The sequence below is a fragment of the Acinetobacter sp. ANC5681 genome, from assembly GCF_023488045.1.
GTDB lineage: Bacteria > Pseudomonadota > Gammaproteobacteria > Pseudomonadales > Moraxellaceae > Acinetobacter.
This window is the reverse complement of sequence record NZ_JAMFKZ010000001.1, coordinates 173,015-230,685: the sequence shown is the minus strand read 5'-3', so window position 1 is coordinate 230,685 and position 57,671 is coordinate 173,015. Positions and strand designations below refer to the sequence as shown.

The window sequence follows — 57,671 nt, the reverse complement described above, 5'->3', positions numbered from 1 at the left end:
CCTATCGGTTACAGGTATTTGACATGAAACGTCCAATTTATCTTGATTATGCAGCAACAACACCAGTACTTCCTGAAGTTGCACAACGTATGATGGAATGTTTAACCTTCGAAGGGACTTTTGGTAATCCTGCATCACGCTCGCATGCCTATGGTTGGCAAGCTGAAGAAAAAGCTGAATATGCACGTGAACAAGTTGCAAACCTAGTTAAAGCAGATCCACGTGAGATCGTTTGGACTTCTGGTGCAACTGAATCTAACAACTTAGCACTAAAAGGTATTGCTCAGTTTTACGGTTCAAAAGGCAAGCACATCATTACTAGTAAAATCGAACACAAAGCAGTGTTAGATACTTGCCGCGAGCTAGAAGAACAAGGTTTTGAAATTACTTATTTAGAACCTGAACCACGTACAGGTTTAATTACGCCTGAAATGGTGAAAGCGGCTTTACGTCCAGATACCATTCTTGTTTCACTGATGATGGTCAACAATGAAATCGGCACCATTACTGACGTAGCGGCTATTGGCGAGTTAACACGTGCGAATAAAACATTCTTACACGTTGATGCAGCACAAGCCGCTGGTAAAGTCGAAATCGATCTTTCAACCATGAAAATTGATTTAATGAGCTTCTCTGGTCATAAAATTTATGGTCCTAAAGGAATTGGTGCTCTATTTGTGCGCCGTAGCCCACGTGTTCGCTTAAAAGCACAAATGCATGGTGGTGGTCATGAGCGCGGTATGCGTTCTGGTACTTTAGCAACTCATCAAATTGTAGGTATGGGTGAAGCTTTTGAAATTGCTGGGAAAACCATGCAAGCAGAACAAGAGCGTCTTCGCCACCTACGTGACAAACTTTGGAATGGCTTCCAAGACCTTGAGCAAGTGTTCTTGAATGGTCATCCGACTGAGAACGTTGCAAACTATCTAAATGTCAGCTTCAACTTCGTTGAAGGCGAGTCACTGATGATGGCATTAAAAGATGCTGCCGTTTCAAGTGGTTCAGCATGTACATCTGCAACTTTAGAACCATCATACGTATTGCGTGCCTTAGGTTTATCTGACGAGTTGGCACACAGCTCAATCCGTTTCAGTTTTGGTAAATACACTACTGAGGCAGATATTGATTACGTGTTAACAATTACCAAAGCTGCTGTTGAGAAATTACGTGAACTTTCTCCGCTTTGGGATATGTACAAGGAAGGGATTGACCTTTCAACAGTTGAATGGGCTGAACACTAATTTATAGGGTGCTCTATTGAGCACTTCATTGAAAAGTATGTTTTAACCCTCATATTAATATTAGGCTGACCCCGAGGTTTGGAGAAGCGATATGGCTTATAGCGAAAAGGTAATTGATCATTACGAAAACCCTCGTAATGTTGGTGTATTAGACAAAAATGCAGAAAACGTAGGTACAGGTATGGTCGGCGCACCTGCATGTGGCGACGTGATGCGTTTACAAATTCAAGTCGATGACAATGGCGTAATTGAAGAAGCTCGCTTCAAAACTTACGGCTGTGGTTCTGCAATCGCATCAAGCTCTCTTGTAACTGAATGGTTAAAAGGTAAAACACTTGATGAAGCTCAAGCAATTAAAAATATTGATATTGCGACTGAGCTTGCGCTTCCACCAGTAAAAGTACACTGCTCTGTATTGGCTGAAGATGCAATCAAAGCTGCGATTGAAGACTATCGTGGCAAGAAAGCGAAAGCTGTGTGATGACCGAAATAATATTGGAGTTTTCATGATCCATTTAACTGAAAATGCTGCGACTCACATCAGCAATTACCTGCAAAACCGCGGTAAGGGTGAAGGCATTCGTATTAGTGTGAAAACTTCGGGTTGTTCTGGGTTGGCCTATGTACTTGAGTTTGTCGATGATATCGATACACATGATCAAGTCTTTGAGCAACTCGGTGTTAAAGTTTTTGTTGACCCTAAAAGCCTTGTTTATCTCAATGGTTTAGAGATGGATTATGTGAAAAATGGTTTGAATGAAGGCTTTGAATTTAACAACCCTAACCAAAAAGGTGAATGTGGTTGCGGTGAATCATTTACCGTCTAACTAGCAATACCCTCTTTCTTTTCGTCAAAACAGTGTGTTCCGCACTGTTTTAACGTATTTATTAATAGCGGAATTCATCTCCCATGAATCATTTTGAGTTGTTCCAATTACCAGAAGCACTCGATATAGATTTAGCAGCTTTAAAAAAACAATTTTTAAGTTTGCAACAGCAATATCATCCCGATAAAGCCACTGACAAAGATCAAGCATTGATCAAGTCGAGTGAAATCAATCAAGCGTATAAAGTGCTCTCACAAGTTGATAGTCGTGCTGCGTATTTACTTGGCTTAAAAAAACAAGATCATCACTTGGATCAGTCCATTAGCGATTTTGAATTTTTACAATCTGCACTCGAAATGCGTGAACAGCTTGATGAGGCCACCTCTACCGAGCAACTTCGCACCTTAAAAGTTGAAGTTCAGCAATGGATTGACGGGTTAGTTCGTGAATTTAAAATTGATTTTGCTGAAGAAGACTGGGCTGAGGCTCGTGATACCGTTCGTAAACTACGTTTTTTTCAACGTGTAATGAATGATATTGATAAAGCTGAAGATCGTATGTTGGACGAAGAAGATAGCTTCGATCTCGATGATGATTTTTAATCCGCTGTTACCAAATATTTTTAAGGGATACCTCACGCATGGCACTTTTGCAAATTGCTGAACCAGGTCAATCTACTGCTCCGCATCAACATCGTATTGCGATCGGCATTGACTTAGGGACAACCCACTCTTTAGTGGCGACAGTGCTATCGGGAAAACCGAAAGTTCTGCAAGATGACAAAGATCGTGTATTACTGCCGTCGATTGTTCATTACGCAAAAGATTCAACGACGTTTGGTTATGAAGCCAAGCCGTTTATGATGACTGACCCCAAAAATACTGTTGTTTCAGTAAAACGTTTTATGGGTCGCTCACAAGCAGATATCAAATTCCAGCATCCGTATACACTTGTTGGTGCAGAAAATGAGATGCCAGCATTTGAAACTACTGCTGGTCGTAAAACGCCTGTCGAAATTTCTGCAGAAATTTTAAAACAGTTAAAAGATCGTGCCGAAGCAAGCCTCAACAACCCCATTAATGGTGCAGTGATCACTGTTCCAGCATATTTTGATGAAGCACAACGCCAAGCGACACGTGATGCTGCTCAACTTGCGGGTTTAAATGTTTTACGTTTGTTGAATGAACCTACTGCGGCAGCTGTTGCCTATGGATTAGACCAAGATACCAACTTGAGCACTGATCGTAACTACGTGATTTACGACCTAGGTGGTGGTACATTTGACGTTTCTATTTTACGTTTCTCACAAGGTGTTTTTGAAGTTCTTGCGACTGGTGGACATACCGCGCTTGGTGGTGATGACCTTGACCGCTTAATCGTAAAATGGGCAAAAAAACAGCTTAATATCGAAACTTTAAGCGATGAAGAATATGCTGTTTTTGTTGTTGCAGCGCGTCAAGCCAAAGAATACTTAACAGATCATGAATCTGCTGAATTAAAATTACTGGATGATCGCCTCACTTTAGATCGCTCAACTTTTGAATCGATTATTCAAGTTGCACTCGATAAAACCATGAGTGTATGTAAACGTGTACTGCGTGATGCTAAACTTGAACTCGATGAAATCGAACATGTGGTTTTAGTAGGTGGTTCAACACGTTCATATGCCGTACAAAAAGCTGTACGCGAATTATTTGAACGTGAACCACTCTGTACGATCAATCCTGATGAAGTCGTTGCAATTGGCGCATCTATTACCGCCAACCAGCTCATTGGCAACAGTCAAGATGGTTCATTATTACTTGATGTCACGCCACTTTCTCTTGGTCTAGAAACCATGGGTGGATTGGTTGAACGTTTGATTTCACGAAACACCGCAATCCCTGTAGCACGCCGTCAAGAATTCACCACTTATCAAGATGGCCAAACTGCCATGTTGATTCATGTGGTACAAGGTGAACGTGATTTAGTCGAGCATTGTCGTTCATTGGGTCGCTTTGTTTTACATGGCATCCCACCAATGACTGCTGGTCAAGCACGCATTGAAGTAACCTTCCAAGTTGATGCGGATGGCTTACTGACAGTATCTGCGAAAGAAACAACTTCTGGTGTTCAAGCGCAAATTGATATCAAACCATCTTATGGTCTATCTGCAGCGGATACTGAACGCCTCTTGGTTGAAGGTTTCCAACATGCGGAAGAAGACAAACAATTGCGCCATCTGCAAGAAACAAAAGTGGAAGCACAACGTGAGTTGGAAGCTTTAGAACAAGCGTTAAAAGCAGATACCGATTTACTCTCTCAGCAACAGGCTCGCGACTTAATTCTTGCTGCTGAAGCGTTAAAAGCTCGTCTTAAAACCGATGAGCTTGCAGCGATTGAACATGCTGTTCAACAACTTAAAATTCACAGCGATGCGTTTGCAGCACTTCGTATGAATCGACATATTGACCATGCCTTAAAAGGTACAAAACTTGAAGATTGGTCAAACTCAAACTAAAGGTATAGGTGATCAATATGCCACGTATTAAAGTTCTTCCTCATGCACTCATTTGCCCCGAAGGTGCAGAATTTGAAGTCGAACAAAACGCCAATTTATGCCAAAGCTTATTGAAACAAGGCATTAAAATTGAACATGCTTGCGACATGTCTGCGGCATGTACGACTTGCCACGTGATTGTTCGTAAAGGATTCGATAGCCTTGAAGAAATGAACGATGTTGAAGCAGATTTACTTGATCGTGCATGGGGTTTAGAGCCTGACTCTCGCCTATCATGTCAGGTTGAGATCGTTGATGAAGATTTAGAAATTGAAATTCCGAAATATACGATTAATCATGCTTCGGAAAATCACTAAGCTTTATTCATAAAAAAACTCCTCTTTATTAGAGGAGTTTTTTAATCTAAGTTTATTGATCAACATCACAATCATCAAAATATTGCCAAATAGACTCCACATGATCTCTATAAGCACCTTTATCTATAGGTAGATCATATAATATTTGCAAATCTGGATTATATTTAAGTAATTGCGCCATATTGGTCAATTGAATATTCTGCTCAAAATCCAAACTATTTTCAGAAAAATCATGTGCATCCACATGACAATACATTTGCCAGTCTCCGCCTGCGTGAGATACCCAACGTATTGGCAATTTTCCATCAATAACACAAGAACAGGCAATAACCCCTAAATATTGTGGGAATGCTTTATATGCTTGCGGATTAAAATCTCTGGTGAAAGGCGTCGCATCCATCACTTCCTGATAGCCTGTAAATGCAATTCCTCGTTTCACAAAGAAATTTTCAATATCACCATCTTGACGTTTTGCATTATTCAACCAGATTACTTGCCACTCAGTTAGACGTTCTCCACGATCAGCAGTAAATACGCCTGTTTGAGGTTCATTAATCCAACAGCTTTGACGTATCAAAACCAAAGGATGTTCCGCTCCAGCTGTTTGTTCGGAAAACTGTTGAGCATCTTCATAACTGGAAAATGCACAATAATAATCTTGCCCCTCATATTCATCTAGCGCACCACGTTCTGGGTGACACCAAACTCGATATTCAAGAACATCATCATAAAAATAACCTGCACCAGACTTTACCAAAGCAGGATACTCACCCACCATGTTCTCATCAATAGCCAATGGATACTTTGAAACGAATGCAGACATATTTCAACTCTATAATTAATTATTGAATATTTTTATCTTACTTCATCATCCAAAGTCAGTTTTGGAATACCCTGAGCATTGGTAATTTTTTGTTGTGTTTTGATGCGCTGAACCATATTCTCCAAAATTTCAACCAATTCTGGATATTCATAATTCTGCACTTCCTCTAAGTTCAAAACCAGATGGAAGCCTTTATAATCGAAATCAAACCATTTTTGTGTATCGGATTTCTTACCTGTGAATTTTTCCATTACCTGCCACGTTTTAACAGGTCCTTGAATCCCTTTTAAATAAATTGGCACTTTCGGTACGCATAAAAACTCACCTTTGATCAGTTGGTGAGTGTCATCAGCAATCAAGATTTCATCAACTTCAGCAGCAGACTGCAAACGCGCTGCTAAATTTACATCTCGACCAACGATGGTATAAGCCATACGATGTGAAGCCCCATAGTTACCTACGTGACAATAACCCGTACTAATACCCATTCGAATGTGCAAAGCTGGATAGCCCATTTTCTTCCAACGCTCACGCAACAATTTCATTTGCTGACGCATTGCGATCGCCATTTCTACACATGACTTCGCATCTTGTTCAACACCCTGAGAATTTGGATCACCGAAGAAGATGAGAATCGCATCGCCCATAAACTTATCAACGGTTGCTTCATACTGTTTTGCTATTTCAGTCATATGACTTAAATAATCATTAAGTAAAAAAGCTAAATCATCAGGAATAAGGCTTTCTGAAAGCTCAGTAAACCCTTGAATATCAGAGAAGAAAATGGTTAATTTTTTACGTTTATATTCAATTTTAGCTTGAGCTTCCCCACGCATGATCGACTGCCATAATTGTAATGGCGCATATCGACTCAATTGGTTAGCAAAAGCAATGTAGCGTGTCATTTGGTTATGATAATGCTGACGCTGTTGGCCTAAAATATTGATTCTTCTATGTTGATAATAGTTACCAATCACAATAAACATCATCAAACCAAATAAACTAACGACAGTCAGTTCTGGATTTGTAGGCTCGAAATATTCTTCAGCAGCAAAAATTGTAAAAGTACAAAAGTAAAAAGTAAGAACACCGATCAGTCCGATTAAACACGCAACAGGGAGCGTAATTTTATTATTTAAACCAACATAAAGAAGCCCAAATAAAATCGTAAAAGTAGGAACTAAACTTAGGTGTAACCCTGCAAGTACAATTGCAACGATGACCGCTTCAAAAGCAAAGAGTACATTTTTTTCAGTATTTTTATCATATTTATACTGAAGCCATTTTTCTAATTTGGGACAAATAAGAAGATGGATCAATAAAAAAGGAAGGATGTAAAGCTGATAGTTAGCACTGGGAGAGGTAAACGTATAAATTACCAGAATAAGCGACAAGATCGAATATCCCATCAAACGATGAAAATAAGCGAACTGTCTAGGTTCTTTATCTATAAACCTGTCTAGTGACACCCTACCCTCCTTCCTTGTTATAGAAGACTGTTTTTTTATTCTATTTTCTAAATCAGTCCATACGCCAGTCAAATGGCATATCGCCTTGACCACGCAATGCAAGCATCAATGTTTGACGCATATGTGCGAGTACATCATTGCTATAAGGTACGGCTGGCGTTCCCCAAACTGGTTTAGGCCATGCAACATCATTTTGATAACGTACAACATGATGAAAATGCAGTTGTGGCACGACGTTACCGAGTGCTGCAACATTCATTTTGTCTGCACGGAATACGCGTGCCAATTGGCTCGATAACCAGCTTGATTCACGTAAAAACTGTTCCTGATCTGCCTGGCTGAGTTCATATAGTTCTGTAATGCCTGGTACACGTGGTACAAGGATCAACCAGGGAAATTGCATATCATTCATTAAACGACATGTTGAAAGCGGGAAGTCGCCTACAAAAAATGTATCTTGAGCAAGTTGTGGATGCAAACTAAACATATCTTTATAAATGATGCAGAATAATGATGCTCAATACTATCACATCAGTTTTGATGTGAATATTATTAGTCGCCTGTTTGATTACAAATAACAATGATTTTCCTTATTTATTGGCGCAACATCCGATCAAAAAATGTTTATTTTTCACCGACAAACCTATATTCGCTTAATTAAACATCAATCTATTTTTCAACTAACCATACAACTCACCCAGCAATTTATTCAGTAGCTCAACGATAAACTGAATACGCTTGTCATACTCAGCCAGTTGCACCATGACTTTCAAGCGCTGCCCACCCTCCATACGATAATAGGTCGGATTTTTCTGCATAAGCTGAATAATACTGATCGCCTGCACAGGTGTATCGGGCGAAAATTCGATATAACCGCCATTGCTATTGATATCCACTTTGGTAATACCCAGTTGCTCTGCCCTTAAACGTATTTGATGAACGCTGAATAGTTGCTTAACGGGTTGCGGTGGAATACCAAAACGGTCAATCAACTCCATACGGATGTTATCGAGTTTTTCCTGCGTATCAGTATTACTGATGCGTTTATAGAACAATAAACGTTGATGTACATCACCCAGATAGTCATCAGGAATCAGGGCCGGCATGTGCAGGTTGATTTCAGCAGTTAATGATAAAGGCGCATCAAAGTTCGGAGTCTTGCCTTTTTGGATGGCTTTGGTCGCTTTCTCGAGCATTTCCATATACAAGCTATAACCAATCGCTTGCATCGAACCACTTTGCTGCTCACCGAGTAATTCACCCGCACCCCGAATCTCTAAGTCTTCAGTTGCAAGCATGAATCCTGCGCCCAATGTTGAAGCACGTTGAATGGCATCAAGACGTTTTTCCGCATCACCTTTGAGATGTTTAAGTGATGGAACGAGTAAATAAGCATACGCTTGGTGATGTGAACGTCCAACACGGCCACGTAATTGATGCAATTGCGCCAAACCTAACTTATCTGCTCTTTCAATGATAATCGTATTGGCATTCGGTACATCAATACCCGTTTCGATAATGGTTGAACATACAAGAACATTATATTCTTTGTGATAGAACTGCTGCATGACCTGCTCAAGTTCACGTTCGCGCATTTGTCCATGTGCAACTGCAACACGTGCTTCTGGGACTAAATTACGAATCGTTTCTGCTGCTCTTTCAATGGTTTCAACTTCATTATGTAATAAATAAACCTGACCACCACGTAACAACTCACGCAAAATCGCTTCTTTAATTGAGTCATCCGTATGTTCTTGAACAAAAGTTTTGACGGCTAAACGGCGGGCGGGCGGCGTTGCAATAATCGAAAGATCTCGCATTCCAGAAAATGCCATATTCAGAGTTCGTGGAATCGGCGTCGCCGTTAGCGTCAGCATATCTACATCGGCACGTAAGGCTTTAATCCGTTCTTTATCACGAACACCAAAACGATGTTCCTCATCAACAATCATTAATCCAAGATTCTTGAATTGAATGTTTTCTTGCAGGATTTTATGTGTTCCCACCACAATATCAACTTTGCCTTCAGCTAAGTCTTCAATCGTTTTCAAATGCGTTTTATTACTACCAAAACGAGACAGCACTTCAATGCGCACCGCAGTATCAGCAAAACGATCTTTAAAGGACTCATAATGCTGCTGTGCCAATAGCGTAGTAGGAACTAATACCGCAACTTGCTTGTTGTTTTGGACTGCAACAAAAGCTGCTCGCATCGCCACTTCGGTTTTACCAAAACCGACATCACCGCAGACCAAACGATCCATTGGTTTGGCAAGCTGCATATCGTGGAGGGTTGCTTCAATCGCGTTGGCTTGGTCTAAAGTCTCTTCATAGGCAAAACCACTAGAGAATTGCATATATCCAGTATGATCGAGCTCAAAAGCAAAACCCGGTTTCGATTGACGACGGGCCTGAATATGTAACAACTCAGCCGCAACATCATGGATTTGCTCTAAAGCTTTCCGCTTGGCTTTACTCCATGTATCTGTACCTAATTTATGTAAAGGTGCTAAGTCAGGATCGCCACCACTATAACGGCTGATCAGGTGTAAATTGGTGACAGGCACATAAACTTTTGCACCATCTGCATAATCGAGCTGTAAAAACTCATGATCCTGTTGATCAATTTCTAAGGTAATTAAGCCTGCATAACGCCCAACACCATGATCGATATGTACTACAGGCGCACCAATACTCAGTTCGGTTAAGCTTCGAACAAGAAATTCTTCAGAAACTTCTTGCTGACGCTTACGACGTCGTTGTACTACCCGATGTTCATAGAGTTGATTTTCAGAAATGACTGAGAGTTGATTGCTGAGCACGAGTCCACGATCTAATGGTGCGCTTGTGATTGCAACTTGTAGCTTGTCTTTCTGAAATTGGACAAAACTCTCTACATTTTGAATTTCACCTAGAACTGAACGTAATGCATCTTTTAAGGTTTCACGCCGACCTGCACTTTCTGCTACCAATAAAACAGGATGTTTAACTTGGTCGATATAATGTTTAACTGCTTCAAAGGGCTGTTCTTTTTTAGGATCAACTGCAAGCTTTGGTGGTTGTTCTGCTGCAAGATTTAAAACACCTACTTTTTCGTCAAATGGTTCTGCTGAAGCTAAAATCCTTGGAAATTGGTTTAATGCCTGTAACACATGATTTGGCATTAAAAAAAGCTCTTCAGGCGGAAGAATTGGTTGGTCGATGTTATGACGGCGATCTTCATAACGCCGAACCACTTCTTTCCAAAAATTGATTAATTCATCTTCAACTTCGTTATTTTTAATGACAACGCAATTCTTTGGTAAGTATGTCATAAGCATACTTTGCGCTTCCATCACCTTTTTCTCAAAGAATAAAGGTAAATAAAACTCTAATCCCGGTGTTGCAATTCCTTCAAGTACATCTTGATAAATTGGGTTTTTCTTAGGATTCGCAGTTGGAAAACTTTCTGCGTAACGATCTCTAAAGGTAGAACGTCCCTCTTTTAAAGGAAATTCTTTTGCTGGTAAAACAGTGAAGTTTTTTAAAGACTCAGTGGTTCTCTGCGTTTCTGGATCAAAAAATTTTAAGCTTTCAATTTCATCATCAAATAAATCAATTCGAATCGGTTGATCTTGTCCAGATGCATAAATGTCCATGATACTGCCACGAACTGCAAATTCTCCATGATCATAAACAGTATCAACCAAACGATAACCCGCCTGCACCAGTTGCTTTTTCTGTGCTTCCAAATTAAGTCGTTGTCCAACTTTAATATCAAAGTGTTCACCAACCACCCATGAGTACGGTGCAACACGTTGCGCTAAGGTACTGGCAGAAACCAGTAGAATACCCTTTTGTGGCATATTCGCTAAAATCGCCAAACGTTCAGAAACAATATCTTGATGCGGAGATAAACGGTCATAAGGCAAAATTTCCCAATCAGGAAAAATCGTTGGTTTTATTCCGTAAAATTCAAGTTCACTTTCGAGCTGAGCAAGATGCTGATTATTTCTCGCAACAATCACATATAGATTTGAACTTTGCGTGGCAATTTCTTTAAATAATAATGCGGCGGATGATCCACGTAAGGAACCAATCCAGCGCTTTTCACCTGCTTTGAATTGTTGTAGGTTTAATTGAAAGATTTCTTGTTGAAACATAGAGAAAATCATGTAATCGAAAAGACAATGCGCTTAGTTTAGCATGGAGTTTTTTTAGGGATGTGAATTTTCTATTCTGTTTGAGATCTACTTAGGCTATTTAGCTTCTAAGACAATTGATCAGCTACCATATAGATCAATATATAAAAGAAATAACGAAACCATGAATTATCACAAAAGTTTTCCAGAAATGATCCGTATCCATAATAAGTATCAAAAATCCTTTTTATTTTAATCAATTATGTGCTTTTAAGGCATTGTTTAAAAGAGTCTACTAAACAATGCCTTTATTTATATATCAAGATGCAAATTTCACATCAGGAAAGAAACGCTCTTCTACCATGTCATAACACCATTGGAAGATAAAGGTATAAACCAAAATACACATCGTTAGACCAAAATCTAAAATTAATGCATCAATAAAGCTCATCTTCATCATATAAGCAATAATTGGAATGGTCGCAAGCATCAAACCACCCTCAAAACCAACCGCATGCAAGATACGCACAGGAATCGTTCGTTTCCACTGATATTTATGTTCAACTTTCTCAAAATAATGGTTAAAAATCATGTTCCAAATCACTGAAATGATGGCCATGATTACACCTAGAATACCAGTCACCTCTAAAGGCATACTAAAAATAGAACTTAACGCAATTGCGATGATGACCAATAAGATCACTTCATAGCTAATTGCATGAATGAGTCTTCTTCTGGAAATCAACATTTTCTAACACTCTTTTATTTGGATACGCGCCATTTTATTTTTATAATTTTGATTAATCCAATCAGGTTCTTTCACTTTTTTTGATAGATTGGTTTTGACAGATGAATCTTAATCAAGAACAACTTCTCATGTTTCAGACCGTAATCGAAACAGGTTCATTTTCGGCTGCTGCGCGGAAACTCGGCAAAGTTCCTTCGGCAGTGAGTATGTCAATTGCCAATTTAGAAATTGATCTGAATCTCAATTTATTCGAGCGAATTGGACGTGAACCTACACCAACACCTGCGGCAATGGTTTTATATGAGAAAACTCAAAAACTTTTGATTGAAATCAATCAATGGAAACAACATGCTCATGCACTCAGCGCTGGACTAGAGTCAACTTTAAACATTGTCGTGGTTTCTGAATTGCTACATACCAATTGGACCGATTACATTACGTTGCTTGAACAACATTTTCCAAATCTGACTATTAATATTTTTTCTGCTCCTCAGGAAGATGCTTTACAGATGTTACTCGATCAGTCTGCACAACTTGCACTGATATTTGAACGAGAACAATTAGATAGTCGTGAACAATTTGTTGAATTAAAAAGAGAAGCTCTTGTTCCAGTGATTGCTCAAGGTCATGCTTTAGCCCAATTTGAGCAAATTTCATTTGAGCAAATGGTGCAGACACGCCAAATCGTGGTCGCTAGCCGTGATCATAGCATTAAACCTGAATTGTTATTTTCTAAAGATTATTGGCGTACAGATAATCATCATTCTGCTTGTATGATGATTCTTCGGAATTTAGGTTGGGGTGTTTTACCCTTAGAAATGTTTAATGAAAACCCTGAATTAAAGAAAAAATTAAAAGTTTTGCAACTTTATGATTTCACCCCAAAGTTTGAATACTATGTTGATTTAGTCTGGAGTCGAGAAAGCAAGTTAGGTGTTGCTGCTAGATTTTTGATTGAGCACATTCGACAACAACGGCAACAACCTAGGAAAAGCGACTAAATTACTCAGATTTAAATGTATTAAAAGCGATGCTTTGCTTTCCTGTAGATTGTGCTATAAAGAAGTTATCCATAATTTTTTTTAAGTAAGAACGCTATATCAATGACTCAGACTGCATTACACCAATTAAAAAATTTAACAACCGTTGTTGCCGATAGTAGTGATCTAGAAGCGATTGAAAAATTTCGTCCCTTAGATGCAACAACCAATCCATCACTTATTACAGCAGCGGCTGAACAACCTGAAAGTAAGCAACTGATTGAAGAAGCTTATACACAAGCAAAACAAGAAGGTTATCAAAGTGATGAACTGATTGAACGCACCATTGATATTTTGACAGTGAAGTTTGGCGTTGAAATTTTAAAATTGATCGATGGACGTGTTTCAACTGAAGTCGATGCTTCTCTTTCTTATGATACTGATGCGACGATTGCCAAAGCGCGTGAACTTTCTAAACTTTACCAAGGCTATGGTATTGAGCAATCTCGTATCTTGATCAAGATCGCGTCAACGTGGGAAGGCATTCAAGCAGCTAAAGTTTTAGAGGCTGAAGGGATTCCATGTAACCTCACCTTATTGTTTGGTTTGCATCAGGCTCAAGCTTGCGCAGATGCAAAAGTAACCCTAATTTCTCCTTTTGTTGGTCGTATTTTAGACTGGTATAAAAAAGCGGAAGGTGTTGAGCAATACCCGATCGAAAACGATCCAGGTGTACTTTCAGTCAAGAAAATTTATAACTATTACAAACAACACGGCATTGCGACACAGGTCATGGGAGCAAGTTTCCGTAGCACAGCACAAGTCCTTGGTTTAGCAGGTTGTGACTTACTCACAATTGCACCAAATCTATTGGCTCAACTTGAACAAGATCAACAGGTTGTTGAAGCCCAACTCAACTCAACTTCGGCGCAACAAGCTGAGAAAATTGAACGTTCTGCCCAGACCAAAGAAAGTTTTAAAGCTGAACTTGAGCAAGATTTAATGGCTTTCCAATTACTACAAGGTGGTATTGATGGCTTTATCAAAGCACGTGATCATTTGAGTTTATTACTGCGTCAATCTTTTGGTATTGATGCAGAGATTCGACCTTAATTAGTTTATTTTTCACCTATAAAAACCGATTTTTGTTATATTAATGAAAATCGGTTTTTAATGAGTAGATTGTGTTCGGCATAACAGATTTAACCACTTTCATTATTGGTACAATCTTAATTGTGTTATTGCCTGGCCCAAACTCTTTATATGTGATGTCGGTCGCTTCACGCTATGGTATTCGTACAGGTTATGCTGCGGCATGTGGCGTATTCACAGGTGATTCTATTTTAATCCTGTGTACGGTCTTAGGTGCGGCATCATTATTAAAAGCCTTCCCGATTTTATTTATCGTTTTAAAATTAACAGGCGCTTGTTATCTCGCCTATCTAGGCTTCAAGCTATTACAAAGTGCCTATCAGACATGGAATAAGCCTGCACACCCTACAGAAATGGCTGATTTACCTCGTTTAGACCAAATTCATCCCTATCGTACCGCACTCAGTATCAGTTTACTCAATCCTAAAGCGATTCTGTTTTTCCTGTCTTTTTTCGTGCAATTTGTACAACCCAATTATGCTTATCCAGCACTCAGCTTTCTGATCTTAGCCATTATTGTGCAACTGGTCAGTTTTACCTATCTGACTGCTCTGATTTTTTCAGGTGTTAAATTAGCAAACTTTTTCAAACATAATTACAAACTTGCCGCTGGAGGTGTTTGTAGCGTGGGTATTTTATTCTTTATTTTTGGATTACGACTAGCAACCTCTACCCTTGCATAACTCTGTTTTGATCATATGATCAATTAATTCAATCATTTTTAAACTACGATTTCCGCTGAATTAACGATATACTTTTCAACAAATTTTAATCAAGTATAGATGCCTTGATGCAACGTCTAATTCAAGATTTTTCGATTCCTGCCGTTTTTGCTGGCTTTATTACCTTCCTGATTGGAATTAGTGTTTCTGCGGTACTGGTCATTCAAGGGGCGCAATCTCTCGGTGCAAATACAGCACAAATCAGCTCTTGGTTTTGGGCATTAGGTTTGGCGATTGGATTATCAGGACTCATCTTATCTTGGAAATATAAATATCCAGTTGCTACAGCATGGTCAACCCCAGGGATTGCACTGATCATTGCATCGACTGGCCATTATGATTTGTATGAAGCAATTGGTGCTTTCTTAATTTGTGGCGTCGCAATCGCAATCGTTGGATTTTCAGGCATTTTCCAAAAGTTACTGGCGCATATTCCTCAAAGCCTCACATGTGCGATGCTTGCTGGGATTTTATTAAAATTTGGGATTCAAATCTTTAGCAGCTTAGAAAGTCAACTCGGCTTTATCTTAAGCATGTTAGCAATTTATCTTGTGTCAAAACGCTTATTGCCTCGTTATAGCATTGTGCTGACAGTGATTTTAGGAGCGATGATTTGCCCGCTCTTTATTGATTTTCAATTACATTCAATCACTTGGTCTTTTACTCAACCTGTATGGATGCAACCTTCATTTTCATGGTCTGCATTACTGGGTCTAGCCTTACCGTTGTTTGTCATCAATATGACTTCACAAAATTTGCCCGGTATTGCCATGATTAAAAGCTATGGTTATCACCCACACGTCAATCAAATTATAGGCTGGACAGGCATTGCACATACGATTTTCGCCCCTTTTGGTTGTTTCTCGATCAATTTAGCCGCGATTAGTGCAGCAGTCAGCTTAGATGATCAAGTGCATCCTGATCCGAGCAAACGCTATATTGCAGGTATAAGCTGTGGTTTGTTTTATATTTTAATGGGGCTTTTCGCTGTAACCTTAGTCAGCTTACTCATGTCATTTCCGCCTATTTTTATTGTTGCACTTGCAGGTATTGCCCTATTTGCCACGATTAGCCATAACATTGCAGTGGCTTTTGCAAACGTAGAAGAACGAGAAGCAGCATTACTCACCTTTTTATGTAGCGCATCAGGAGTTCAATTTTGGGGAATTGGTTCTGCATTTTGGGGGCTTTTATTGGGTATTTTTGTTTTAGTTTTATTCAAATTTAAATTAAAAAATAAGTCTTAGTTTAGTCTAGCTAAGACTTATTTAAATCCATTTGATTTCAAAATCGATTTACCTATCTTCTACATCCTTTTCAGTTTCTTCACCATTTAAAATTCGTCCTGCTTGTTTAGGTCGAATCAATGGTGCTGTAGGTCGAGGATGAGAATGTGAGTATTGTAAACCCACCCCAGCATAGACATCATCCGCAGCAATTTCAGTTTCAAAACGCTCATTATCACGTTCTCGAATTTCATTTGAGATCATACGAACCTCATGTTCATCGACACCTAATTGCTCTAAAATGACTTCACCGAATTTAACCGCAGATTCAAAGGTTTCACGAATCATATAATCGACTTTTTGTTTGACCAAATGTAGTGAATGCTCCCGATCATAAGAACGAACCAAGACTTTGGCTAATGGAAATTCATGTGTCACCAATTCCACAATTCGATTGGTTGTTTGTTTACTGTCGACACAGATGACGATTGCTTCTGCCGCCGAAGCCCCTGAAGCATGCAAAATATCGAGACGACAGCCATCGCCGTAGTAGATTTTAAAACCAAATTTTTCTGCGTTTTGAATCATGTCGATGTCATTATCAATAATTGTCACATCAACCCCTCTTGCCAAGAGTAATTGACTTGTCACCTGACCAAAACGACCAAAACCAATCATTAGAATACTGCCACTTAGACCTTCAGCTATATCAACATTATCAAGAGAAACTGAATCTTTGGTTTCAGTAAATCGCTTAAAAAGAATGCCTAAGATTGGGGTTAATACCATAGACAATACAATAATTGCTGTTAGATTCGACTTAACTGTATTATCAATCACCTGAGCAGTGAGCGCCGCAGAAAACAGAACAAAAGCAAACTCACCGCCTTGCGCCATCAATAAAGCACGATCCAAAGCTTCCGTATGCCGACTTTGGGTTATTCGCGCAATGATATAAATCATGAGTGATTTCGCAAACATCATTGCAATAACGCCACTGACAATCAGTTGCCAGTTTTGCTTCACGACCGATAAATCTAGCGACATTCCAACACCAAGGAAAAATAGCCCTAATAAAATTCCTCGAAATGGTTCAATATCAGCTTCAATCTGATGTCTAAATGTCGATTCTGACAATAACACACCTGCAAGAAATGCCCCCATTGCCATGGATAAGCCACTAACTTGCATCAATAAAGCAGCGCCTAATACCACTAAAAGTGCAGCAGCAGTCATCACTTCTCGTGCTTTTGCAGCAGCAAGCAATCTAAATAAAGGATTGAGCAACCAATAACCTGCGGCGATTAAACCTGCAATTGCAATTAAACCAATACCTATATTTTCCAAACGTGCTGAGGTACTTTCCACCACATGATTCGGTGCCATAAAAGCAACAATTGCCAATAATGGGACAATTAATAAGTCTTCAAATAATAAAATTGCGACAATTTTTTGACCGTGTGGCTGTGCAATATCACCACGATCACCCAAGAGTTGCATCACAATTGCGGTAGACGTCAGTACAAAACCTGCTGCACCAATAAATGCAACTTGCCATTTAAATCCAAATAAAAGCCCCACACCTGTCAGTGCTGTCGCACAGGCTACAATCTGTAAAGTGCCTAGACCGAAGATTTCACGTCTGAGTCCCCATAAATGTGAAGGCTGCATTTCCAGTCCAATCACAAACAGGTACATGACGATTCCTAATTCTGCGATGTGTAAAATTGATGCGGAGTCTTGGAAGAAAGCAAAGCCAAATGGTCCAATGATCAAGCCTGCAATTAAGTAACCCAGTACCGAACCCAAACCTATTCGTTTAAAAATAGGAACAGCTATTACGGCCGCGGCCAATAAAACGACAGGGGCAATTAAACTGATCGAGTGTGCTTCTGAACTCATACTGTTCTCATTTTTATCAATGCGATTTTATTCTATGTGAAAGCTTAAAAGACTGATATATCATTTATGAGACATAGCCTCTCAATTCATTTATTTTCATGTGGATAGAAACAAAAAAGCCGTCAACCATGACGACTTTTTTGTGTTCATCTTGAAAATCTAAAGTTACAACTCACGTACAACTACACTTTTTGCGATTTTGTCATGCCAGCCTTGTTTTTTACTATCGAATGCAATCCAGATAAAACCGAGAAAGAAAACCAGCGTAGATGGAAAATAACCAATATAACGAAGAATAGCTTGCCCAACCGTGAGGTTTTCGCCTGTTTTTTCATCCAGTACCTTTAAACGTAATAAACGTTTTCCAGGTGTTCCTGCAAATTTTACCCAGCATACAATATAAAAAACTGCACCAATAATCTGGCCAAGCCAATCTGACCATGTCCAGCCTGTAAAACCACTTGCAGCATTTGGTGCGATAATCATCATGATCGGAATCAAAGCAACAATCAGAATAATCGAATCAATAATAGACGCAAGAAAGCGTAGCCAAAAACCTGCATATTCGTATGTATGTGACATTTTCCCCTCTCATTTTTTTCTATAAGAATCAATATTTATACGTGATATTTGCCTAAGCATATTATTTATACCGTATTTTGTTTTAATTCACGATCAAAAAATTCAACTGTGCGTTGCCAAACTACCTTTGCTTCAGGTAGACCACGACTGACACTGCGGAAACCATGCGGCATGTTATAGGTATAGGCTTCAACCCGATCACCCAGTTGCTGAATTAGTTTGTTGCGCTTGGTTGCTGGACAGAATGGATCAACATTTGACCAATGCCCCTGCAAAATGCGAATGTCATCCAGAGATTCTTTTTTCGGTACACCTGCACCTTGAATTCCCAGTGAATGATGATAAACCACAGGTGCCAGCATGTCCTCACGCTTGGCCATTTGAATCACATAACCACCCGTTAAACATTGTCCCAACATGCCCAAGCGACCATTGGATCTTGGGTCTGCCTTTAACGTATCTAACAAGACATGAATTTCTTGATTAACTTCACTATCAGCTGAATTGATACGTCCTGCCTTACTCACCATAGCACGAATACAATATTTGACTGCACCGCCACTAAATAAATTGGGTACATAAACCAGATAGCCACGATTTGCCAAGTCCTGCGCATCTTCCCGATACACATCCAGTATGCCAAACAACTCATGCAGCAATAAAATAGCAGGCGTTTTTTCAGAGCTTTGTGCAGGTGCATACACTTCAACTTCGATTTTACGTGTCGGTAATGTGATTGTTTTTATTTCCATTTCAGCTATCCATTCTTTTAAATCGCTTTTATATTATTTTTGACAATTAATATTGTCAAATAAAAAAGGGCATCAATAGATGCCCCAGCTAAGATTAGAGTGAATTTTTAAAATTTCAGTATACCATTGGCAGTTAATATTTTCGTTGGATCAGCTTGATGAGAAAGTTTTACATCTTTAAATGTTAATGTACGGTTTGCTGTGTCCAAACTTAATCCAGGGCATACAGAAGTTTCCGAAGCATATGTTCCACATTGATACCAAGTTATTGAACCTAGTACAAATGAGATATAAGTAGCAGTCGCATTAGCTTTGGTAATCGTTATACCATCCTCTAGTGGTGGATTTGCTTTATGGGCGAACTGTACATTTACAGTTTGATTAGATGCGTTAAACTGCCCAACTCTTGGTGTCGCCCATACAGTTGAGTTATGTTCGAATATCAATGGCGAAGCTAATCCAGTAATGGTGATACAACCCCATTGATTGGTACTCTTTGCACAGCTTGTAGCAGGTGTCGGTGTAGTCGACTGACTGTTATCTAAATGCATCAACAGACTATTATTTTTAACTGTTAGATCTTGCGTTGTCCCACTGACTGCTTTTAATACAGTATTATTAAAATAGAAGCTTTTTGCAGGTTTTGAATTGATCTGTCCATCTTTTACGGTTACACCATTACAGGCAGGATTTGTTCCCACACCACATGCCCAAGCATAACTATTATTTTCAACAGCAACACTTTTCACAACTGAATTTTCAACCGTGATTTTTACATTTTCTTTTTTATCAGCATTAAAAAATGTATAAATATCAGGTGATGTAATTGCAACTGAACTTGCCTTACTAAAGCTACAGAAATCATTCGGGGCATTCTTAAAGCCAAGCTTATCATCCGCACCATTTGACTCGCAAAGTTGTGGAGAGGCTGTAGCTTTTTCACCATAAAAACCTGTAAAATCTGCACTTTCCGCAGAATATTTACCTGCATTGTCTTTAAATAGTGTCACATATCCCTTGTCAGTAATTACATAATAATTTGTACCATTATTTTGGACATTTGCGCCACAAACTTCTGCAATGGTTGCAGTTGTGCCTTTTGCAATAACTTTTCCTGTCGCTGCATTCAGATTCAAGACCACTGTACCTTTATCACTGTAATCACCGCTATAGCTCATCAAATCACTGAGTTTGCCTACAGGTAGTTTCTTGCTGGCACAGGTTTCTGTTACTGGGGCAGGAGTTACAGGAACGAAATCAGGAACTGCTGCCACATCTCCTGCTTTTACTTTCTCAATCAGGGCAGCGTAGTCTTTAATTGTTGCTTGATTGGCAGCCAATGACGCTGCAAAGGCATCCAGAGCCTTATCAAATGCATCATCAATTGCAAATTTAGTTGTTAATAGGTCAAAGTTTTCTGGTAATACATAACCATCTGCTTTGAGTTGCTTGGTTAAATTATCTACCGCAGTTTTCAGTGTGGTTTCTAAAATCGGTTGATAGGTTTTGTACCAGTCACTTGGCGTTTGTGAGCTTGCCAAAGCCAGAGCAAGATCAGTAAATGGTGTAATATTGACATTACCCGCTTTTGCAGCATAACCATGTAAGGTTTGGGTATCTGATGCTTTCACTTCCAATGCACAAGGTAGTTTAGTGCTATCCACCTGCCCTGACCATTCCCCCTGTTCATTGGTTTTAACCTCATTTTTAAACCCAGTGCCATCTTTACAACTCGCTGTAACACTGGCATTTTTAATCGCTGCCCCAACAGCTGCTGTTCCAGCTAAATTACTGTAGGTTGTGGTCGGTGTTGGTGATGTATTACTGTGCTGATCATCGTCATCATGACATGCTGTAAGTAAAACACTGGCAGCAATACAAGCACTCAATAAACTTTTTTTTAACATACGAACCCCATTCGTTATTTCATCCCTTTCGTGATGACAGTAACGCTTTTAGGGTTTTCTGCGTATCCCCAGTTCAGGGGGGATAGCCTAAAATCTATTTTGACTTCAAAAACTTGCTTACAATGTGAATATTCAATGAGTTGTGATACTTCTTCATACACGCTATGCAATGGCTGGGGCAAAAGCGGCGCATAATCATATTGTCAGTAATATAAATTCAGCCTTTCATATACATTTAAAAGGAAAATCTTGCAGTTCTATGATGTCAGATATGAAAGTCAAAATTGATGGCTGTTATTTCTATCCTGCTGTACTGGTTGATTGTTCAGATTTAGCAGATGACAGTGTTTTTACAGAAACCCCAACGATTATTGTTGAGGTATTGTCTAAATCCACTCGCCAGATTGATCGTGTGATCAAACGTGAAAAGTATCTACAGAATGTATCAAATTAAACCATATTGCTGTGCCAGCAGTGCCGCTTCAGCACGGGATGAAATATGCAGTTTTTGATAAATTGTCTTGATATAGCCATTTATGGTATGGCCAGATAATTTTAATTCGTAGGCGATTTCAGCGACCTGATGTCCTTTTGCAATATAGACAAGGACCTGTTTTTCCCGAGTTGTTAAAGTCAGTGACTGTATGGCCTGTTGCTTTTGTTGATTGAGCTGTTCATGTGTTTTGACATAATTGAGCAGTTTCTGCGTCATGCTTGGGGAAAAGGCATGGATTCCAGCAATCAGGTTTTTCAAATGCTGCTGAAATAGAGTTGGTTCAAGGTCTTTCAGCAAGTACCCTTTTGCACCATGACAAATAGCCTCAAACAGATATTGGTCATCTTCAAAAATTGTCACCACCACACTCAAGGTATTGGCAGAATGTTGTTCCAGCCAGTCAATCACCTCTGTTCCCTTTCCATCAGGCAAGGAAAGATCAATCAAGGCCAGATCATAATGTTGTGACAATAATGCCTGCTTTGCTTCCTTTACACTATAAACCTGCTGGATACGAATGCCTGCAAAGGTTTCAAGCAACATCTGTTTCATCCATGCATTGACTTCCTGTATATCTTCTAAAATCAATGCCGTTCGAATCATGTTTATACCCATTTATATATTGACCATCCATTGCTTTTTGCCAAAGTCGCTATAATGGAAAAATCAACTTTACCCTTGAACCTTGTGTTTCTGGCAGCCTCTGAAAATGCAGGGTTGCCGAAAGTTCAGTTGCACGTTCCCTCAGGTTTTTAAGCCCATTCCCCTCAGGCTGATTAGTTTGACCATCAAATCCAGCACCATCATCACAAATGACTGAAACCAGTTGTGAGTCAAGCAAACTAATGTCAATCGTCACTTTTTGCGCATTGGCATGCTTCATTATATTACTGATGATTTCCCGAAGCATAGAAATATAATGCCTGTATTGTGCATAACTCAAGGTAATGGGTGTGTCTGCAAGGTTTTGTTGCCAATTTAGTTCTATCCCACAACTTTGCAGGCGAGTCGCAACCTCATATTCAAATTCCTGCAAAATCACATTTAACTCAACCCCTGTACCCAACAGACCATTGACGATGGTACGCATTTCAGCAATCGCCTGACGAATGGCCTGCTTGGCTTGATCCACATCTTTCTGGTAGAGACCCGATAATAGTTTTGCCCCCAGATCATCGTGCAAATCTCGGGCGATACGGTGTCTTTCCTCACGCACACCATTGTCATAGGCAACCCGACTCTCGACTGCCTGAGCTAAAAACGGTAATAGATTCTGAATCAGTTGCTGGTCATATTCACTAAACAAACGGCGGCCTTGCTGCGGATAGCTGAGACGCATCGCCGCCAGCCCTGCCACCTGTGGGATATAGAGCACCAGTCCATTGTCTTCGATTTGGCTATGATTTCTCTGTTCACTTATCTCAAGGTTTAAAGGCTGAAACAGGTCATTCAACAAGGCTTTCCACTGTAACTGGCGTTCCTGCTCATTCACCGCAAAGCTGACCTGCAAGATTCGTTCAAACAGTTCGCTGTCGGATAATTTTTTACGTTGTAACAGCCGTGCCTGTAGCCAGCCACGGACAGGCAACCAAACCAGACCACAAATCAGGATGGCCAGACTGAGTGACATAAGTGGGCTTAACATCATCACCAGAAAGGCATCCAGCAACACCAGTAAAATCGCTCCTGCCAGCCAGTACAGAATTCCGAATGCCCAACGGTCCAGACTAAATAACTGATAGCGTTTTAAGCCAATCGCAATACCAATAGTCACAAACAGGAAGAAACCGAACGAATAGCCTTGTGACATATTAAGCTGAATATCAAGTAGCTGGGTACTCTGCACCAAAAATACAAATGCGCCGCTACTGACCAGAATCCATAAGGCAAACCAGCGCAATGCCACTTTTGCCCGTGGATCATGTCGGTTTGCCCGCCATTGCCAAACCATACATAAAATTGCGCTCAGCATTTGTAGAGTAACGGGTAAATCGCCCCCCATGCTTGGTTCAGGCAAAAGAAATAAGGTATCAAGCAACCACCAACCAGAGAAAAATATCGGTATTGCCCACAACGATTGGGTTCTGATCAACTGCTTTGGGTACACCAAGAATAGACTGATTAATGCACAGCCATATAGCAATGCACCACCCGTATTGATTGCGACCAGTACCCGAAATAATTCGGCATTTAAAGCCAGATCACGGGTGCTATAGATGGCTGCGGAAAAGGCAAATACGGGATAGGCCGCATTGAGTAAGGCAAAAACACGGGGGGCGATTTCATTGGGACGCAATGCCCAAATCCAGCAGCCCAGCAAAAATCCAATCGAACTGACAGCAAGCTGAAACCAGAACCCAAAAGGTAAATCTCGAAGCGTTCGTTTAGGCTGAATATTGACAGGATATGGCGTTGAGCTTGAATGATCGCCTGAATGCAAAAATATTTGCTGATGCTGGCTCATCAGTTGATGAACTTGGCTCTGCTTGATAAAAAATTGCTGCATCTCAGGATAGGTTGCAACAAAATGCGGGTCTTCAGTGAAGTCATTTGCGTTTAGCTGTATTCGGTTCTGCCCACCTGCTGATGAAATCGCAACTGAATCCACATCCTGTAATATCAATCGCTCCCCGTCAAATACCGAAATTTTTTGGCGTTCTTTGACTTCAAAGCGTAAATGGCTACTAGGCTGATTTACCGCACAATAGATGACCGCAACAAGGGCCAACGACAACCCTAAAATGGCATAAAACAACCGATCCGCTGGTGTTTTGCGACGCAAAGCCATATATCACCACAATATGAGTATCCTTTCTGTGAACTAATGATAATCCAGAACATGTAAAAAAGGATGCTGAGACAGCATCCTTTCTGACAAAAACAATGTGTTATTCAATGTTTAGCATACTGTTCAATGTTTCTGCTACATTTTTCGATTTCACTTTAGGGTGCAACGCCTTAAGCGCCTGTTGCACCTGACTACGTTGTGGTTCAGCTAAAGTATACCAACGAGACAATACTTGTAATAAACGCGAACCTAAAATTGGATTTTTCTCATCCAAATAAGCGGCAAGCTCAATGAAATGATCTACACCAAAACTCCATGTATTGACTGGGTTATTTGATAAACCACCACTCACTGCACGGATACGGTTCGGTGTTCCCAAATCATAATCGGCGTGCTTAGTCAGATACTCAATCGTTTCCGCTGTCGCACATGGATTCGATGCTTGGATGCTAAACCATTGATCTAAAGACAAGGCTTCATCTTTAAAACGCTTATAGAAATCTGCAAGTGCAGCTTGCGCTTGTGGCGCATCATTCCAGACCAAAACGCGTAATGCCCCTAAACGTTCAGACATATTGCCTGTTTGTTGATATTGGGTATAAGCCAAATCGAACACAGATTCATCACCTTGACGCGCCAACATATTCAAGGTGATATTTTTCAATGAACGCACGCCCATTGCCAAAGAGAACTCTTTTTGCTGGTCTGGATCTAAGGCCAAATAGGTGTCTTTCCAGAATGAGCCTAAATCACGTGCTAAATGATCCAGCACAGCTTCACGCTTCTCTCGAATCAATTCAGGCTCATAGTCTTGATCAATACGACTGCCTAGATAGTTTTCACTTGGTACATCAAATAAACGTGATGCCAATAACGGATCTTTATTTACTAAGTCAGGCAAGGTATTTTTAATTGCCTGAATATAGGTATCCACCTTATGGTCTTCTAAAAGAATACGTTCCAATAAAGTTTGTGTCGCTTGCCATTGGTTAAAGCCATTGGTTTCATGCTGAATCAAGAAGGCAAGATCATCATTGGAATAATCAAAGACTAAATTCACAGGAGCAGAAAAATTACGTAATAACGAGGCAACAGGTTGCTCAGTCACCCCTGTAAATTCAATTATTGCTTCATCTTGATCAAATAAGTACACGCCATCTTTGACCTCATTCACAAACAGATCAGTGCTATGCAAGGTATATTGCTCACCTGTATTGGCATTAAATAATGCCAGAGCAACAGGAATTGGCACTGCTTTGAGGTTTGGATATTTTGGATGTGCTTTCAAGCTTTGTTTGAAGCTTAAACGGTAAGTCTGTGCAGCAGCATCATATTCACCTCGAGCTTCTAACTTTGGTGTCCCCGGTTGGTTATACCATGTGAGGAAGTTAGAGAGATCAACACCTGAACCTGCGCTCAATGCCGCAACCCAATCCTCAACTGTAACCGCTTGCCCATCATGGCGCAGAAAATATTCATCTGTGCCTTTACGGTATTTTTCTTTCCCCAATAAAGTTGCCATCATGCGATTGATTTCAGCACCCTTCTCATACACTGTCGCGGTATAGAAGTTATTGATTTCAACAAAATGGTCTGGACGAGGTGGATGTGATAATGGTCCTGCATCTTCAGGGAATTGATGCGATTTCAATACCGCTACATCATCAATTCGTTGTACGGCCGCTGATTGCAAATCCTCAGAGAAAGACTGATCCCGGAAAACCGTTAAGCCTTCTTTTAAACACAACTGGAACCAGTCACGACAGGTAATTCGGTTGCCTGTCCAATTATGGAAATATTCATGTGCAATTACAGATTGAACTCGCATAATCGCAGCATCAGTGGTGTATTCCTCATCGGCAAGTACACAAGATGTATTAAAGATATTTAAACCTTTATTTTCCATTGCACCCATGTTGAACTGACTGACCGCGACAATCATGTAGTTATCGAGATCATACGGACGACCATAGTGTTCTTCGTCCCAACGCATCGAATGCTTTAATGCTTCCATTGCGATGTGACATTTTGGAATATCTTTATCGATTGCATAAATTTCAAGAGCAACATCACGACCTTCTGATGTGGTGTAACGATCTTTCAGTACCGCCAAATCACCAATTACACAGGCAAATAAATAGCTTGGCTTTTTGGTTGGATCTTGCCAAATTGCAAAATGACGACTTTCCCCAGCTTCACCCGTTTCCAACAAGTTACCATTTGCAAGCAATATAGGATATTTCTTATCTGCTTCTACCCGTGTCGTAAACTCAGCAAGCACATCTGGACGATCTGGATAGAAGGTGATTTTACGGAAACCTTCTGGTTCATTTTGGGTAACGAACAAATCACCTGCTTTATATAAGCCTTCAAGTTGCGTATTGGATTCAGGATGGATAATCACCTGAGTTTGAACAATGACCTCATCTGGTGCATCAGTGATCACCAATTGTTCAGTATCCAAATGATATTGTTCAGCGCTAAGGGTTTGCCCATTCAATTGAACCGATTTTAATTCAAGATCACGACCTAACAGAACCAATTCACCTGCAGTCTGACGCTTCATCACCAGTGTAGAATCGACAATCGTATGATCATCATAAACTTGAATATTTAAATTAATTGATTCAACCAAGAATGATGGCTTTTGATAATCTTTTAAATAAATCGTTTGATCTGCTTGTACAGGAGGCTGTGCCGCAATATTCATCAGTATTCCTTATCGTTCATCATGTCGGATGGTCTTGTTATCAAAACTTCTTGATTACTCGATCATACGCCAACTTACAAAAGCTGTCTTTAAGCCCATATCTTAGTTTCAAGTATTTTTAGTGGGGTTTAGTTCAGTAATTTTCAAATTAATTGATTAAAATGGAATTCTGTTTAGAAAGAATAACAACTGTTATTTCTAATTTTAAATAAAAGCTACAAAAATAACCAAATTCCAAGGTTTGAATTACATTTTTTTTATGCGCTTTACATTTTGTGCACGGTTATTGCTTAAGTTTATATGCCAATGTAGGTAATACAATCAAACAAGCGAGGGTTAAGACGATGGAATTAAAAGCACACTTATATCGTTTAGAAAATATTAAAGCGATCCATGATCTTGCAAAAGCAGGTGTGGATCATCATGTCATTTCCGTTTTTTTAACAGCAGAAGGAATCGAACTCAGCAGCTTAGAAGTAACGAATATCGTGAATACCTATGATGAACTTGGAAAAGAAAAATTACCAAGTAAAAAAGTCCAAGCACTTATCAACGCCAAAAAAATCGGTCAGCAGGACGAAAACTTACCATGCCCTGTTTAACTTTTACATTTAATAAAAAAACCTCGGAATATTTTCGAGGTTTTTATTACACTAATTAAGGATTTGCACTATCTGTTCGTAACCAGACGACTGTACGACCTAAGGCAGAAACGCCCATATAACCGCGCATACGTAAACGTTTACCTTCACCCGTTACGACCGCTTTACCTTTATAAACTCTACCACTTGTTGCTTCTAATACTCGACCGTCAATATATGAATCTGGCTTATCTGGATCTTCTCTAAAACCTGATAAAATTTCTAAGCCAAGAATTGGCTTATTGGTATTTGGAGCTGGGCACTTGGTACAGTTCGCAAGGGAAAAACCACGAGCATTAGGATAACGATAAACAATTTTCCCATGAAAGCGACCATCTGACCCTTTACGGATTTCAACAATCGAAAGTTGCTCACCTGTACGTTCTTCAATACTTTTCCAATAACCTTCGATCGAGGCTGAAAAAGCAGTCATGCTTAAAAAAGCAATAGAAACTCCCATGATTCCTTTCATAAACATTTGATTTAGCATACTAACCCCGTCTTTTAAAACTAACCCATTCATCTTTATAGGTTTAATTATTGAAACTTATCACACTTCACTAGAACTTTCACTCTACTGGTGCGTTCTTTTGCTTTAAAAAACTTATCTAACTGATATAATTCATGTAAACAATAACTTTATTTTTTAAATACAAAATAGATTCTTCACATTTCTATCAACTTACAAGATTTTTTAGGCATTTCTTTAATGAATTTTTATACATAGAAGCCTCAACGTTTTGAATAAGAAAAATCTTTTTTATGTTCGATCTCTTAGGATATAGCATAAAAAACCTCTCTGATTCAATATCAAAGCATTGAAACTGATCTACATAGATGAATTCATAAAATGACTAAAAGACGATTAGACATGAATTCATTTAGATATAAACCCAGATATTGAACCAAATTTATTTGTTCAACAGGGTTATGGATTGGCACTCTCAGTCCTAATCCAAACTTGGGTACGACCTAAAGCAGAGATCCCCATATATCCGCGCATGCGTAAACGTTTACCATCAGCACTTAACTGAGCTTTGCCTTTATAAAAATTGCCCGTTTTAGGTTCGAGTATTTTTCCGTCTATAAAATGGTTTGGATTTTTAGGGTCTTCTCGCAAACCTGATGCGATCTGAAGTCCTAAAATAGGTTTGTTTTTGAAAGGCTCAGGGCATTTCACACAATTAGTTAATACACTACCACCACCTGGAACAGGGTAACGATATACAATTGTTCCTGTATAAGTATTATCAGGTTTCTTTTTAATTTCTACGATTGAAAGCTGTTCGCCCGTACGGTCATCAATACTTTTCCAAAAGCCTTCAGGTGTCATCGCGAAATTAGCAGTTGCGAATAGAGCAAATGAAATTCCCACGATTCCTTTCATGAGTGAATGTTTTTGCATAATATGCTCTCCCTAAGTGCAAAATAGATCCATCTGATATACATTTTTATTCCAATGTTCTTAGACAGTCAACAAGACGAGTGGATATTTAATTGTTTAAAATCACAATAAACTTTAAGCAATTCATATATTAAAAAAGAAATGATTACGGGTTCGCACTATCTGTGCGTATCCAAACCGTATTTCTACCCAAAGCCGAAATTCCAACATAACCGCGCATATTTAAATGCTTACCATCTGCATTTAATCGAGCTTTACCTTTGTACACTTTTCCAGTTTTGCTCTCTAAGATGCGTCCATTAATAAAACTATTTGCTTTATTGGGGTCTTCAATCAAACCAGTTAAAACTTCTAAACCTAAACCTGGCTTTCCTGTATATGGCGGTGGACAGTTAACACAATGTGTTACGATCGCCCCTTGCGCATTCGGATAGATATAAACGATTTTTCCGCGATAAGTGTTATCCGTTGCTTTCCTTATTTCAATGATGGTCAGTTGTTCACCTGTCCGATCATCAATACTGCGCCAATAGCCTTCAATTGAACTTGCATATGAGAGAATACTTGTAAAACAAGCAATTAATGCAATAGAGCATTTCAACAATATTTGATAATTCATCCTTATCCCTTTCTACTTCTATAAACAAACTTAATAACATCTTTTAATTGGGACAGAAATTTACCATATTTTAAAAAATGGATAAGCCACCTGCTTAGCTTTTATATAAAATTCAGTGGATTAAATCTCAATACAAAACTACTTTTTCGGTTCAAATAATCTTTTTCTCACTCCGAGCACGAGCAATGTATAATCCTTACTTTTCGTGGTTATATAGGTTTATTGTCAATGGATTTACAGATTCTGCAAAAGCAGTTAGATGAAAGTAGCCATTGCCCTCTGTGCCAAGCCTCCATGTTTTGGGTTGAAGCCGAACAATACAGTCAAGAATTTCAATTTCATGAATGTAGTCATTGCCAACATCGTGTATTTAAAAGTGACAGCAAACTGAATTGCCATTGTGCTCAATGCACCGCTCAACGCAAAAAACAAACTCAACAAACCATTTTACAAGAACAACGTAAATACAAAGTCAAAGATGAAGTGATTTATAGCCTGAATCAACTCAGCTTTATGCATAAATTATTTTTACTAAGTTTGTTGGACAGTTATGCTCGTGAAGATGTACAGCATGATGAATTCATCCACTGGAAGAACATTAAATATCATGATTTCACCCCCAATTATTTATTTCAAAATCAACTCGTTCAAGAGTTACTCAAATTAGGCATCTTTAAATCACAAGATTCGAGCCTAGAAACAGAACATTTTTATCTTAATCTTCGGCTTGATGGTTATTCTGATCCGAGTTTGTTTAGTGTAACCCAACAATTGCGCCATTGGTTTTATGAGAATCTAAGTTTAGGTATTCCCTTCAAAACAACAGATGAAGTTAAAGATGCTTTGTATTTGATTCTTTATCAAGAAATCGTCCAGTTCATGCAGTTTTATTGTAGAACTTGGGGAATTCAAATTGCAGGCAATCGCTCCTTTCAGGCCTTTTGCTATCGCTTGATGGAAGGACTCGCAGTGGGTCAAATTTTTTACTTAATTCAAACTGCGTTAGAGTATCTCTATAAGCAAAACGCATTGCAGCCAAGAAACGATAAATTTATTAATACCAACTTACTCAAAAAGACATTAGCACAATATCGTGAACGCGCTGTGGCTGAACGTTGGGAAACCACGACATTACCTCGCCCATACACCATTCCATTTAGTAAAATGAGCGAAGTATTATTATTTAAATTCTTGGGTTATGACGAAAGTGTTTTTATTCAACCTGTCTGGAAATCTTGGCGCAAGATTGAACCTCGTTTAAATTTTTATGCAGTAAAGCGTTGCATGTATTGCGGTTCAAATGATCTTGTAGTCGATTATGATGCTACAGACTATGTATCATTGATTTGTCGTCGATGTAAGCATCAAGACCACTACTTTACGCGTTAGACTATTATTTTTGTAAATTTTTAAGGGGTGATGAATGTCACAAAAACAACAACTGATTGAACAAGTGATTGAAGCTTGGCAAGCTCTTCAGCAACAAGCCCCATTGGTACAATGTATTACCAATAGTGTCGCCAATAATTACGTCGCAAATATCTTACTTGCAGCTGGTGCATCGCCCGCAATGATCGACAATCCATTTGAAGCAGCAGATTTTACAAACATTTGTGCAGCTTTAAGCATCAACATTGGTACACCGACGACTGAACAAACTCAAGCGATGCTCATTTCTGCTGAAACAGCGCAACAGCAACAAAGACCATGGGTACTCGATCCTGTTGGCTATGGATCAATCCTGAAATGGCGTAGTGAAACTGTCGATCAATTACTCAAGTTTCAACCTACGATTATCCGTGGCAATGCATCTGAAATCAGCACTTTAGCGGGTAGTCAAGTTCAATCTAAAGGCGTTGATAGCACATTAAATAGCCATGATGTCTATGCTCAATCAAAAAGCTTGTTACAGCATACTGAATGTGTTGCGATTTCTGGTGAATCTGACTATATCATTTCCAAACAATTGGATATGGTAATCAAAGTAAATGGTGGTTGCCATTTACAGCCTAAAATTACTGCAACAGGCTGCGCTCTAGGAGCATTAACCGCCGCTTATCATGCAGTAACGAATTCAACCATTGCGGCGCTTGCTGCACATATTCATTTTGCTATTGCAGGCAAACTGGCATATGACCATGCCCAAACAGTTGGAAGCTTTAATATCGCTTTTTTAGATTATATTCATATGCTCGATGATAATTTAATTCGGCAATATGTAGACATTGAAATTTTATAATTCAGCTCTGCTTATTCGCAGAGCTTAACCCCTATTTCAGTAACAAATAAATGTCTGTGATCAAATCACATTCATCTACGTCATGAACAAAGTTGTGGTAGTGAAAAAAGACGGAAAAATCCCCTACTTCAAGCGCTGATTGTGGTAACCAGTCTCGATATAGATAGTAAACACTGTCTTTAATATGATCGTAACTACCCAAATGCCGAATCACGGCATAATTGCCTTTGAGAAGAGTACCAGTGCTTACACCTTATGTATTTTCAGGGATATCCGCCGTGATTGTTCCAGCAATATCAAAACGGAATTCATCACTTAAAGTCTGTTCAGGGTCAGAAAATGGAATACCGTAGGTGCGGCTTTTTGCTATAGGAGATAATCCCGTTTCTTTGCGCCACTGAATAAATCGTGCTGCCGTTTCAAATACACGTTCTGGTGCACCGTAATGAGAAATAAATGCAATTTTCTCTTCTGCTCTTTCTACAATATTAACGTTTATCATGATTTCTCTCGGAGGTAATGAAAAAACAAACCTTTCATGCCAAGATGACCAACGTGGCTGTTCTCTAAAAGCGCTTGGGGTTTGATCAAATGAACGTTTAAATGCGCGGCTAAATGCTTCAGGGCTATCAAAACCAGACTGCAAGGCAATATCAATAATTTTGGTGTCAGTAGAAAATGCAAGTTGAAATGATGCTCGTTTTAAACGACACAACTGAATAAACTTCATCAGATTCACACCTGTATTCGCTACAAAAATGCGATGAAAATGAAATTTAGATAGTGATGCAACTTGACTCAACGTATTCAGATCCAGCTCATCATCTAGATGTTGCTGGATGTACTCACATACACGTTGCAACTTCTGATCATATAGCGTCATACATTTAACTCAATTCATTTGATGAGAGCTAATTTGCCAGATTCATATCCTGTAAACTTGATCAGAATTGCGGATTTTCAAATCAAATTAGACCGTTGCCTTAAAATAATTCTCTTTTGGCATATCAATCACTTCAACACATAATTGAATTGAATATTCAGCCTCATTTTTTAGATAATCTTTTTGTTCTAACAATCGGAGTAATGCCTCACCTGTTGCTTGCTTCTGAACTTGGGTTCGTCCACTCAAAATATAAAGTTTTAGATGAACATAAGCTTCTTGATGATCCTCCAACCCAATCAAAAACACCTCATCTTTAAAAATGCGCGACTTAATATCATGGGCACTAAATAATCCAGTCTCAACCAATACTGTATTGACTAGCTTAAGAAGTTTTTGCTGATCAAGATCAGCTAAATTTGCTGAATAATTTGCAATCAGATGAGGCATTTAAATCCCTTATTCGATAAACAGTAACGCTAAACGGACTTGATCATAAGCCATACGCGGACTTGTAGCTTCCACAATTGGACGTAACTTAATTGAACCATCATCGGTAAAATGCTCAGGATTTTTACGTTTGTGTAAACGTTTATAAATCTTACGAACTTCTTCAACGACTTCATCACCAGGGTTGGCAATGGAAATATCTAATCCTTGCTCTTTATGCAATCGCGCGAGATGGTTAATAATCGTTGCAGGCGTTAGCCCTCGCTCATGCGCGATATCTTCAATTTCATAACCATCTTCAAATAAAGCACGTGTTTCCTCTAAAGTCGCTGCTGCATAATTCTGTTTTTCGCCTTTCGAAAGTTTTTTCTCGTTGCGTGCAATTTCAGTTGCATTCAGCGTGCCGCCACAATGACGAATAAAGGCATTATGCTGTGGGGTTAGATCAATATTTTCAAAATTCACTTCTGCTTCGGTCGATAATTCCTGAAAACGGCGGTCTGCTTTAATTGCTAAACTATCCAACTCAAGTGCTTGTTCATTAAACCCAAGCAATTTCAGTCCAGTTAGTGACTTTAATCGAGACAAAGCCACATAACCCTGACCTTTTTCAAAAGTATGCGTTAAATTAATTTCTGCTGCTTCTAAAGTCATACCCTGACTTTTATGAATAGTGATTGCCCATGCCAAACGTAAAGGAATTTGCTGATAACTTGCAATCACCTTGCCTGCTTCATTTTCAATTGACCATGTTTCTGGTTCAACAAGTAATGTCGTTCCATCTGTCAATTTGACTTTTGGTAAAATCCCTTGTTTATCATCTTCCTCAAAACCAATCACTTCACCTAAACTGCCATTGATATAGCCCATATCAAAGTTATTTTTGACAAACATCACTTTGGCATGCTTTTTAAGGGTCAATTCTTCAGGTGCGCGTACCGAGGACTTCAGTGTTTCGATTAATTTGTCGTTGCCATCAACAACAGCATTAAATTGATGACTTTCATTCTCAATTTCGTTCAGATGCTGATAATTGATGTTATCCACATCCATATTATGTGTGTATAAACGGGTAAAGGTCTCGCCAATATCGTGCTGACGCGATTGTTGTAATGCGAAAATATGATTCTGCTGAATGCTCTGTGCTCGAATCGCATTTAATATCTGATTTAAAATTTCATCATCCTGACGGTGTTGCTCAGTCAAATAGCAAACTCGGAATTTTGCTTCAACCCACGCTTCAGACATAAAGCAAAATTTATCTCGATTACTTTCATCTTTCTTACCTACTGGTGGTAACTGGAAAAAGTCACCTGCAACAATGACTTGAATTCCACCAAAAGCTTCATCACTTTCTTTGAAGTATTTAAGCACCTGATTGACTAAATTAAGCTGTTTGGCGTGCAGCATTGAAATTTCATCAATAATCAAGACTTGGGCATTTTCTAAATGCTCTTTTAAATATTTACGCTCTTTCATACGCTTCAGATCATCATCATTCAAACGATCTTTAATTCCAATCCCTGCCCATGTATGAATGGTCATTCCATTCATATGCGTAGCCGCGATCCCTGTAGAAGCCGTAATCGCAACGGGGACTTTTCGCGCTTTAAGATAGTGAATATATTGATTTAGCGTATAGGTTTTTCCTGCACCCGCGGAACCTGTTAAAAAAACATTTTCCCCAGCTTTAAGTAACTTCAGTGCAGTCTCTTGTTTCATAATTTCTTCAGTCGAAAACAACAGCACATAGCTTAACGATTTTTTTGTAAAAGTAAAAACTCAAACTGATTTTGAGAACTGTTTGTATCTCACTTTTACATTGACATCCAAACATTTTCATTTAATGTGTTTCTTAATTAATTCAGATTAGATATAAAAATGAACATTTCAAATTCATATAAATATCAAACAGATATATTGGGAGAAGATTATCAGCAACTCACTTTAAATTTTGCTGATGATTATGATGGGAAAGTCGTTGCAACATTAGTTCGCAAGAAATCAGCTCAAGCCACCAAGAAAGCAGTTCTATATATTCATGGTTTTTCTGACTATTTTTTCCAAACAGAAATGGCAGAACAATTTAACCAGCATGGTTATGATTTTTATGCTCTCGATCTCAGAAAATATGGTCGCTCAAAATTACCGCATCAAAAGTTTTATTATCTACTCGACTTACGTGAATATGATGCTGAAATCACTAAAGCACTCGAAATTATTGGTCAAGAAAATCACAATCAAGTTTTACTTGCTGGGCACTCAACGGGCGGCTTAATTACAACGCTCTACGCCGCACATTACCCAGATCATCGCCTGATTAAAGCACTATGGACCAACAGTCCTTTTTATGATTTTTATAAAAGTGTAATAGAGAAAAAAGTTGGTATTCCCTTATTAAGCGAAGTTGGCGAACGTTTACCAAATGCTAAATTCCCAAGTGGCTTAAATCAATGGTATACACCAAGTCTACATAAAGATTTCTATGGTGAATGGGATTTCAACTTAAATTGGAAGCCCAAATCACTCCCTTATGTTCATTTATGTTTTGTAAATGCGATCCACAAAGCACAAAAAGAAATCCATCGCGGTATTAGTTTAAATATTCCAACCTTGATTATGCATTCACACCAATCCAAATATCCAAAAAAATGGGGTGTTGATGCACAGCAAAGTGATGTGATTTTAGATGTCAAAGATATGACACACAATGCAAAGAAAATGAAAGGTGACGTACAAACCTTAGCAATCAAAAATGGCTTACATGATTTAGTCTTATCTGCACCGCCTGTGCGAAAGAAAGTCTATGAGGATTTATTTTCTTGGCTTGAACAAAAAATGCCTTAACTAAGCTCTATTTATAGTGATTACACAGATTATGGATACTTCAATTTCTTTGCCTAAAACAGTTTATGCAATTCAACATCTTGCATTTGAAGATTTAGGTTCATTAGAAGATATTTTTTATCAACTCGGTTCCCGTGTTCGTTATTTTGAAGCGGGTGTGGATGATCTTAAACCCGCTTTAAATTATGAAGGTCTTACCATTATCCTTGGTGGACCAATTGGTGTTTATGAAACTGAAGACTACCCTTTTCTTATAGAAGAAATTGAAGGTCTTAAGCAACGCTTGAATGCGAATAAACCAACTATTGGTATTTGTTTAGGCGCACAATTGATCGCACATGCATTAGGTGCAAAAGTCTACGCAGGCCATCAAAAAGAAATTGGTTGGAGCCCATTAGAAATAAAAAATCTTGATCAAAACCCATTATCAGGATTAGAAAATATTCATGTCTTACACTGGCATGGTGATACTTTCGATTTACCATCACAAGCAACTTTACTCGCTAGCTCAGAAATTTATCCAAATCAGGCATTCGCCGTGGGAAATAATATTCTAGCTTTACAATTTCATCTTGAGATAAACCAACACAGTTTTGAGAAATGGCTCATTGGGCATACGTGTGAAATACGGCATGCAGGCTTATCAATTCCTCAGTTACGACAAGCTAATTTAAATTATGCTGAACAATTAGAAAGTAAATGCAGGGCAATTATTGAATTTTTTTTAGAAAAACTTGATGATTGAATTCATGACTCGAAAACAGTATGTTTATGATAAATTTAGACATACTATTTGCCTAACTTAAATTAGTTATTTGAAAAATAGAATATTACACTTATTAAAATTTTATTACAGAAACAAACATTAAGACCAATAAGTAACGACAGTACTCGCAAGCTATTTTCTAAAAAAGCAATAAAATAACATTATTCATTTACACTCTTTTAGTTGGAATAAAAATATGATCAAGTTAATAAAAAGTTTTCACTCAATCAATACTTATTTATTCATGTCGACGGCTTTACTTATTTCAATGATTATTTATTTCTATCACATAAATCCATAATATAATAGAAAAACCCAATTTAAAATTGGGCTTTTCCATGTCTGAACTAAATTCTTCGAGCTAAAAAGAGTTCAAATTCACCTAAAGGTTATTTCTTCTCTACTTTAAAGCTATCTTTAAGATCAAGAATACGGTTAAACACTGGTTTTTCAGCTTGATGATCATGTTGATCTGCAACAAAATACCCCTCACGCTCAAACTGGAAACGATCTTCAGGTTGCGCTTGTGCCAAAGCAGGCTCAATCACCGCTTGAACGACTTTTAATGATTCAGGATTTAGATTTGCCAAGAAATCATCATCTGCATCTGGCGCAGCTTCGGTAAATAAACGATCGTAAATACGAATTTCAGCAGGTATACCTTTCGTTGCAGAGACCCAATGAATAACCCCTTTGACTTTACGACCTTCAGGGTTTTTGCCTAATGTTTCAGGATCAATTGAACATTTAAGCTCAATTACTTCACCATTGGTATCCTTGATTACTTCATCACACTTGATCACATAAGCATGGCGTAAACGCACTTCGCCTTCTGGAATCAAACGTTTAAATCCTTTTGGTGGAACCTCTTCAAAGTCTTTACGATCAATATAGATTTCACGTGTTAAAGGAATGATACGTTCGCCCATATCAACATTTGGATGACGTGAATGAGTTAAATCTAATTCTTCAGGTAAATTAGTCAATGTGACTTTTAATGGATTCAGTACAGCCATTCCACGCGCTGCGGCATTTTCCAAAGATTGACGAATACAGAATTCAAGCATTGCTACATCAACAATACCATCTGTTTTCGACACACCGACACGCTTACAAAAATCGCGCAAACCTTCTGGAGTAAAACCACGACGACGCATCCCCACTACGGTTGGCATACGCGGATCATCCCAACCCTGTACATGGTTACCCTCAACCAATTTACGCAATTTACGTTTAGAAGTAATCGTGTAATCGATGTTTAAACGTGATGACTCATATTGACGCGGTACAGCCTGAGAGTGGACTTTCTCAATCACCCAGTCATAGAACGGACGGTGATCTTGGAACTCTAAAGTACAGAGTGAGTGGGTAATACCCTCAATTGCATCAGACAATGGATGAGCATAGTCATACATTGGATACATTTTCCACTTGTCACCTGTCTGGTGATGTTCTGAGTGCAACACGCGATAAAGGATTGGGTCACGCATGTGTACATTCGGGCTAGTCATATCAATTTTGGCACGTAAAACCGCTTTGCCCTCGCCCAACTCACCATTACGCATTTGCTCAAAACGCGCCAGATTTTCTTCCACAGTCGCATTACGGTATGGTGAGTTTTTACCTGGCTCCACAAAGCTACCGCGATTCAACTTGATTTCTTCAGGTGTTTGCAAGTCCACATAGGCATCCCCCTGTTCAATTAATTGAACAGCCCACGTGTAAAGTTGATCGAAATAACCAGAAGCATAACGTGGCTCACCATTCCAGTTAAAGCCCAACCATTTCACATCATTGGCAATACCATCAACATATTCTTGTTCTTCGGCATCTGGGTTTGTATCGTCAAAACGTAAATTACATAGACCATCAAATTCTTCGGCAATACCAAAGTTCAAACAAATTGCTTTGACATGACCAATATGCAGATACCCATTTGGCTCAGGCGGGAAACGAGTTACAACTTTTTGGGTACGACCTTCTTTTAAATCATCGGTAATCACCTGACGTACAAAGTCCAAGCCTGCCTGTTGTTCTTGCTGCGCGGCATCGACAGAGGCATGAGTATTTGGCGTCGGGGTCTTTGGCAGTTCTGAAACAACATCATTTGGCTTCATAGGGTGTAAATCACTTATTACAGTTAAAAATGGGAAATAAAAACGCAATCTTTGCTATTTATGAAAGATTTTAACGTTTTTTACTTGCCTTGTAGTTTACAGTTTGCTTATGCTTCTCTCAACCAAAAACCCATGGTCACAAACCCATGTTTAGGAGATTAATGTAATGAGTTTTCCTCAAGTCGAATTAAATACCAATAAAGGTCGTATTGTTCTTGAGCTTAACGCTGAAAAAGCACCAAAAACGGTTGCAAATTTCTTAGAATATGTACGCGACGGTTTCTATGACGGCGTAATTTTCCACCGTGTGATTGATGGTTTTATGATCCAAGGTGGTGGCATGGACGAAAACTTCAAAGAAAAAGCAACTCGTGATTCAATCGAAAACGAAGCAGACAACGGTTTAAGCAATGATGAAGGCACAATTGCAATGGCGCGTACTCAAGCTCCGCACTCTGCATCTGCTCAATTTTTTATCAACGTTAAAAACAACTCTTTTCTGAACCACACTGGTAAAACAGCACAAGGTTGGGGTTATGCAGTATTTGGTAAAGTTGTTGAAGGTATGGATGTTGTAGCTGCAATTAAAGGTGTCCGTACTGGTAACCGTGGTTATCATGCTGATGTTCCTTTAGAGAATGTAGTTATCGAATCTGCTAAAATTATCTCTGAATAATTTTATCCAACAGGATTCTTTGTGACTTATCTGTTTATTTCAGATTTACACTTGTCACCTGATCACCCTCGACTCGTTCGAGGGTTTTTGGCTTTATTGAAACAATATCAGGATAAAAACACACACCTCTATATTTTGGGTGATTGGTTTAATGCTTGGATTGGGGATGATTACACCGCCCCGTGGTTAGATGAAATTGTCAGCGCTTTGCAAAAATTCACCGCAGCGAATAACCAAGTTTATTTCCAAGTGGGGAATCGTGATTTTGCCTTAGGTCAAAAATTCTTAAAGCAATTTAATGGGATTTTATTACCTAACGTTTATACCTTAAATATTCAGCGACATACGTTCCGACTGGAGCATGGCGATGCGCTCTGCACTGATGATGTTGCCTATCAGCGTTTTCGCAAAGTGATTCGCAATCCCATCTTATTAGGGCTAATAAAACGTACCCCTCTCAGCTTTAGACAAAAGCTCGCCAATGGCTTCCGTAAAAAGAGTAGTGAAACCAAACAACTAAAAAGCTATGACATCATGGATGTAAATGCCAAAGCAGTTGAAAATGTCATTACTGAAGTCGATTATTTAATTCATGGCCATACCCATCGCCCTGAAATTCATCAAGTGTTGAATAAACAACGTATTGTTTTAGGTGATTGGCGAGAAGACTCCGCTTGGATTTTAGAAATTAACGAACAAGAAAATAGCAGCTTGAATTTTAAAAAGTGGACCTATTGATCTTTATTCCATTCGACTTTTATCGATACCCAAATCACATTTAGACACTTTACCTACCTGCTAGATCCAGTAAAATAAACTGATTTTTTATTTGGTTGATAATAGATGGATTCCCTAGACACCGCAAAAACACGTTACACCACCAAGGTACACGATGCGAGTAAAAAAATTCCAAAAGAACAGTTTGAAAAACTACTCTAAATTTTACGCTTCAGCCCTTCTTCAGCAAATATTCAACCTTAGCTTTTTTTAATTGCTGAAACAGATGAGACCAAACAACGTATCGCATCAGCACAGACAGGCAATTACATCTATAACGCGACTAAAGTTCTAAACTCTTCCCGCACCTTAGTATTTTGCACACGTACTGATATTTCTGCCGAATACAAGGCTTAAAAGCATCTGTTATTGTTTCACTCGGCTATCGTAGCGAAAATGACTTTAATGCAAAATTACCTAAATCACCACTATCTGATGAGGTTGTTTTTACACGTTTGTAATAATCAATCATCCAATGGGAGTGACTCAATCTACTCCCACTGTTTTAATTCATCATTGCTTTAGCCAATAACATGACTGAAACAATACCACTGATTAATCCAATCCAGGTATAAGTTTTTAAGCGCTCTTTGAATAAAATCACTCCACTGAGTACACCTAGAATAACCACTAGTATATTCATTCCAGCAAAGACAATCGCAGGCGTTTCTTTGAAAATCATATGTGCTTTAACATACAAAGCAATATTGGCAAAGTTCAGTACACCCAAACATAATCCCATAAAAATGTTTTTAGGTTGCCAGTTCGGTTGGGTAATGGCGATATAAATGATAGATAAAATAAAGGCTGTAATAAAAGTTAAATTTAGCGTGACCGCAAACTGTAAGCCTAAACTACTGCTATATTTTAGTAATACATCAATAGCTGCATAACCCGCCCAAACACTAAACAAAAATAAGGCTGATTTTAAGCTCATGCCTTTACTTGCCTGCTCTGTGGCCTGTCCTATAATGATCGCTAAAATTGCCATAACTCCGAAAAAAAACCCAATTAATTTCAATTGGCTAAATTGCTCACCAAAAATAAAATAGGCAGCTAATAACGACAGTATGACTGCAAGCCGCTGAGCAATTTCCGTTTTTAAGATACCAGCGAATTGTAGCGACTTGGCTAAGCATAAAAATATACTTGGTAATAATAGACCTAAAACAAGAATTAACCACCAAGGCGTATTATTGAGAGAAATATGAGTAATATCGGTTTTAAACCAATAAAAGCATAAAAGGCTTGCGCTCAAATAATTCCACGCGATGATTTGAAAAATATCAAAACCTTTTGCTTTTAAATATTTTAAAAGAATCGAGACCAATACACTACAGCACGCAGCTGCAACAATCATTTCCATAGTTTTTCTAGCTATGTAAAAACACAAAAAAAGCCAGTCTATTATTAGACTGGCTTTTTTAAAAGATCATAAATCAATTAACGATTATTTTCGTCTTCTTGACCATCTTCAAATTTAGTTTCGCTATCGAAGCCACCTTGATGACCGAAGCCACCTTGACCACCGAAGCCACCTTGACCACCGAAGCCACCTTGACCACCGAAGCCACCTTGACCACCGAAGCCACCTTGACCGCCGAAGCCACCACCTTGACCGCCAAAGCCACCTTGACCACCAAAGCCGCCAGTAGAACCTTGACCACCGAAACCACCAGTAGCACCTTGTGCAGGGAAACCACCAGTAGCACCTTGTGCGCCAGCTGGACGTGGGTTACGCGCAGGTACAACTGTAGAAATCGCGTGTTTATAAACCATTTGACTTACAGTGTTTTTTAATAAAACTACATATTGATCAAAAGACTCAATATGCCCCTGTAATTTAATACCGTTCACGAGGAAAATAGAAACTGGAATACGTTCTTTACGGAGAGAATTTAAGAACGGATCTTGTAAAGTTTGACCTTTAGACATTTGTAACTCCAAAAAATTTTTAAATCAGCGCAAAAAAACTATCTTTATTTTTCAACTAAAAATTATAAAAAGACAGCCTGCGAATTTTGCTTTATCCAAAGAAGTTTCGCAAGTCTTCTTTCGCCTGCTTTATCGTCACGTAAGTTTTAAAATCGTGTGTTTCTTGCAAAGAACGTAACCAAGTGTATTGACGTTTGGCAAGTTGCCGTGTCGCAAATAATGCTTTGTTCTCCATTTCTACTTTATTTTTGAGACTTAGGTCACTTTTTAATAAAAAATCTAAAGCTTGACGATAACCCACAGACCGCATGGATGGTAAATTATCACTTAAATCGTATTTTCTAATTAATTCCTCTACTTCATTTAAAAAACCAATACTCCACATTTTGCTTAAACGTTGCTCAATACGTTGATGTAATTCTACCCGATCTGGCATCAATGCGTAATTATGAAATTTGTAACGATAGGGTTGATTTTTAGGCTGCTCTGCCTGTAATTTTGTTATGGGTTCACCTGTAATTCGGTAAACTTCTAATGCCCTAATAATTCTTTGTTTATCTGAAACTTTGAACTTTTGTCCAGCAATTGGATCAACAGAAGCCAATTCATCATAAACAGACTGCCAGCCTTCAAGATCAGCTTTAGCGAGAATTGCATCACGAATACTTTGATCCGCATTCGGTAGATTATCAGCTAATCCTTCAAGTAGCGATTTAAAATATAGCATTGTGCCGCCCACTAAAATTGGTGTTTTGCCACGCGAATGCATGTCATCAATTAATGGGCAAACATCTTCAACAAATTGTACTGCTGAGTATACATCCAATGGCGTAATAATATCGATTAAGTGATGCGGGTATTGTTGTTGCTCTTCTTTTGTGGGTTTAGCAGTCCCAATATCCATATCTTTATAAACTAAAGCTGAATCCACAGAAATCAATTCGAAATTACCGCGTTCATAGAGTTCGCATGCCAATGCTGTTTTACCACTTGCAGTAGGCCCCATTAAATTGATGACGGGCAATTGATTTGACATGTAAAACTACTCTCCTCGAGCAAATAATTTATCTAATTGATGCAATGGAAATGCGCGCCAAGTTGGACGCCCATGATTACATTGACTGGCAAATTCAGTTTGTTCCATTTGGCGTAATAAAGCATTCATTTCCGAAAGACTGAGTTGTCGATGTGCTCTTACAGCCCCATGACACGCCATACCAGCAAGAAGCTCATCACGTTTTTGTAATAGGCCTCTAGCTTCATCATTTGGATCAAGATCATTTAATAATTCTGGAATTAAATTACTAAAGTCAGCTTTATGCAAAATGGCAGGCACACCACGCACAATCACTTGATCATCGCCATATTGATCAATTTCTAACCCCAAACGTTCTAATTGTGGTTGTAAATCTTCAACGCGAGTCGCTTGCATACGAGTAATGGAAACAACTTTAGGAATCAGCAGTTGTTGCGAAGTCCAAAATTCAGGTTTATCCCATGCCGACTTCATCTGCTGCAACAAGATACGTTCATGTGCCGCATGCATATCCACAATGATCAGGCCTTCAGTATTTTGCGCCAAAATATAGATGCCATGCAGTTGTGCGATTGCAATCCCCAAAGGAAACTCATCTACACGTGATGGGTCTTGATTATTTCCATCTTCTGTTTCTTCACGTAAAGGCGCTAAATAGCTTTTGAGTGCATTATTTAACTGTGCAGAGCCATTATAACGTGGTTCTTGAGGTGTTGAATTGTAATGTACTGCCTGTGGGCGGCTTTGATTAAATTCAGTGAGTAAATCTGTGGAAACAACAACCTGCTGATTGTCTTGTCGCTCAGGCTCAGCTACTGCTCGATGTAAATTGAATTGTTCTTGGTATTTTGGCTGAGGCTGATAATTAAAATTTTCTGCCTCAGCTTCATCTGTTTTCATCGCTTGTGCTAAATCAGCAGTTGCGGTTTGAAATTGAGACAAGGTTGCTTTGGCATAATGCCGTACAAACTCATGTACTTCACGCTGGTTCAAAAAACGAATTTCATGTTTAGTTGGATGTACATTCACATCGATATTTTCAGGATCAACTTCTAAAAACAATAAATAAGATGAATGTTGATGACCATGCAAAATTCCTTCATAGGCCATACGTAACGCATGTGAAATGGTTTTGTCTTTGACAATACGACCATTCACATACACATATTGCATGTCAGCCTGTGCTCGTGCGTCGGAAGGATGCCCTAACCAGCCTGACAAACGCATATTGATACTTTCAGCATCGATCCAATAGGCATTTTGGATAAACTGTTGACCTAACAGCTGCTGGACACGCTGATAACGTAATTCACCACTATCAGCAATCGGCAAATTTAAACGAATATTATCGTTATGTTCGAGTACAAAACGAATTTCAAAATGAGTCAAAGCCAAACGACAGACTATTTCTTCAATATGACCAAATTCTGTACTTGGTTTTTTTAAAAACTTTCGGCGCGCTGGCACATTGAAAAATAAATCTTGTACACGAATATGTGTACCTTTTTGTGCTGCAACAGCCTGTATTTGTTGATGATCAAATGCTGTTCCATTCACTTCAACCCGATAGCCCACGCCTTGTTCATCTTGGCTACTGGTCAACGTCAAACGTGATACTGCAGCAATCGAAGCTAATGCTTCTCCACGAAAGCCTAAACTAACAATTGCATGCAAGTCTTCCGATGTTTTAATTTTACTTGTCGCATGCCGCATCACCGCTAATGGTAAATCTTCAGGATGAATTCCATGGCCATTATCAATGATTTCAATCAGGGTCGAACCACCTTGCGCTACCCGAATAATAAGTTCGGTTGCGCCAGCATCGATTGCATTTTCTAATAATTCTTTAACAACTGATGATGGACGTTCAATCACCTCACCCGCAGCAATCTGGTTGGCTAAGGCAGCATCAAGGGTATGAATACGACGAGTTGAATCATGCGCCATTCAATTGTTCCTGCAAAGTTTGAGATAAAGATTCGGATTCACTGGTTAGCGTGACAAACCGAGTCAATTCATCATCCGATTTTTGAATATCAATGATTAGATCAGCTTTTGGAATTTCGTCTCCACCTTTTGAAGGCCATTCAAATAAGAATAAAGCATCTGGCGTTTCTAAATAATCACGAATTCCCATCAGTTCTAATTCATAGGGATCATCTAAACGATACAAGTCAAAATGGAAAATTTCTTTGCCTTGAATGGTATATGGCTCAACCAAGGTATAAGTTGGGCTTTTTACTGAACCTTGATGCCCAAGATTCTGGATAAAGTAACGCGTAAATGTCGTTTTTCCAGCCCCTAAATCACCAATCAAATATATAACGCCTGAATGCACTTGTTGTGACAGCACTTGCGCAAATTTTTGAGTGTCTTGTTCATGATTTAAAGTAAATTTCACTGAATATGACATGGCAAATAGAATAAAATTGGGATACCCGCTATGATAACATTGCACAGCTTCAAAGCCTAATCCATAGCAATACCTTGGTTCTTTTTTACAACATTGAAGAGAAGACATGACTCTACAAAATCGGGTTGATCCTTGGGGGAAATTGAACGCGCATCCCTCAAAAAGTGCGACTTTAATGGGGAATCGTGGTGGTAAGCTGCATAATGCAGACAAGCAAATCATTAAGCAATTTTCCACCCAATCATGGATCAACTGTCTAACCACATTCGGTAATGTCAAAAGAGAGGTTTTTGGACAGTCTTATTCTGAACTGTTCTTTTTAGATGAAGCAACCGCCTTGGCGGCAGGTCACCGTCCTTGTGGAGAATGTCAAAACCAGCGCTATAAACAGTTTAAAAATGCATGGATTCATGCAAACAACACTGGTATTTCACTACCTGTAAAAGAGATGGATAAAAAAATTCATCACGACCGACTAACAGCAGATAAAAACAAGAAAATATTTCAAGCCAAAATTTCTGATTTACCAATTGGCACTTTCTTTGAGCATGACTCAAAAGCAATCGTAATCTTTAAAAACAATCATTATTTGGTTTGGTCTTTTGATGGCTATCAACAGGAAGTTGAATTACCAAATGACCTGATTGTGAATATCCTCACGCCAGAATCTTTTGTCAAAGCATTTGATGAGGGATTTATACCTAGTTTCCACCATTCAGCCTCACTCAAATAATATGAATATTATTGAAAGTTTTACTCCACCTCTCATCAATGGTGTCAGTGCCAGTAAAGTCTTTTTACCCAATGACCTCACTGTAAACACAGTTTTTGAATATCTTTGCCAACACTTTCCACATATTCAATCAAGCGAATGGCAACAACGTTTTAGCGATGAATTAATCTATGCTGCGAATGGTGAAAAATTAAAAATAGACAGTATCTATACGCCCAATAGCCATATTTTTTACTATCGTTTCCTAGCTCAAGAAACTCATGTGCCTTTTCAGCATGAGATTTTATACGAAAATGAACATTTACTCGTGGTTGATAAACCTCACTTCCTGACCATGACCCCAACTGGGCAATATGTTCAGGAAACCTTACTGGTACGCTTGAAAAAGCAAACAGGCAATCAAGACCTAACCCCCATTCATCGACTGGATCGGGAAACGGCAGGCGTGGTTTTATTCAGCAAGAAACCTGAATCGCGCGGAATCTACCAACAACTTTTTGCAGATCGGAAAGTTCAAAAAATCTATCACGCGATTGCAGCTTATCGAGCTGAATTACATTTCCCACAAATATTACAGCTCCATTTAGAAAAAGGTCAGCCGTTTTACACGATGCAAATTAATTCTGAAAAACCTCAGAATTCTGAAACTTTGATAGCGCTTTTGGAACGCAATCAACATTACGCAAAATATCAGCTTAAACCCAAGACGGGTAAACAACATCAATTGCGTGTCCACCTTAATTACTTAGGCATTCCAATTTTAAATGATCCGTTTTATCCAGTTGTCGCACATAAAGCCGATGATGACTTTGAACAACCGCTACAGTTGTTAGCAAAAGAGATTTATTTTATCGATCCCGTTGTAAATCAAGAAATGCATTTTACTTCTAAATTTGAATTGACATTGTAAATACAACGTAATGACAAAATTGCTATTTTTTCACTTCAGAAATATTGAAATTACATTGCAATGGTTTAGAATACATGATGATAACTAAAAATATTTGGTCATATCTTTCATGCGAAAAACAGAAGTTTATCAGGTTCGACTTGATTCTCAGGAAAAAAAGCAGGCTTTTGCTGTTTTTAAGCAGTTAGGTATATCCCCTGCCCAAGCTGTTCGTCTTTTCTTTAAACAAGTTGTGTTGACGAAATCAATTCCTTTTGCGATTGAAAATCAAAACATTAATATGGAACAGTTACTCAAGCTCCGTAAATCTAAAAATGCAGCAATAAATGATCCTTCAACTGCTATAGATTTGCATGTTGAAGACGATCATGAAGATCTATTTGAAGAATTGAATGCACTGTTAGGTGAAAGTGACAAAACTTAACAATGTTGCATTTATAAACAAGTTTTTATTTTTTAAGCTTAAATTTTTTCGTTATTCTGATAGTCCAAATAAAATTATAAATGCAAGGATTGACAGGAATGATTGTTAAACGAGCAACAAAAGAAGATCTTCACCAACTTGCTGTCTTGTTTGATGAATACCGTCAATTCTATGGTACATCATCCAATATTGAACAATCCTATCAATTTCTAAAACATCGTTTCGAAAATAAAGATAGTGTCATTTTCATTCACGTTAAAGATGATGTGCTCACAGGCTTTGTTTTACTGTACCTTGCTTTTTCATCTGTTTCTTGCGAAACCTATTATATTTTAGATGATGTTTATGTAACCCCATCTTATCGAAAACAAGGATCGGCTAAGCAATTAATTGACACCGCAATCCTTTTTGCTCGCCATGAAAATGCACAAAGAATTAGTCTCGAAACACAAAAAAATAATTATGAGTCTCGCCGTCTTTATGAACAAATGGGATTTATTCAAGATGATGAATTCAAGACCTTTCACTGTTTTTTAAAATAGTTACTCGATATCTAAAGCAATATTTTGACTCAATTGTTTTTGCGAAGATGTAAGATAAATCCATTCACCTTCTGGTAATTCAGGAAGCTCAAGTAATCCTATTTGTTGGCGATGTAAAAGCTCAACTTTATTTCCGACTGCTGCAAGCATACGTTTAACTTGATGGTAAACACCTTGATGAATTGTCATTGCCAATTGATGTGTGGAAAATAGTTGAAGATTGGTTGCGGCATAAATACCTTTTTCATTCCTTAGCTCAACTCCCTGTTCTAAAGCCATTAATTGCTCAGCTGAAATCGGATCGGCAGTCGTTACATGATAAACTTTTGGCACATGCTTACGTGGATTGGTTAAGGCTTGTAAATATTGACCATCATCAGTCAATAACAATAATCCTGTGGTATCTTGGTCTAGTCTTCCCACGCATTGAATACCTCGATGGATCAAAATTTCAGGCAGTAGGCTAAATACACTTTTATGATGCGTTGCCTGATGTGAACATTCATAGCCCTTCGGTTTATTTAAAACAATGTAGAGATGTTCTCGATATTGGTATTCTTCGCCAAATACTTGAAAACAAAGCTGATCCGTATTTATATTCTGTTTAGGGTTTTCACAAATTTGTCCTTCAATCTGCACAGCACCATTTTTAATTAACTGTTGGCAATACTTTCTTGAACCAAAGCCTTGCGATTGCAAAATTTTTTCCAACAGCATAACTACATCCTCATCTCAAACTCAGTCTATTGTACTCGATTCAGCTAGGCATCGTTGCTTACAGCATACTCATTCTTATTTTTTATAATTTATTCACAATCTGTTCATTTGTAATAGAACATATACAAAACTCTCGCCAAACTCTCTCAATCATCCTATTGCGCTCCATATTTCCACTTAAAAGTCCTGTTACATTTGTCTCAAGCAAAAGAATACTGTCCAAAAGAATGGATAAGGAGTTTCACTATGAAATCGAATATGTGGTTATGTAGCGTCATCTTGGCAACCTCATCAATGATGACTGTTGCACATGCAGATAATACAGCACGTGTTGCAGCAACTTCAGCACTTGGTAGTATTGTTGGTACAGCAGTTGGTAAACAACTTGGCGGTAATACGGGTGCCATGATTGGTTCCGCAATTGGTGGTGCTGGTGGTGCAGCAGCATCAAGCAATAAACGTGATCGCACTGAAGCCGCCATTGGTGGTGGACTAGGCGGTGTTGGTGGTTACACCGTTGGACGTAATGTCGGTGGAACGAGTGGTGGCTATATTGGTGCTGGTTTGGGTGCAGCAGGTGGTGCGGCTTTAGGTCAAAAAGTTGGTCAAGATCGTGAAGAAGACCGCCGCTACGAAAATCGTCGTTCTTACGATGAGCGCCGTTACGACAACCGTCGTTCTTATGATGATCGTAGATACTATAAATCTCGTCATCATTACCGTCATGATAATGGCTATCACCGTGGTTGGTATAAAGATTAATCATCAAATCCTAACACTTTCTCTTTTGGTGCCTTCGGGCGCTTTTTTTATTTTATCCAATTCGCAACAAATATCGACAATATTCGATATACAAAATCAAACTTATATCGTATTATTTCGATATATGATTTTGAGAGTTAAAAAATGAAGTCACTACAAGAGATCAAATTTTCAATTTTGGAGTTAGCTCCTGTCAGAGACGATAAAAGTATTGAATTTTCACTTCGTCATGCACTAGAAGTTGCTCAACACGCTGAAAAGCTTGGTTATGAACGTTTCTGGTTAGCTGAACATCACAATATGGATGGAATTGCGAGTTCCGCAACGGCAGTTTTACTAGGATTCATCGCAGCAAATACAGACAAAATTCGCTTAGGTTCTGGTGGCATCATGTTACCTAATCACGCACCATTAGTTGTTGCAGAACAATTCGGGACTTTAGCAACACTTTATCCAAATCGTTTTGAACTTGGTTTGGGGCGTGCTCCAGGAACTGATCAAATGACGATGCGGGCCTTACGCCGTGGCCGTCAAGAAACCGAAGATCAATTTCCTCAGGATGTAATGGAAATTTTGCAATATTTTAAAGACCCACAACCCAACCAGAAAATTATTGCCACCCCAGGTCAAGGCACTCATGTACCTGTCTGGTTGCTAGGTTCAAGTCTGTTTAGCGCACAGCTTGCTGCAAAGTTGGGACTTCCCTATTCTTTTGCATCACATTTCGCTCCACGTATGTTAGGTCAAGCAATCGAAATTTACCGTGAGAATTTTCAAGCATCTGAATATCTTGATAAACCTTATGTGTCAATGGGCGTACCAACAGTCGTTGCGGCAACTGATGAAGAAGCACAATATTTAGCTACCAGTTCTTATCAGCGTATTTTAAACCTGATTCGGGGGCACAGTCTAAAACTCAAACCGCCAACTGAATCAATACAAGGTCTGGCAAGCAGCGCTGAGCAACTCGCCATCCAGAATTTCTATGCAATGGCTCAAATTGGTTCACAGGAAACTGTCAAAACAGGACTGGAAAAAATTGCCGCGCAATATGATGTAGATGAGTTTATCTTCACCTGTGATATTTACGATACACAAAAACGTCTGGAAAACTTTAGCTTGCTCATGGAGCTAAAAAACTAGTAGGCAATCCTATTTTCAAATAAGCATTGCCTCGTTCCGCAATGCTTATTTCACAACGCCCAAGTATTGATAGGAGGTATTTTTCTTGCCGTAACGTAGATACTTTCCTTGAGATTTATAGTTTTTATCCAGCAACATAATATCAATATTATTCTTCAAGCTTTTGTCTGTACGGATGTCATCAAGTGTCTCATCCGAGCTTTCATGGTTTTTACAGTCAGAATCGACCTGAATGGTATCAAGCGGTGCTTTATGAGGTTCCCAATCTTATTTCTTCAAAATAAAAAAGCGTAGCCCATCCTCTACGCTTCTCATTTAAAGATACTATTTAGCCAATACGACGTTTTAAACCAGTCAACTGTAAAATACGCGTTGAAATTTCTTCAATCGACATTTCAGTGACGTTCAAATACTTAATACCTTCAGAAATATAAATACCCTCTATGGCACGTAATTCCATTTGGCACTGACTAAAACTTGCATAACGACTATTGGCTTTTCGTTCGCTACGAATAGCGACCAATCGCTCAGCATCAATCATTAAACCAAAGAGCTTATTTTTATGTGCTCGTAGCACAGCAGGTAGACGATTATCATCTAAATCTTCTTCAGTTAAAGGATAGTTCGCAACACGAATTCCAAACTGTAATGATAAATAAATCGAGGTTGGTGTTTTCCCAGATCGAGAAACGCCAACTAAAATCAAGTCAGCTTTATCATAATGACGAGTTCGAGCACCATCATCATTGTCTAATGCAAAATGTACTGCATCAATACGAGCCTTATAAGATTCAGAATCTGTTACAGCATGGGTCTGTCCAACTAAAGTTGTTGGTGGTGTCCCCAACTCTTGCTCAAGTTTACTAATTAATCCCTCGAAAACATCCAAATTTACGGCTTTAGCTGTATTAATAATTTCACGAACATGTGGGTCTACCAATGTGTCAAAAACAAGTGGTAAACATCCATCTCTTGATTGGCATCCATTGATGTCAACCACCACATTCATTGCAGCTTCTTCAGTGGTAATATAAGGCATAATATGAATATCAAAATCGACATTCGGAAATTGCGCAAGTAGTGAATGTCCAAGGGTTTCTGCGGTAATTGCAGTACCATCCGAAATAAAAAATACACTCCGTTTAATTTGTTTACTTTCGGGCATCAAAATTCTCCTTAAACATTTGTCTTAGTGCTCTATAATCTTTATAGTAAACTCATCTAACATGACTGTCGCTTAGTAAAATACTAAATCTAAGCACATTCGTATAATTTCATACCAATGATGGTCATTCATACTGCAAAAAAAGTGGAGTAAATACTTTGGAAGCGCGCGTAATCGGTCTGGAAAAATTAGGGAAACACGATGTCGAACTCGTAGGTGGGAAAAACTCATCTTTGGGTGAAATGATCAGCCATTTATCCAATGCTGGTGTATCGGTACCTGGTGGCTTTGCAACAACTGCTGCTGCCTATCGTGAGTTCTTGGATCAAAGCGGCTTAAATGCTCGAATTCAGGCTGAACTTGAGCAGCTAAATGTTGATGATGTAAACGCACTTATAGAGACAGGCGCTAAAATCCGTAAATGGATTGTTGATACTCCACTTACTGCTAATTTAGAACAAGAAATTCGTGACGCATTTACAGCACTTTCAAACGGTAATCCAGACATCGCTGTTGCTGTACGCTCTTCTGCGACTGCTGAAGATTTACCTGATGCTTCTTTTGCAGGACAACAAGAAACTTTCTTAAATATTCGCGGAATTGATAACGTTCTTATCGCGATTAAAGAAGTTTTTGCTTCGCTTTATAATGACCGTGCCATCGCGTACCGTGTACACCAAGGTTTTGAACACAGTGTTGTTGCCCTATCTGCGGGTGTACAACGTATGGTTCGTTCAGAGACTGGTGCTGCAGGTGTAATGTTTACGCTTGACACAGAATCTGGTTTCCGTGATGTGGTATTTATTACCGCATCATACGGTCTGGGTGAAATGGTTGTTCAGGGAGCTGTCAACCCTGACGAATTCTATTTGTCAAAACCATTGTTAAATGCAGGTAAACACTCAGTTTTACGCCGCAATCTCGGTTCTAAACACCAAAAAATGATTTATGGTGAAGAAGGCGCTGCAGGTAAATCCGTTGTTGTGGTTGATGTTGAAAAACCAGAGCGTCAACAATTCGCATTAAATGATCATGAATTACATGAACTTGCTAAACAAGCATTGATTATTGAACAACATTACGGCTCGCCAATGGACATCGAATGGGCGAAAGATGGTGATGATGGTCAAATCTACATCGTTCAAGCACGTCCTGAAACTGTTAAAAGCCGTCAAAATGTCGGCACAATGGAACGTTACCTATTAAAACAACGTGGCACTGTCATCTGTGAAGGTCGTTCAATTGGTCAACGTATCGGTTCGGGTAAAGTTCGTGTCGTCACCTCAATTAAAGAAATGGATAAAGTACAAGACGGTGATGTACTTGTATCAGACATGACTGACCCAGATTGGGAGCCAGTAATGAAACGCGCCGCAGCGATTGTGACCAATCGTGGTGGCCGTACTTGTCACGCTGCAATCATTGCACGTGAGTTAGGTGTACCTGCAATCGTGGGTTGTGGTAATGCAACAGAAGTATTAACCGATGGTCAAGAAGTCACTGTTTCATGTGCTGAAGGTGATACAGGCTTTATCTATGAAGGCGCATTAGATTTTGAGGTGCAACGTAACTCAATTCACTCAATGCCAAAACTTCCATTTAAGATTATGATGAATGTTGGTAATCCAGACCGTGCATTCGACTTTGCTCAAATTCCAAATGAAGGGATTGGTCTTGCACGTCTTGAATTCATCATTAACCGTATGATCGGTGTACATCCTAAAGCGCTTCTCAATATTGACAGCCTACCACGTGAAACGCGTGCTGCTGTAATGACACGTACATCAGGTTATTCTTCGCCAATCGAATTCTATGTAGAAAAGTTAGTTGAAGGTATTTCAACACTTGCAGCTGCATTTGCTGAAAAACCAGTCATCGTTCGTATGTCTGACTTTAAGTCAAATGAATATGCAAATTTAATCGGCGGTAAATTATACGAGCCAGAAGAAGAAAACCCGATGTTGGGTTTCCGAGGTGCAAGTCGTTACGTATCTGACAACTTCCGTGACTGTTTTGAGCTTGAGTGCCGTGCTTTGAAGAAAGCCCGTGATGAAATGGGTTTAACCAATATTCAAATCATGATTCCATTCGTGCGTACAGTGTCTGAAGCAAAACGTGTGATTGAGTTGCTTGCTCAAAATGGTTTAAAACGTGGTGAAAATGGTCTAAAAATCATCATGATGTGTGAGCTTCCAACCAATGCTTTATTGGCTGAACAGTTCCTTGAACATTTTGATGGTTTCTCAATTGGTTCAAATGACTTAACACAATTAACACTTGGTCTTGACCGTGATTCTGGTATCGTATCTCACTTATTCGATGAGCGTGATGCAGCGGTTAAAGCCCTTCTTTCTATGGCAATTCATGCATGCCGTAAAGCAGGAAAATACGTTGGTATTTGTGGTCAAGGTCCTTCAGACCACCCTGACCTTGCTAAATGGCTCATGGAACAAGGTATTGAATCTGTGTCACTTAACCCTGACTCAGTGCTTGATACTTGGTTCTTCCTTGCTGAAGAACAAATCAAGAAAGCATAGTCTTTTTTAAAAAAGACCCTTTCGTAGGGTCTTTTTTCATCTTTAGTCATTGAGAATTTTTAATTATGCAAATTTACTTGGCTCGTAATAACCAACAAGCTGGACCTTATAGTTTAGACCAACTGAACCAAATGCTTTCTAGCCAACAAGTATTACTTACAGACTTGGTTTGGCACGAAGGTATGAGTGAATGGAAAACTCTTGGCGAACTCACTCAAGGAAAACTTGTCTACGAACCTGTAGGTTATTCATCATTCAATTATCAAATTAACAATCAAACTGAGCAGTCAACTTTTAAAATTAAAGTTGAACAAAAAACATCTGAACTCGCCTCATTTCATTCACGTGCACTCGCTAAGGTGATTGACTTAACTCTTTGGCTTCCGATGGCTGCTATACCATCTTTTTTCTTTAACGAAAGCCAGTACACAGAATTATTTAAAATTCAAAAGCAATTACAAGCAAGCCAAGTCGCTTCAAGTGAAGCAGTTGAGTTGCAGCATCAACTTATGCAGCTTATTCCAAATGAAGCATGGATGAGTATTTTTGTTTATTTGATTCTAATGCTGATGCTGCAAGCTTTTTTAATTGCGAAGTCTGGACAAAGCATTGGTAAAAAAATAACCAAAATTAAAATCGTAGATGCTGAAACACATACGGCAATCAATACGATTAGAGCTTTTTGGTTGAGAAGTGCTTTATTTATCATTCTGAATTTATTGTTTATGCCATTTATTACCATTATCGACTATGCTTTCTTTGCATTTAATAAAAATCGCCAAACTTTGCACGATAAATTGGCAAAAACTAAGGTCGTAAAGCAATAATTTTTAATTAACTAAGCAAAAGAGGATTTATTCCTCTTTTTTGCTCTATAAAATTGATATTTATAGAAAAAATACACATTTCAACAACAATTCCTACAAAATAAATCAGGTTTCAAAACAAGTATTTCTGACTGTGTTAGATGTAGCTTAGTTTTTCAATATGAGGCATAATGCCCAACAACGTAGCGGTGTCGCATGATTGCTAAGCATTTCACAAAAAATTCTTATCAATCATGCGACACTTTAATCGCTATCCCATAATTTAAATTAGGGAATGGGACTCTTCACCGAGGTTGTAAAATGAGACAAACGATTTTAGCTGTATTGTCTTTATCAACGATGGCTGCGCTCTTGACAGGGTGTGGCGGTGATATGGTACTACTAAACAATAAAGGTCCAGTAGGTCAAGGTCAAAGTAGCCTGATGATGACTGCGATCTATCTAATGCTATTGGTGGTGATTCCATCAATTATCATGGCATTATGGTTTGGTTGGCAATATCGCGCATCGAATAAAGATGCAGACTATAAACCTACTTGGGCACACTCTACGACAATTGAGATCGTTGTTTGGGGTGTTCCTGTCATTATTATTGGTATTTTAGCTTGGTTAACTTGGTGGGGTTCCCACAAGTACGACCCTTACCGTCCGTTAGAGTCAGATAAAGCGCCTTTAACTGTTCAAGCCATCGCTGAACAATTTAAATGGATTTTTATCTATCCTGAGCAAAACATTGCAACGGTAAACGAAGTACGCTTCCCAGAAAAAACGCCTGTAAGCTTTAAGATTACTTCTAACTTTACGATGAACTCGTTCTTCATCCCACAGTTAGGTGGTCAGATCTATGCAATGGCGGGTATGCAGACTCATCTTCACCTTTTAGCGGATGAACCAGGTGTATTCCGTGGTTTCTCAGCTAACTATTCAGGTTATGGTTTCTCACAAATGCGCTTCAAGGCACATAGTGTAACTGAACCAGAGTTTGCACAATGGGTAGAAGCTGTTAAAGCGGGTAATGGTACAAGTATCAATGCTGAAGCAATTCAAAAAGGTACACTTGACCAAGCTGAATTAGCAACACTTAAAGATGGCGATCGTTCTAAACATCAGATCGAAATTCTTGTAAACCGTGCTAAGGCTGCTGGTGATGAAGAAGCACTTGCTAAAGCTGAAGCTATGAAACCGTTCCCGAACAAGCCACACCCTGTGACTTATTACTCTTCAGTTGAGCCAAAATTGTTTGAAACAATTATCAACCACTACATGAGTAATTATCACGGTGCTGACCACTCTGCTGCTGGACATGCAACAGCAGAAACTCATGCTGCAGCTGAACATGCTGCTCAAGGGGAATAAGACATGGATATGATTTTTGGCAAATTAGGCTGGGATTCTATTCCAACAGAGCCGATTGTACTCGTTACCATGGTCATGATGGCTCTTGGTGGCATTGCAGTTCTAGGCGGTATTACCTATTTCAAAAAATGGGGATACTTATGGAACGAATGGTTCACATCAGTAGACCATAAGAAAATTGGTATCATGTATATCATCGTATCAGTAGTCATGCTTCTGCGTGGTTTCGCCGATGCGATCATGATGCGTTTACAACTTTTCCTCGCTAAAGGCGGTGGTGAAGGTTACTTACATCCAGACCATTACGATCAGATCTTTACAGCACACGGTGTAATCATGATCTTCTTCGTAGCGATGGGTCTCGTTGTCGGTATGATGAACATCTCAGTACCATTACAAATCGGTGCTCGTGACGTTGCATTCCCATTATTGAACTCTTTAAGTTTCTG

General features: G+C 38.9%; 54 protein-coding genes and 2 pseudogenes (2 of these 56 running past the window's edge). 30 read left to right on the top strand and 26 right to left on the bottom strand.

The window, feature by feature from the left end; genetic code table 11:
• The 7 genes from M5121_RS01100 to fdx form a co-directional block, all read left to right on the top strand.
• Positions 1 to 22: the 3' end of an Rrf2 family transcriptional regulator gene (locus M5121_RS01100; protein ID WP_005160806.1), read on the top strand. Its footprint begins 452 nt before the window's first position; 22 of the gene's 474 nt are visible here — the last part of the coding sequence; its start codon lies off the left edge, out of view; it ends in the stop codon at positions 20 to 22.
• 1 nt (position 23) lies between these two features.
• A complete protein-coding gene (locus M5121_RS01095) occupies positions 24 to 1,241 on the top strand; it encodes an IscS subfamily cysteine desulfurase (protein ID WP_249570025.1) in 1,218 nt (405 codons plus the stop codon).
• 91 nt (positions 1,242 to 1,332) lie between these two features.
• Positions 1,333 to 1,722, top strand: a complete 390-nt coding sequence (gene iscU, locus M5121_RS01090; protein WP_004677862.1) for a Fe-S cluster assembly scaffold IscU — start codon at positions 1,333 to 1,335, stop codon at positions 1,720 to 1,722.
• Positions 1,723 to 1,747: 25 nt separating this feature from the next.
• Positions 1,748 to 2,068, top strand: a complete 321-nt coding sequence (iscA, locus tag M5121_RS01085) for an iron-sulfur cluster assembly protein IscA (RefSeq protein WP_249570024.1) — start codon at positions 1,748 to 1,750, stop codon at positions 2,066 to 2,068.
• Between the two features lie 83 nt (positions 2,069 to 2,151).
• Positions 2,152 to 2,670, top strand: coding sequence for a Fe-S protein assembly co-chaperone HscB (gene hscB / locus M5121_RS01080; protein ID WP_004758242.1), 519 nt, complete (start codon positions 2,152 to 2,154; stop codon positions 2,668 to 2,670).
• A gap of 38 nt (positions 2,671 to 2,708) precedes the next feature.
• Entirely contained in the window at positions 2,709 to 4,568 is a 1,860-nt protein-coding gene (hscA, locus tag M5121_RS01075; protein WP_249570023.1) for a Fe-S protein assembly chaperone HscA, read from the top strand.
• A 17-nt stretch (positions 4,569 to 4,585) separates the two neighbouring features.
• Positions 4,586 to 4,924: an ISC system 2Fe-2S type ferredoxin gene (gene fdx / locus M5121_RS01070; protein WP_004661453.1), complete on the top strand. Its 339-nt coding sequence runs from the start codon at positions 4,586 to 4,588 to the stop codon at positions 4,922 to 4,924.
• A gap of 52 nt (positions 4,925 to 4,976) precedes the next feature.
• Here the strand turns inward: fdx and M5121_RS01065 are convergent, their stop codons facing one another.
• The 5 genes from M5121_RS01065 to aceI all read right to left on the bottom strand — a co-directional run bounded on the left by M5121_RS01065 (position 4,977) and on the right by aceI (position 12,085).
• Positions 4,977 to 5,747, bottom strand: a complete 771-nt coding sequence (locus M5121_RS01065; protein WP_249570022.1) for a hypothetical protein — start codon at positions 5,745 to 5,747, stop codon at positions 4,977 to 4,979.
• 32 nt (positions 5,748 to 5,779) lie between these two features.
• Positions 5,780 to 7,216, bottom strand: coding sequence for an adenylate/guanylate cyclase domain-containing protein (locus M5121_RS01060; RefSeq protein WP_249570021.1), 1,437 nt, complete (start codon positions 7,214 to 7,216; stop codon positions 5,780 to 5,782).
• Between the two features lie 52 nt (positions 7,217 to 7,268).
• Positions 7,269 to 7,703 (bottom strand): HIT domain-containing protein, encoded by a 435-nt coding sequence (locus tag M5121_RS01055; protein WP_004759860.1) that lies wholly within the window; start codon positions 7,701 to 7,703, stop codon positions 7,269 to 7,271.
• Positions 7,704 to 7,896: 193 nt separating this feature from the next.
• The gene (gene mfd, locus M5121_RS01050; protein ID WP_249570020.1) at positions 7,897 to 11,358 is read right to left on the bottom strand and encodes a transcription-repair coupling factor; all 3,462 of its coding nucleotides are present in this window, start codon (positions 11,356 to 11,358) and stop codon (positions 7,897 to 7,899) included.
• A gap of 298 nt (positions 11,359 to 11,656) precedes the next feature.
• A complete protein-coding gene (gene aceI, locus M5121_RS01045; protein WP_249570019.1) occupies positions 11,657 to 12,085 on the bottom strand; it encodes a chlorhexidine efflux PACE transporter AceI in 429 nt (142 codons plus the stop codon).
• Positions 12,086 to 12,186: 101 nt separating this feature from the next.
• Here aceI and aceR point away from each other — a divergent pair, with 101 nt between their 5' ends.
• The 4 genes from aceR (at position 12,187) to M5121_RS01025 (ending at position 16,186) form a co-directional block, all read left to right on the top strand.
• Positions 12,187 to 13,086 carry an HTH-type transcriptional regulator AceR gene (gene aceR, locus M5121_RS01040; RefSeq protein WP_249570018.1) on the top strand — a complete coding sequence of 300 codons (900 nt, stop codon included), beginning with the start codon at positions 12,187 to 12,189 and terminating at the stop codon, positions 13,084 to 13,086.
• Positions 13,087 to 13,188: 102 nt separating this feature from the next.
• Complete coding sequence (tal, locus tag M5121_RS01035) at positions 13,189 to 14,178, top strand: transaldolase (protein ID WP_249570017.1); 990 nt, start codon at positions 13,189 to 13,191, stop codon at positions 14,176 to 14,178.
• A gap of 71 nt (positions 14,179 to 14,249) precedes the next feature.
• Complete coding sequence (gene leuE, locus M5121_RS01030; protein WP_249570016.1) at positions 14,250 to 14,900, top strand: leucine efflux protein LeuE; 651 nt, start codon at positions 14,250 to 14,252, stop codon at positions 14,898 to 14,900.
• A gap of 107 nt (positions 14,901 to 15,007) precedes the next feature.
• Positions 15,008 to 16,186 (top strand): benzoate/H(+) symporter BenE family transporter, encoded by a 1,179-nt coding sequence (locus tag M5121_RS01025; protein WP_249570015.1) that lies wholly within the window; start codon positions 15,008 to 15,010, stop codon positions 16,184 to 16,186.
• 48 nt (positions 16,187 to 16,234) lie between these two features.
• On the opposite strand, the gene M5121_RS01020 is transcribed toward M5121_RS01025, so the two are convergent.
• The 4 genes from M5121_RS01020 to M5121_RS01005 form a co-directional block, all read right to left on the bottom strand.
• Positions 16,235 to 18,067, bottom strand: a complete 1,833-nt coding sequence (locus tag M5121_RS01020; protein ID WP_249570014.1) for a monovalent cation:proton antiporter-2 (CPA2) family protein — start codon at positions 18,065 to 18,067, stop codon at positions 16,235 to 16,237.
• Between the two features lie 165 nt (positions 18,068 to 18,232).
• Positions 18,233 to 18,649 (bottom strand): RDD family protein, encoded by a 417-nt coding sequence (locus M5121_RS01015; RefSeq protein WP_249570013.1) that lies wholly within the window; start codon positions 18,647 to 18,649, stop codon positions 18,233 to 18,235.
• Positions 18,650 to 18,714: 65 nt separating this feature from the next.
• Positions 18,715 to 19,401, bottom strand: coding sequence for a dienelactone hydrolase family protein (locus M5121_RS01010; protein ID WP_249570012.1), 687 nt, complete (start codon positions 19,399 to 19,401; stop codon positions 18,715 to 18,717).
• Positions 19,402 to 19,508: 107 nt separating this feature from the next.
• Positions 19,509 to 21,308, bottom strand: coding sequence for a hypothetical protein (locus tag M5121_RS01005; RefSeq protein WP_249570011.1), 1,800 nt, complete (start codon positions 21,306 to 21,308; stop codon positions 19,509 to 19,511).
• Positions 21,309 to 21,477: 169 nt separating this feature from the next.
• Here M5121_RS01005 and M5121_RS01000 point away from each other — a divergent pair, with 169 nt between their 5' ends.
• Positions 21,478 to 21,762: a Uma2 family endonuclease gene (locus M5121_RS01000; protein WP_249570010.1), complete on the top strand. Its 285-nt coding sequence runs from the start codon at positions 21,478 to 21,480 to the stop codon at positions 21,760 to 21,762.
• Here the strand turns inward: M5121_RS01000 and M5121_RS00995 are convergent.
• The 3 genes from M5121_RS00995 to pepN all read right to left on the bottom strand — a co-directional run bounded on the left by M5121_RS00995 (position 21,754) and on the right by pepN (position 27,302).
• Positions 21,754 to 22,407 carry a response regulator transcription factor gene (locus M5121_RS00995; protein ID WP_249570009.1) on the bottom strand — a complete coding sequence of 218 codons (654 nt, stop codon included), beginning with the start codon at positions 22,405 to 22,407 and terminating at the stop codon, positions 21,754 to 21,756. The two genes, M5121_RS01000 and M5121_RS00995, sit on opposite strands and share 9 nt — an antisense overlap.
• 49 nt (positions 22,408 to 22,456) lie before the next feature.
• A complete protein-coding gene (locus M5121_RS00990; protein ID WP_249570008.1) occupies positions 22,457 to 24,592 on the bottom strand; it encodes a sensor histidine kinase in 2,136 nt (711 codons plus the stop codon).
• Between the two features lie 100 nt (positions 24,593 to 24,692).
• Positions 24,693 to 27,302, bottom strand: coding sequence for an aminopeptidase N (gene pepN / locus M5121_RS00985; protein ID WP_249570007.1), 2,610 nt, complete (start codon positions 27,300 to 27,302; stop codon positions 24,693 to 24,695).
• 344 nt (positions 27,303 to 27,646) lie between these two features.
• Here pepN and M5121_RS00980 point away from each other — a divergent pair, with 344 nt between their 5' ends.
• Positions 27,647 to 27,904 (top strand): hypothetical protein, encoded by a 258-nt coding sequence (locus M5121_RS00980; protein ID WP_249570006.1) that lies wholly within the window; start codon positions 27,647 to 27,649, stop codon positions 27,902 to 27,904.
• Between the two features lie 55 nt (positions 27,905 to 27,959).
• On the opposite strand, the gene M5121_RS00975 is transcribed toward M5121_RS00980, so the two are convergent.
• The 3 genes from M5121_RS00975 to M5121_RS00965 all read right to left on the bottom strand — a co-directional run bounded on the left by M5121_RS00975 (position 27,960) and on the right by M5121_RS00965 (position 29,967).
• The gene (locus M5121_RS00975; protein WP_249570005.1) at positions 27,960 to 28,433 is read right to left on the bottom strand and encodes a DUF2147 domain-containing protein; all 474 of its coding nucleotides are present in this window, start codon (positions 28,431 to 28,433) and stop codon (positions 27,960 to 27,962) included.
• 438 nt (positions 28,434 to 28,871) lie between these two features.
• Positions 28,872 to 29,348, bottom strand: a complete 477-nt coding sequence (locus M5121_RS00970) for a DUF2147 domain-containing protein (protein ID WP_249570004.1) — start codon at positions 29,346 to 29,348, stop codon at positions 28,872 to 28,874.
• 145 nt (positions 29,349 to 29,493) lie between these two features.
• Positions 29,494 to 29,967 carry a DUF2147 domain-containing protein gene (locus M5121_RS00965; protein ID WP_249570003.1) on the bottom strand — a complete coding sequence of 158 codons (474 nt, stop codon included), beginning with the start codon at positions 29,965 to 29,967 and terminating at the stop codon, positions 29,494 to 29,496.
• Positions 29,968 to 30,195: 228 nt separating this feature from the next.
• On the opposite strand from M5121_RS00965, the gene M5121_RS00960 reads away from it, so the two are divergent.
• Positions 30,196 to 31,356, top strand: a complete 1,161-nt coding sequence (locus M5121_RS00960; protein ID WP_249570002.1) for a hypothetical protein — start codon at positions 30,196 to 30,198, stop codon at positions 31,354 to 31,356.
• Between the two features lie 34 nt (positions 31,357 to 31,390).
• Positions 31,391 to 32,206: a hydroxyethylthiazole kinase gene (thiM, locus tag M5121_RS00955; protein WP_249570001.1), complete on the top strand. Its 816-nt coding sequence runs from the start codon at positions 31,391 to 31,393 to the stop codon at positions 32,204 to 32,206.
• Positions 32,207 to 32,237: 31 nt separating this feature from the next.
• Here thiM and M5121_RS00950 read toward each other — a convergent pair.
• The 3 genes and pseudogenes from M5121_RS00950 to M5121_RS00940 form a co-directional block, all read right to left on the bottom strand.
• Positions 32,238 to 33,089, bottom strand: a pseudogene (locus M5121_RS00950) (AraC family transcriptional regulator).
• 87 nt (positions 33,090 to 33,176) lie between these two features.
• Positions 33,177 to 33,539: a 5-carboxymethyl-2-hydroxymuconate Delta-isomerase gene (locus tag M5121_RS00945; protein WP_249570000.1), complete on the bottom strand. Its 363-nt coding sequence runs from the start codon at positions 33,537 to 33,539 to the stop codon at positions 33,177 to 33,179.
• A gap of 9 nt (positions 33,540 to 33,548) precedes the next feature.
• On the bottom strand, positions 33,549 to 35,261 hold the full coding sequence (locus M5121_RS00940; protein ID WP_249569999.1) for a DEAD/DEAH box helicase: 1,713 nt from the start codon (positions 35,259 to 35,261) through the stop codon (positions 33,549 to 33,551).
• 159 nt (positions 35,262 to 35,420) lie between these two features.
• Here M5121_RS00940 and M5121_RS00935 point away from each other — a divergent pair, with 159 nt between their 5' ends.
• Positions 35,421 to 36,386, top strand: coding sequence for an alpha/beta hydrolase (locus M5121_RS00935; protein WP_249569998.1), 966 nt, complete (start codon positions 35,421 to 35,423; stop codon positions 36,384 to 36,386).
• Positions 36,387 to 36,417: 31 nt separating this feature from the next.
• Entirely contained in the window at positions 36,418 to 37,131 is a 714-nt protein-coding gene (locus M5121_RS00930; RefSeq protein ID WP_249569997.1) for a glutamine amidotransferase, read from the top strand.
• 410 nt (positions 37,132 to 37,541) lie between these two features.
• Here the strand turns inward: M5121_RS00930 and M5121_RS00925 are convergent, their stop codons facing one another.
• A complete protein-coding gene (locus M5121_RS00925) occupies positions 37,542 to 39,269 on the bottom strand; it encodes a glutamine--tRNA ligase/YqeY domain fusion protein (RefSeq protein ID WP_249569996.1) in 1,728 nt (575 codons plus the stop codon).
• A 166-nt stretch (positions 39,270 to 39,435) separates the two neighbouring features.
• Between M5121_RS00925 and M5121_RS00920 the strand changes: the two genes are divergently transcribed.
• The 3 genes and pseudogenes from M5121_RS00920 to M5121_RS00910 all read left to right on the top strand — a co-directional run bounded on the left by M5121_RS00920 (position 39,436) and on the right by M5121_RS00910 (position 41,183).
• The gene (locus tag M5121_RS00920) at positions 39,436 to 39,945 is read left to right on the top strand and encodes a peptidylprolyl isomerase (protein ID WP_004638567.1); all 510 of its coding nucleotides are present in this window, start codon (positions 39,436 to 39,438) and stop codon (positions 39,943 to 39,945) included.
• Between the two features lie 21 nt (positions 39,946 to 39,966).
• Positions 39,967 to 40,683: a UDP-2,3-diacylglucosamine diphosphatase gene (locus M5121_RS00915; protein ID WP_249569995.1), complete on the top strand. Its 717-nt coding sequence runs from the start codon at positions 39,967 to 39,969 to the stop codon at positions 40,681 to 40,683.
• A 105-nt stretch (positions 40,684 to 40,788) separates the two neighbouring features.
• Positions 40,789 to 41,183, top strand: a pseudogene (locus tag M5121_RS00910) (nitroreductase family protein).
• Between the two features lie 44 nt (positions 41,184 to 41,227).
• On the opposite strand, the gene M5121_RS00905 reads toward M5121_RS00910, so the two are convergent.
• The 5 genes from M5121_RS00905 to tsaE form a co-directional block, all read right to left on the bottom strand.
• Complete coding sequence (locus M5121_RS00905; RefSeq protein WP_249569994.1) at positions 41,228 to 42,088, bottom strand: EamA family transporter; 861 nt, start codon at positions 42,086 to 42,088, stop codon at positions 41,228 to 41,230.
• Between the two features lie 77 nt (positions 42,089 to 42,165).
• Positions 42,166 to 42,657, bottom strand: coding sequence for an RNA chaperone Hfq (gene hfq / locus M5121_RS00900; RefSeq protein ID WP_249569993.1), 492 nt, complete (start codon positions 42,655 to 42,657; stop codon positions 42,166 to 42,168).
• 91 nt (positions 42,658 to 42,748) lie between these two features.
• Positions 42,749 to 43,693: a tRNA (adenosine(37)-N6)-dimethylallyltransferase MiaA gene (miaA, locus tag M5121_RS00895; protein ID WP_249569992.1), complete on the bottom strand. Its 945-nt coding sequence runs from the start codon at positions 43,691 to 43,693 to the stop codon at positions 42,749 to 42,751.
• A gap of 6 nt (positions 43,694 to 43,699) precedes the next feature.
• Positions 43,700 to 45,640 carry a DNA mismatch repair endonuclease MutL gene (gene mutL / locus M5121_RS00890; RefSeq protein WP_249569991.1) on the bottom strand — a complete coding sequence of 647 codons (1,941 nt, stop codon included), beginning with the start codon at positions 45,638 to 45,640 and terminating at the stop codon, positions 43,700 to 43,702.
• Positions 45,630 to 46,106, bottom strand: a complete 477-nt coding sequence (gene tsaE / locus M5121_RS00885) for a tRNA (adenosine(37)-N6)-threonylcarbamoyltransferase complex ATPase subunit type 1 TsaE (protein WP_249569990.1) — start codon at positions 46,104 to 46,106, stop codon at positions 45,630 to 45,632. Before tsaE ends, mutL begins: the two co-directional genes overlap by 11 nt.
• 106 nt (positions 46,107 to 46,212) lie before the next feature.
• On the opposite strand from tsaE, the gene M5121_RS00880 reads away from it, so the two are divergent.
• The 4 genes from M5121_RS00880 to M5121_RS00865 all read left to right on the top strand — a co-directional run bounded on the left by M5121_RS00880 (position 46,213) and on the right by M5121_RS00865 (position 48,715).
• Positions 46,213 to 46,839 (top strand): hypothetical protein, encoded by a 627-nt coding sequence (locus tag M5121_RS00880; RefSeq protein ID WP_249569989.1) that lies wholly within the window; start codon positions 46,213 to 46,215, stop codon positions 46,837 to 46,839.
• A 1-nt stretch (position 46,840) separates the two neighbouring features.
• Entirely contained in the window at positions 46,841 to 47,749 is a 909-nt protein-coding gene (locus M5121_RS00875) for a pseudouridine synthase (protein ID WP_249569988.1), read from the top strand.
• A gap of 109 nt (positions 47,750 to 47,858) precedes the next feature.
• Positions 47,859 to 48,173 carry a type II toxin-antitoxin system RelB/DinJ family antitoxin gene (locus M5121_RS00870; RefSeq protein WP_087544280.1) on the top strand — a complete coding sequence of 105 codons (315 nt, stop codon included), beginning with the start codon at positions 47,859 to 47,861 and terminating at the stop codon, positions 48,171 to 48,173.
• 98 nt (positions 48,174 to 48,271) lie between these two features.
• On the top strand, positions 48,272 to 48,715 hold the full coding sequence (locus M5121_RS00865) for a GNAT family N-acetyltransferase (RefSeq protein ID WP_087536111.1): 444 nt from the start codon (positions 48,272 to 48,274) through the stop codon (positions 48,713 to 48,715).
• Here the strand turns inward: M5121_RS00865 and M5121_RS00860 are convergent, their stop codons facing one another.
• Positions 48,716 to 49,432, bottom strand: a complete 717-nt coding sequence (locus M5121_RS00860) for a pseudouridine synthase (RefSeq protein ID WP_249569986.1) — start codon at positions 49,430 to 49,432, stop codon at positions 48,716 to 48,718. It lies immediately after the preceding gene.
• Positions 49,433 to 49,678: 246 nt separating this feature from the next.
• On the opposite strand from M5121_RS00860, the gene M5121_RS00855 reads away from it, so the two are divergent.
• Together M5121_RS00855 and M5121_RS00850 are read left to right on the top strand one after the other, a co-directional pair.
• Complete coding sequence (locus tag M5121_RS00855) at positions 49,679 to 50,194, top strand: glycine zipper domain-containing protein (protein ID WP_087544278.1); 516 nt, start codon at positions 49,679 to 49,681, stop codon at positions 50,192 to 50,194.
• Positions 50,195 to 50,338: 144 nt separating this feature from the next.
• A complete protein-coding gene (locus M5121_RS00850) occupies positions 50,339 to 51,337 on the top strand; it encodes an LLM class flavin-dependent oxidoreductase (RefSeq protein WP_249569984.1) in 999 nt (332 codons plus the stop codon).
• 328 nt (positions 51,338 to 51,665) lie between these two features.
• Here M5121_RS00850 and ppsR read toward each other — a convergent pair whose 3' ends face one another.
• Positions 51,666 to 52,502: a posphoenolpyruvate synthetase regulatory kinase/phosphorylase PpsR gene (gene ppsR / locus M5121_RS00845; protein WP_004661375.1), complete on the bottom strand. Its 837-nt coding sequence runs from the start codon at positions 52,500 to 52,502 to the stop codon at positions 51,666 to 51,668.
• A gap of 158 nt (positions 52,503 to 52,660) precedes the next feature.
• Here ppsR and ppsA point away from each other — a divergent pair, with 158 nt between their 5' ends.
• From ppsA to cyoB, 4 genes are all read left to right on the top strand, one after another.
• Positions 52,661 to 55,039 carry a phosphoenolpyruvate synthase gene (gene ppsA, locus M5121_RS00840; RefSeq protein WP_087536107.1) on the top strand — a complete coding sequence of 793 codons (2,379 nt, stop codon included), beginning with the start codon at positions 52,661 to 52,663 and terminating at the stop codon, positions 55,037 to 55,039.
• Positions 55,040 to 55,104: 65 nt separating this feature from the next.
• Positions 55,105 to 55,866: an RDD family protein gene (locus tag M5121_RS00835; RefSeq protein ID WP_249569982.1), complete on the top strand. Its 762-nt coding sequence runs from the start codon at positions 55,105 to 55,107 to the stop codon at positions 55,864 to 55,866.
• A gap of 300 nt (positions 55,867 to 56,166) precedes the next feature.
• A complete protein-coding gene (gene cyoA, locus M5121_RS00830; protein WP_087536105.1) occupies positions 56,167 to 57,222 on the top strand; it encodes a ubiquinol oxidase subunit II in 1,056 nt (351 codons plus the stop codon).
• Between the two features lie 3 nt (positions 57,223 to 57,225).
• Positions 57,226 to 57,671, top strand: the 5' portion of a protein-coding gene (gene cyoB, locus M5121_RS00825) for a cytochrome o ubiquinol oxidase subunit I (protein ID WP_249569980.1). It continues 1,546 nt past the right edge of the window; 446 of the gene's 1,992 nt are visible here — the first part of the coding sequence; its start codon is at positions 57,226 to 57,228; its stop codon lies beyond the right edge, outside the window.

Coding starts and splice junctions, on each gene's coding strand:
- M5121_RS01095 (WP_249570025.1), top strand. CDS start 24: ATGAAACGTCCAATTTATCTTGATTATGCAGCAACAACACCAGTACTT.
- iscU (WP_004677862.1), top strand. CDS start 1,333: ATGGCTTATAGCGAAAAGGTAATTGATCATTACGAAAACCCTCGTAAT.
- iscA (WP_249570024.1), top strand. CDS start 1,748: ATGATCCATTTAACTGAAAATGCTGCGACTCACATCAGCAATTACCTG.
- hscB (WP_004758242.1), top strand. CDS start 2,152: ATGAATCATTTTGAGTTGTTCCAATTACCAGAAGCACTCGATATAGAT.
- hscA (WP_249570023.1), top strand. CDS start 2,709: ATGGCACTTTTGCAAATTGCTGAACCAGGTCAATCTACTGCTCCGCAT.
- fdx (WP_004661453.1), top strand. CDS start 4,586: ATGCCACGTATTAAAGTTCTTCCTCATGCACTCATTTGCCCCGAAGGT.
- M5121_RS01065 (WP_249570022.1), bottom strand. CDS start 5,747: ATGTCTGCATTCGTTTCAAAGTATCCATTGGCTATTGATGAGAACATG.
- M5121_RS01055 (WP_004759860.1), bottom strand. CDS start 7,703: ATGTTTAGTTTGCATCCACAACTTGCTCAAGATACATTTTTTGTAGGC.
- mfd (WP_249570020.1), bottom strand. CDS start 11,358: ATGTTTCAACAAGAAATCTTTCAATTAAACCTACAACAATTCAAAGCA.
- aceI (WP_249570019.1), bottom strand. CDS start 12,085: ATGTTGATTTCCAGAAGAAGACTCATTCATGCAATTAGCTATGAAGTG.
- aceR (WP_249570018.1), top strand. CDS start 12,187: ATGAATCTTAATCAAGAACAACTTCTCATGTTTCAGACCGTAATCGAA.
- tal (WP_249570017.1), top strand. CDS start 13,189: ATGACTCAGACTGCATTACACCAATTAAAAAATTTAACAACCGTTGTT.
- M5121_RS01025 (WP_249570015.1), top strand. CDS start 15,008: ATGCAACGTCTAATTCAAGATTTTTCGATTCCTGCCGTTTTTGCTGGC.
- M5121_RS01020 (WP_249570014.1), bottom strand. CDS start 18,067: ATGAGTTCAGAAGCACACTCGATCAGTTTAATTGCCCCTGTCGTTTTA.
- M5121_RS01015 (WP_249570013.1), bottom strand. CDS start 18,649: ATGTCACATACATACGAATATGCAGGTTTTTGGCTACGCTTTCTTGCG.
- M5121_RS01010 (WP_249570012.1), bottom strand. CDS start 19,401: ATGGAAATAAAAACAATCACATTACCGACACGTAAAATCGAAGTTGAA.
- M5121_RS01005 (WP_249570011.1), bottom strand. CDS start 21,308: ATGTTAAAAAAAAGTTTATTGAGTGCTTGTATTGCTGCCAGTGTTTTA.
- M5121_RS01000 (WP_249570010.1), top strand. CDS start 21,478: ATGGCTGGGGCAAAAGCGGCGCATAATCATATTGTCAGTAATATAAAT.
- M5121_RS00995 (WP_249570009.1), bottom strand. CDS start 22,407: ATGATTCGAACGGCATTGATTTTAGAAGATATACAGGAAGTCAATGCA.
- M5121_RS00990 (WP_249570008.1), bottom strand. CDS start 24,592: ATGGCTTTGCGTCGCAAAACACCAGCGGATCGGTTGTTTTATGCCATT.
- pepN (WP_249570007.1), bottom strand. CDS start 27,302: ATGAATATTGCGGCACAGCCTCCTGTACAAGCAGATCAAACGATTTAT.
- M5121_RS00980 (WP_249570006.1), top strand. CDS start 27,647: ATGGAATTAAAAGCACACTTATATCGTTTAGAAAATATTAAAGCGATC.
- M5121_RS00975 (WP_249570005.1), bottom strand. CDS start 28,433: ATGCTAAATCAAATGTTTATGAAAGGAATCATGGGAGTTTCTATTGCT.
- M5121_RS00970 (WP_249570004.1), bottom strand. CDS start 29,348: ATGCAAAAACATTCACTCATGAAAGGAATCGTGGGAATTTCATTTGCT.
- M5121_RS00965 (WP_249570003.1), bottom strand. CDS start 29,967: ATGAATTATCAAATATTGTTGAAATGCTCTATTGCATTAATTGCTTGT.
- M5121_RS00960 (WP_249570002.1), top strand. CDS start 30,196: ATGGATTTACAGATTCTGCAAAAGCAGTTAGATGAAAGTAGCCATTGC.
- thiM (WP_249570001.1), top strand. CDS start 31,391: ATGTCACAAAAACAACAACTGATTGAACAAGTGATTGAAGCTTGGCAA.
- M5121_RS00945 (WP_249570000.1), bottom strand. CDS start 33,539: ATGCCTCATCTGATTGCAAATTATTCAGCAAATTTAGCTGATCTTGAT.
- M5121_RS00940 (WP_249569999.1), bottom strand. CDS start 35,261: ATGAAACAAGAGACTGCACTGAAGTTACTTAAAGCTGGGGAAAATGTT.
- M5121_RS00935 (WP_249569998.1), top strand. CDS start 35,421: ATGAACATTTCAAATTCATATAAATATCAAACAGATATATTGGGAGAA.
- M5121_RS00930 (WP_249569997.1), top strand. CDS start 36,418: ATGGATACTTCAATTTCTTTGCCTAAAACAGTTTATGCAATTCAACAT.
- M5121_RS00925 (WP_249569996.1), bottom strand. CDS start 39,269: ATGAAGCCAAATGATGTTGTTTCAGAACTGCCAAAGACCCCGACGCCA.
- M5121_RS00920 (WP_004638567.1), top strand. CDS start 39,436: ATGAGTTTTCCTCAAGTCGAATTAAATACCAATAAAGGTCGTATTGTT.
- M5121_RS00905 (WP_249569994.1), bottom strand. CDS start 42,088: ATGGAAATGATTGTTGCAGCTGCGTGCTGTAGTGTATTGGTCTCGATT.
- hfq (WP_249569993.1), bottom strand. CDS start 42,657: ATGTCTAAAGGTCAAACTTTACAAGATCCGTTCTTAAATTCTCTCCGT.
- miaA (WP_249569992.1), bottom strand. CDS start 43,693: ATGTCAAATCAATTGCCCGTCATCAATTTAATGGGGCCTACTGCAAGT.
- mutL (WP_249569991.1), bottom strand. CDS start 45,640: ATGGCGCATGATTCAACTCGTCGTATTCATACCCTTGATGCTGCCTTA.
- tsaE (WP_249569990.1), bottom strand. CDS start 46,106: ATGTCATATTCAGTGAAATTTACTTTAAATCATGAACAAGACACTCAA.
- M5121_RS00880 (WP_249569989.1), top strand. CDS start 46,213: ATGACTCTACAAAATCGGGTTGATCCTTGGGGGAAATTGAACGCGCAT.
- M5121_RS00875 (WP_249569988.1), top strand. CDS start 46,841: ATGAATATTATTGAAAGTTTTACTCCACCTCTCATCAATGGTGTCAGT.
- M5121_RS00870 (WP_087544280.1), top strand. CDS start 47,859: ATGCGAAAAACAGAAGTTTATCAGGTTCGACTTGATTCTCAGGAAAAA.
- M5121_RS00865 (WP_087536111.1), top strand. CDS start 48,272: ATGATTGTTAAACGAGCAACAAAAGAAGATCTTCACCAACTTGCTGTC.
- M5121_RS00860 (WP_249569986.1), bottom strand. CDS start 49,432: ATGCTGTTGGAAAAAATTTTGCAATCGCAAGGCTTTGGTTCAAGAAAG.
- M5121_RS00855 (WP_087544278.1), top strand. CDS start 49,679: ATGAAATCGAATATGTGGTTATGTAGCGTCATCTTGGCAACCTCATCA.
- M5121_RS00850 (WP_249569984.1), top strand. CDS start 50,339: ATGAAGTCACTACAAGAGATCAAATTTTCAATTTTGGAGTTAGCTCCT.
- ppsR (WP_004661375.1), bottom strand. CDS start 52,502: ATGCCCGAAAGTAAACAAATTAAACGGAGTGTATTTTTTATTTCGGAT.
- M5121_RS00835 (WP_249569982.1), top strand. CDS start 55,105: ATGCAAATTTACTTGGCTCGTAATAACCAACAAGCTGGACCTTATAGT.
- cyoA (WP_087536105.1), top strand. CDS start 56,167: ATGAGACAAACGATTTTAGCTGTATTGTCTTTATCAACGATGGCTGCG.